Annotated in this window: 46 protein-coding genes; 4 read left to right on the forward strand and 42 right to left on the reverse strand. The window is 43.2% G+C overall.

Translation table 11 applies throughout. From position 1 onward, the window contains the following. The 13 genes from LJE72_RS20860 to LJE72_RS20920 form a co-directional block, all read right to left on the reverse strand. The coding region (locus tag LJE72_RS20860; protein WP_282437938.1) for a sigma factor at positions 1-376 on the reverse strand (376 nt) is incomplete at its 3' end. 242 nt (positions 377-618) lie between these two features. Next, positions 619-1,239: a type 4a pilus biogenesis protein PilO gene (pilO, locus tag LJE72_RS20865; protein ID WP_229249919.1), complete on the reverse strand. Its 621-nt coding sequence runs from the start codon at positions 1,237-1,239 to the stop codon at positions 619-621. 46 nt (positions 1,240-1,285) lie between these two features. Further along, complete coding sequence (locus tag LJE72_RS20870; RefSeq protein WP_229249920.1) at positions 1,286-1,828, reverse strand: PilN domain-containing protein; 543 nt, start codon at positions 1,826-1,828, stop codon at positions 1,286-1,288. Beyond that, entirely contained in the window at positions 1,829-2,959 is a 1,131-nt protein-coding gene (gene pilM / locus LJE72_RS20875) for a pilus assembly protein PilM (protein WP_229249921.1), read from the reverse strand. It abuts the gene before it with no gap. A 128-nt stretch (positions 2,960-3,087) separates the two neighbouring features. Then, complete coding sequence (locus tag LJE72_RS20880; RefSeq protein ID WP_229249922.1) at positions 3,088-6,426, reverse strand: Ig-like domain-containing protein; 3,339 nt, start codon at positions 6,424-6,426, stop codon at positions 3,088-3,090. 153 nt (positions 6,427-6,579) lie between these two features. Then, positions 6,580-7,044: a hypothetical protein gene (locus tag LJE72_RS20885; RefSeq protein ID WP_229249923.1), complete on the reverse strand. Its 465-nt coding sequence runs from the start codon at positions 7,042-7,044 to the stop codon at positions 6,580-6,582. 12 nt (positions 7,045-7,056) lie between these two features. Beyond that, a complete protein-coding gene (locus LJE72_RS20890; protein ID WP_229249924.1) occupies positions 7,057-7,647 on the reverse strand; it encodes a PilW family protein in 591 nt (196 codons plus the stop codon). Beyond that, positions 7,640-7,996, reverse strand: coding sequence for a type IV pilus modification PilV family protein (locus tag LJE72_RS20895; RefSeq protein ID WP_229249925.1), 357 nt, complete (start codon positions 7,994-7,996; stop codon positions 7,640-7,642). Before LJE72_RS20895 ends, LJE72_RS20890 begins: the two co-directional genes overlap by 8 nt. Before the next feature lie 48 nt (positions 7,997-8,044). Further along, positions 8,045-8,617 carry a pilus assembly FimT family protein gene (locus LJE72_RS20900; RefSeq protein WP_229249926.1) on the reverse strand — a complete coding sequence of 191 codons (573 nt, stop codon included), beginning with the start codon at positions 8,615-8,617 and terminating at the stop codon, positions 8,045-8,047. A gap of 22 nt (positions 8,618-8,639) precedes the next feature. Continuing rightward, complete coding sequence (locus tag LJE72_RS20905) at positions 8,640-9,863, reverse strand: type II secretion system F family protein (protein ID WP_229249927.1); 1,224 nt, start codon at positions 9,861-9,863, stop codon at positions 8,640-8,642. A 19-nt stretch (positions 9,864-9,882) separates the two neighbouring features. After that, positions 9,883-11,598, reverse strand: coding sequence for a GspE/PulE family protein (locus LJE72_RS20910; protein ID WP_229249928.1), 1,716 nt, complete (start codon positions 11,596-11,598; stop codon positions 9,883-9,885). 95 nt (positions 11,599-11,693) lie between these two features. Next, positions 11,694-12,182 (reverse strand): competence type IV pilus major pilin ComGC, encoded by a 489-nt coding sequence (locus tag LJE72_RS20915; protein ID WP_229249929.1) that lies wholly within the window; start codon positions 12,180-12,182, stop codon positions 11,694-11,696. A 329-nt stretch (positions 12,183-12,511) separates the two neighbouring features. Continuing rightward, positions 12,512-12,991: a type II secretion system protein gene (locus LJE72_RS20920; RefSeq protein ID WP_229249930.1), complete on the reverse strand. Its 480-nt coding sequence runs from the start codon at positions 12,989-12,991 to the stop codon at positions 12,512-12,514. A 161-nt stretch (positions 12,992-13,152) separates the two neighbouring features. Between LJE72_RS20920 and LJE72_RS20925 the strand changes: the two genes are divergently transcribed. Together LJE72_RS20925 and LJE72_RS20930 are read left to right on the forward strand one after the other, a co-directional pair. Next, positions 13,153-14,016, forward strand: coding sequence for an AAA family ATPase (locus LJE72_RS20925; RefSeq protein ID WP_229249931.1), 864 nt, complete (start codon positions 13,153-13,155; stop codon positions 14,014-14,016). A gap of 8 nt (positions 14,017-14,024) precedes the next feature. Next, positions 14,025-15,233 (forward strand): vWA domain-containing protein, encoded by a 1,209-nt coding sequence (locus tag LJE72_RS20930; protein WP_229249932.1) that lies wholly within the window; start codon positions 14,025-14,027, stop codon positions 15,231-15,233. A 31-nt stretch (positions 15,234-15,264) separates the two neighbouring features. On the opposite strand, the gene LJE72_RS20935 is transcribed toward LJE72_RS20930, so the two are convergent. Genes LJE72_RS20935 through LJE72_RS20945 form a run of 3 tightly spaced genes read right to left on the reverse strand, consistent with a single transcriptional unit; the run spans position 15,265 to position 17,126 of the window. Continuing rightward, complete coding sequence (locus LJE72_RS20935; RefSeq protein ID WP_229249933.1) at positions 15,265-15,504, reverse strand: DUF4911 domain-containing protein; 240 nt, start codon at positions 15,502-15,504, stop codon at positions 15,265-15,267. Between the two features lie 44 nt (positions 15,505-15,548). Beyond that, the gene (locus LJE72_RS20940) at positions 15,549-15,794 is read right to left on the reverse strand and encodes a DUF4911 domain-containing protein (RefSeq protein WP_229249934.1); all 246 of its coding nucleotides are present in this window, start codon (positions 15,792-15,794) and stop codon (positions 15,549-15,551) included. Positions 15,795-15,854: 60 nt separating this feature from the next. Continuing rightward, entirely contained in the window at positions 15,855-17,126 is a 1,272-nt protein-coding gene (locus LJE72_RS20945) for a peptidase U32 family protein (protein WP_229249935.1), read from the reverse strand. 458 nt (positions 17,127-17,584) lie between these two features. On the opposite strand from LJE72_RS20945, the gene trpB reads away from it, so the two are divergent. Then, positions 17,585-18,754, forward strand: a complete 1,170-nt coding sequence (gene trpB, locus LJE72_RS20950) for a tryptophan synthase subunit beta (RefSeq protein ID WP_229249936.1) — start codon at positions 17,585-17,587, stop codon at positions 18,752-18,754. Here the strand turns inward: trpB and mltG are convergent. The 15 genes from mltG to LJE72_RS21025 all read right to left on the reverse strand — a co-directional run bounded on the left by mltG (position 18,748) and on the right by LJE72_RS21025 (position 32,295). Then, on the reverse strand, positions 18,748-19,767 hold the full coding sequence (gene mltG, locus LJE72_RS20955) for an endolytic transglycosylase MltG (protein WP_229249937.1): 1,020 nt from the start codon (positions 19,765-19,767) through the stop codon (positions 18,748-18,750). The genes trpB and mltG overlap by 7 nt on opposite strands. 40 nt (positions 19,768-19,807) lie before the next feature. Beyond that, the gene (locus tag LJE72_RS20960) at positions 19,808-21,085 is read right to left on the reverse strand and encodes a VanW family protein (protein ID WP_229249938.1); all 1,278 of its coding nucleotides are present in this window, start codon (positions 21,083-21,085) and stop codon (positions 19,808-19,810) included. Positions 21,086-21,353: 268 nt separating this feature from the next. Then, positions 21,354-21,659 carry a DUF1292 domain-containing protein gene (locus tag LJE72_RS20965; protein WP_073030387.1) on the reverse strand — a complete coding sequence of 102 codons (306 nt, stop codon included), beginning with the start codon at positions 21,657-21,659 and terminating at the stop codon, positions 21,354-21,356. Positions 21,660-21,695: 36 nt separating this feature from the next. Next, complete coding sequence (ruvX, locus tag LJE72_RS20970; protein ID WP_229249939.1) at positions 21,696-22,142, reverse strand: Holliday junction resolvase RuvX; 447 nt, start codon at positions 22,140-22,142, stop codon at positions 21,696-21,698. A gap of 63 nt (positions 22,143-22,205) precedes the next feature. Continuing rightward, entirely contained in the window at positions 22,206-22,529 is a 324-nt protein-coding gene (locus LJE72_RS20975) for a DMT family transporter (protein WP_229249940.1), read from the reverse strand. 58 nt (positions 22,530-22,587) lie between these two features. Continuing rightward, positions 22,588-23,532: an aldo/keto reductase gene (locus LJE72_RS20980; RefSeq protein WP_229249941.1), complete on the reverse strand. Its 945-nt coding sequence runs from the start codon at positions 23,530-23,532 to the stop codon at positions 22,588-22,590. A 94-nt stretch (positions 23,533-23,626) separates the two neighbouring features. Continuing rightward, on the reverse strand, positions 23,627-23,884 hold the full coding sequence (locus LJE72_RS20985) for an IreB family regulatory phosphoprotein (RefSeq protein ID WP_229249942.1): 258 nt from the start codon (positions 23,882-23,884) through the stop codon (positions 23,627-23,629). Between the two features lie 80 nt (positions 23,885-23,964). Continuing rightward, a complete protein-coding gene (gene alaS, locus LJE72_RS20990) occupies positions 23,965-26,592 on the reverse strand; it encodes an alanine--tRNA ligase (protein ID WP_229249943.1) in 2,628 nt (875 codons plus the stop codon). A 224-nt stretch (positions 26,593-26,816) separates the two neighbouring features. Next, on the reverse strand, positions 26,817-27,848 hold the full coding sequence (locus LJE72_RS20995; RefSeq protein WP_229249944.1) for an AI-2E family transporter: 1,032 nt from the start codon (positions 27,846-27,848) through the stop codon (positions 26,817-26,819). A 359-nt stretch (positions 27,849-28,207) separates the two neighbouring features. Then, positions 28,208-28,411 carry a hypothetical protein gene (locus LJE72_RS21000; RefSeq protein WP_229249945.1) on the reverse strand — a complete coding sequence of 68 codons (204 nt, stop codon included), beginning with the start codon at positions 28,409-28,411 and terminating at the stop codon, positions 28,208-28,210. Then, positions 28,408-28,902 carry a PRC-barrel domain-containing protein gene (locus tag LJE72_RS21005; protein WP_229249946.1) on the reverse strand — a complete coding sequence of 165 codons (495 nt, stop codon included), beginning with the start codon at positions 28,900-28,902 and terminating at the stop codon, positions 28,408-28,410. Before LJE72_RS21005 ends, LJE72_RS21000 begins: the two co-directional genes overlap by 4 nt. A 184-nt stretch (positions 28,903-29,086) precedes the next feature. After that, complete coding sequence (gene mnmA, locus LJE72_RS21010) at positions 29,087-30,208, reverse strand: tRNA 2-thiouridine(34) synthase MnmA (protein WP_229249947.1); 1,122 nt, start codon at positions 30,206-30,208, stop codon at positions 29,087-29,089. 7 nt (positions 30,209-30,215) lie between these two features. After that, positions 30,216-30,593 (reverse strand): Fe-S cluster assembly scaffold protein NifU, encoded by a 378-nt coding sequence (gene nifU / locus LJE72_RS21015; RefSeq protein WP_229249948.1) that lies wholly within the window; start codon positions 30,591-30,593, stop codon positions 30,216-30,218. A gap of 17 nt (positions 30,594-30,610) precedes the next feature. After that, positions 30,611-31,795, reverse strand: coding sequence for a cysteine desulfurase NifS (gene nifS / locus LJE72_RS21020; protein ID WP_229249949.1), 1,185 nt, complete (start codon positions 31,793-31,795; stop codon positions 30,611-30,613). Positions 31,796-31,842: 47 nt separating this feature from the next. Beyond that, positions 31,843-32,295, reverse strand: coding sequence for an RrF2 family transcriptional regulator (locus LJE72_RS21025; protein ID WP_229249950.1), 453 nt, complete (start codon positions 32,293-32,295; stop codon positions 31,843-31,845). A 275-nt stretch (positions 32,296-32,570) separates the two neighbouring features. Here LJE72_RS21025 and LJE72_RS21030 point away from each other — a divergent pair, with 275 nt between their 5' ends. Beyond that, on the forward strand, positions 32,571-33,902 hold the full coding sequence (locus LJE72_RS21030) for a replication-associated recombination protein A (protein ID WP_229249951.1): 1,332 nt from the start codon (positions 32,571-32,573) through the stop codon (positions 33,900-33,902). 85 nt (positions 33,903-33,987) lie between these two features. On the opposite strand, the gene trxA is transcribed toward LJE72_RS21030, so the two are convergent. The 11 genes from trxA to LJE72_RS21085 form a co-directional block, all read right to left on the reverse strand. Then, complete coding sequence (trxA, locus tag LJE72_RS21035; RefSeq protein ID WP_229249952.1) at positions 33,988-34,317, reverse strand: thioredoxin; 330 nt, start codon at positions 34,315-34,317, stop codon at positions 33,988-33,990. 26 nt (positions 34,318-34,343) lie between these two features. Then, positions 34,344-34,625, reverse strand: coding sequence for a metal-sensitive transcriptional regulator (locus tag LJE72_RS21040; protein ID WP_229249953.1), 282 nt, complete (start codon positions 34,623-34,625; stop codon positions 34,344-34,346). 122 nt (positions 34,626-34,747) lie between these two features. After that, positions 34,748-36,532 carry an aspartate--tRNA ligase gene (gene aspS, locus LJE72_RS21045; protein ID WP_229249954.1) on the reverse strand — a complete coding sequence of 595 codons (1,785 nt, stop codon included), beginning with the start codon at positions 36,530-36,532 and terminating at the stop codon, positions 34,748-34,750. A gap of 1 nt (position 36,533) precedes the next feature. Next, on the reverse strand, positions 36,534-37,805 hold the full coding sequence (gene hisS / locus LJE72_RS21050; protein ID WP_229249955.1) for a histidine--tRNA ligase: 1,272 nt from the start codon (positions 37,803-37,805) through the stop codon (positions 36,534-36,536). Positions 37,806-38,227: 422 nt separating this feature from the next. Then, complete coding sequence (locus tag LJE72_RS21055) at positions 38,228-38,848, reverse strand: MBL fold metallo-hydrolase (RefSeq protein ID WP_229249956.1); 621 nt, start codon at positions 38,846-38,848, stop codon at positions 38,228-38,230. A 14-nt stretch (positions 38,849-38,862) separates the two neighbouring features. Next, positions 38,863-39,312 (reverse strand): D-aminoacyl-tRNA deacylase, encoded by a 450-nt coding sequence (dtd, locus tag LJE72_RS21060; protein ID WP_229249957.1) that lies wholly within the window; start codon positions 39,310-39,312, stop codon positions 38,863-38,865. Between the two features lies 1 nt (position 39,313). Beyond that, on the reverse strand, positions 39,314-41,563 hold the full coding sequence (locus LJE72_RS21065) for a RelA/SpoT family protein (RefSeq protein ID WP_229249958.1): 2,250 nt from the start codon (positions 41,561-41,563) through the stop codon (positions 39,314-39,316). 60 nt (positions 41,564-41,623) lie between these two features. After that, on the reverse strand, positions 41,624-42,136 hold the full coding sequence (locus LJE72_RS21070; RefSeq protein WP_229249959.1) for an adenine phosphoribosyltransferase: 513 nt from the start codon (positions 42,134-42,136) through the stop codon (positions 41,624-41,626). 70 nt (positions 42,137-42,206) lie between these two features. Further along, on the reverse strand, positions 42,207-44,642 hold the full coding sequence (gene recJ / locus LJE72_RS21075; protein ID WP_229249960.1) for a single-stranded-DNA-specific exonuclease RecJ: 2,436 nt from the start codon (positions 44,640-44,642) through the stop codon (positions 42,207-42,209). Between the two features lie 228 nt (positions 44,643-44,870). Further along, positions 44,871-45,866 (reverse strand): cation diffusion facilitator family transporter, encoded by a 996-nt coding sequence (locus LJE72_RS21080; RefSeq protein ID WP_229249962.1) that lies wholly within the window; start codon positions 45,864-45,866, stop codon positions 44,871-44,873. Positions 45,867-46,089: 223 nt separating this feature from the next. Next, positions 46,090-46,536, reverse strand: coding sequence for a hypothetical protein (locus tag LJE72_RS21085; RefSeq protein ID WP_229249961.1), 447 nt, complete (start codon positions 46,534-46,536; stop codon positions 46,090-46,092). Positions 46,537-47,079 lie beyond the last annotated feature (543 nt).

The raw sequence follows: 47,079 nt of genomic DNA on the forward strand, positions 1-47,079 counted from the left end.
CATTTTCAATACAACGGGCCGCATAGGTGGCAAGCTTAGTCCCTTTGTTCGGATCAAAGGTGTTAATACCTTTGATTAAACCGATCGTCCCGATGGAGATCAGATCGTCCCCATCCTCACCCGTACCATCAAACTTTTTGACAAGATGCGCAACTAAGCGCAAATTATGCTCCACTAAGGTATTGCGCGCATTCTCAACTTCACGGGTTAAGGTAAAAGGTTCTGTTTTACTTTGGCTGAGGATTTTTAAATAACGCGCTTCCTCCTGTTCATTTAAAGGCTGAGGAAAGGCATTATTGTTAATATACGAGACTAGTAAGGTGACTCCCTTTAAAACAGAGAGCGCAATACTGACAAAGAAGAGTTCTGCGATCATCTTCTCCACTCCTTTCGCATGGTATTCTAATACCTATGCTTAGAAGCCGGAGATTTTGCTTATCCACTGAATATAAAATAGGGTCGTAACGAGACTTGAGATTTTTTCAAACTGGTGGTGCGTTATTCCAAAATAGAGGACTGTACACCTTTGAAGTGGTGAACAGTCCTCCAATATATAAGGATTACAAATAGAGTGGGAATGTAATAAACCGGAAAACAAGTTTCCTTACATCCCCATTTTCAGGGTTGAAATAGTTTCTCGGGAGTATCTACACCAAAGGAGGAATTCATAAAGGCTGGTCCCTGAGTTGAATCGCCGGAACTTCCGAGACTGGCATAAGCTGTCAGCTTTAAGTCCGCCCGCATGTTCTGTTGCGTACCGGTAAGGCTTATGGATTTAATTTCCAGCCGTTGCCCCCCCCCGAATTGCAAATCATGAACCATGGTGAGTATGTCCGTCGTTTTACCTAAACAGCTAAAACTCATGCCCATCTCTTGATAGGCACCTTTGGTTTGAGCCTGCTCAAAGGCTAAAGTTTGAGGAATAACCGAGTGTTGTTTAGCCAAAGTATAGAGCCCCACCATGAGTTGAGGGTTATCAATCCGATTAGGAAGCTGGGCATTCAATTGGAGGACCTTAGCCTCTAAGGTTTTAATTTCCTCTTGAAGCCCACTTTGATTATTTTGGTAGGAGAGCAATTCCTGATAATGATTTTCCTGGGCATTTAATTGGCTTGTTGAACTTTGAATAACCGTCCATTCCGGCAAAAAAAGAACTGTTATATAAGCATAGACAAGCCCGAAGATCAGAAATAGGATTAGTATCACCTTTTCAAGCTTTTCCTTTTTTAACTCCTTCACCCTTTTTGCTCCTTACTCTTCAACGTCTGTAACTAAAATCCTAATTCTACTTTAACTTTAAATTAAAATTCAAAGTTTGTGCCTTATCTTCCAACGATACAGTCTGAATATCAACCTCTTGAAACATCCCAGAATCACGCAAACTAACCCACAGACGCGCCACGTCAACCGGTATTGGAACACTTACTCCCATTGTCAAGGCATTTTCTTGCAGGGAAAACGTATTAATTACCGTCCCTATAGGAAAGGTCTTCATTAGTTTTTCTAATATAGGCCCGGGATCTCGGGTACTCTCTTGCATAAGATCCAATAACTGCTCTTGCTCTTCAGCTTGAATCTTTAACCCCTTAAGTTGGTTAACCTGATTATTGATCCCCTCGAGCGCGATGATTTGCTTTTCAACAAGGGTAATATCTCGCTTCACCTTATATTCCCACAGCCAGGGAATACTTCCGGCTACAACTAAGATTAATATGCTTCCTATGCCCCAAAGTAATGCTCTTTCCTTCCATTTTGAAGGGCTTCCATTCTCTCTGGCCAGCCCTTCAAGCCACCGCTTTGCAAAATTAAACTCTCTTTTTTCTCTCATTTAGCCCTCCCGCAAGGCCAAACCATAAAGGCTGCCATATTTCATCCCGTTCTTCTGATGTATACTCATTTTCTTGCTGAAACGAGGACGCCAAGCATTCGGGAAGCCTACCTGAGTGGTTATTTCTAAATTGCTCTCAAAAATCTCTTCTAAGTAGGGAAGATTAGCGTAGTCTCCAGTAATATAAATGCAATCAATGGATTTACCAAAATGCCGTGCTGCAAAAAAGCCGAAGAATTCGGAGAGAGACTGCAGGACATTTCCCAAAGTCGTTTCAACTTCTTTTTTAGCCCAATCATTCAATTTTGCGGTCTGCAGCTCTAATTCTTCTCCCTCTTCGGCTTGTCCATGCCCAAGATCTTGAGCATTCAGGGTAATCGCAACTTGATCTAACTCCTTTAATGAAACCTCTAAATCGGAAAACAGGAAAAACACTCCTTGCTCTAGGAGGATAAATTCCACACGCTCAGCACTTAGATCAACAATTGCTAAATCAAGAGGAGTTCCCAACTCATCCGTATTTGCTTGTTTTTTATCTTTTAGGGTCAATTGCGAATACAATCGTGCCAATCCATCGGCCGCTAAGTCAACCACTTTTGGTTTAAATCCAATCTCTTCCCACTCAGACCAAAATTTTTTCCACTGATACTTAGGCAGGGCAGCAAGAAGAACTCTTAACCTCATTTCCCCATCTTCTTTAAAATGTTCTAAAACTCTATAATCCACAACATAATCTAAAATATTCAAAGTAAAATATTGATCCACTTGTTCCGTCAATAGCCTATCTAAATCTTGGGTCGACATAAGGGGAAGAGTAATCATCCGCGTAATCACTCCCTGACACGAAACTGCAATTCGCAGCTTGTTCACAGGAATACGGTTCCTATTTAACCACGCCTTTAGTAAATCCGTTTTTCCAACAGCATTCAAGTGCTTCTTTTCATTCAAATCCTCTTTCTGCAATCGCAGATCTTCACCAAGCTGGTCTTGTACGCTATCGAATTCATTCTTAGTATCTGCACGAAATTCTGACAAATGGAGAATATCCAGCTTGCTCTTATAGCGAGCCACTTTGGCAACAACCCAGTGATTTCCCTTAATAACCGCCAGCCACTGTTTCTGCTTAAACATGTTGCATTCTCCTTAAATTCTGTTTTTCCACCTTTGATGTAAATGTAAAATTCCCAAGGAGCCTTTTGATTTAATACATTTCATCATAGAACTCTATGCCAAGGATATTTTAGGATACTTTGTACGTATTATAGTTCCCATTCTCGAATAATTCCGCCATTGATCGGTAAAACCTTTAACAAATACGACCCAGACAAAGAGTTGTTGGTGGTATTAAGGGTAGCCGAGATTATACTGGTTCCAGCAGAGATTCCGGAGACTAAGACTTTTTTTTCGTCAATATCTCCGATAGCAGCAACTGAGCTAACACTGCTAAACCATTTAACTCTCTCGGTAACATCAGTGCTTGTCCCGTCACTATACTTCAAATGGGCGGTAAATGGTTGAGTATCTCCAACAAAGATGGCCTTCATCATCGGCACTGGTACTGGTTTAACGATTAAAGTCATAACCATACTTAGGTCCATAATTTCAAGGGTAGCGGAAGCCGTGATGCTCACTCCATTTATGATATAAGTAGCTGAAATTATACTGGTTCCCGCACTTATACCTGTGGCTAAGCCACTTGACGAATCAATTGTTGCAATATTTGGTTGATCGCAGGACCATTCCACATATTCCGTTACTACTTCTCTTTCCTTTCCTTCAAAATCAGTGAGTATCGCTTGGTACTGTTGTGTCGAGCCTAATAAAATCCATGAAAAAGCGGGCTCAATACTTAATGTCGGCAACGCTACTGTAAGCTGAGCCTCAGCCCTAAGGCTCACTCCATTAATCATATAGGTTCCTGTAATTGTACAGGTTCCCCCTCCAGAACCGGCAGCTAATCCAGAGGGATCTATGGTTGCCACACTCGTCTTATCACTGAACCAAGTTACAAAGGGTGTCACATCTGTGGTATACCCCTCATAATCAGTGAGTGTAGCTTGGTACTGTTGTGTCGACCCTAATGATATCGTAGTGTCTATTGGAGCTATGCTCAGGATAGGCTTTACAATTATCAACGAAGCCGTAGCTGTCATACTTAGTTCATCAACCCTATAAGTTGCCGAAATTACACTCTCTCCTAATCCATTTTCGGTTGCCAATCCAGTAGAATTAATGGTTGCCACTCCTGCACTGCCACTGGACCAAGTTAAGGATGGTGATTGGGTCACATCTGTTTCAATCCCAGCCGCATCAGTAAATTTAGCCTTATATTGCTGAGTAGAACCTAACGAAATTGTTGAAGTTGTCGGGATTATGCTGAAGTTAACAACTGACAACGGAGTTGTATCCCCAATACTCACTCCATTAATCATATAGGCACCTGTAATTATACAGGTTCCCACTCCAGACCCAGTAGCTAATCCAGATGTATCTATAGTTGCTATATTCGTCTCATCACTGGACCAGTTGGCTGATTCTGTGACATCTGTCTGGTGTCCGTCAAAATCCGTGAGTCTTGCTTGATACTGTTGTTCAGACCCCAGCAAGATCGTTTGGTTAGCCGGGGTTATAATCAGGGTCGGCTTTATTACCGTAAGTGAAGTTGAAGCCGTCACGCTGACCCCATTAAAGATATAGGTTGCCTGAATAGTACAGAATCCCAAGTTATTTGCCGTAGCTAATCCTGATTGGCTAATTGTTGCCGCCAATACTGAAGCATCAAACGTAATACTTGACCAGTGATCTATTGCCGGTGTAACATCTATCACTTTCCCAGTAGGATCTGTAAATTCGGCTTGATATTGTTGAGTGGAACCTATTGAGATAATTCTATTCTCTGGTTTAATCCTTAAATTAACAACCATAAGCGTTGCCCTCGTCGAAATGTTAATACCATCAATTTGATAGATGGCTGTAATTGTACAGGTTCCCACTCCCTTACTAGTGGCTAATCCAGACGATTCAATAGTTGCTACACTCGAACCGTTGCTTGACCATGTTACCAATTCTGTTACATCTGCAATCCCGTCTGAATCTTCAAGGATAGCCTTAAATGCCTGGGTAGAACCTAAAGGAATAATGGCGCTTTCGGGATCAATTCTAAGGGTCGGGGATATTACTGTAAGCTGGGACGTATCTGTGTAGGTAACATTATTAATTGTATACTCCCCTGTAATTAGACAGGTTCCCAAACCAATACTTGTTGCCAAACCACTTGGGTCAATGGTTGCCACACTCGGATCACTGCTTGACCACTTTACTTGTGGTTCTGTACCTGCAATTAGACTTGTTAAATCATTATTACTGCTATCGATATTTAACTGATTAACTTGTATCCCAACTTGATTTCCAATCACTCGGCCATAAATATTCAGATACGTGCCATTCATAGTAATAGTACCATTGGGTGCGTAAACCATTCCCTTTAGATTTACACTGTTATTACCTATTTTTATATTACCGTTTTTCGAATAAAGGCTAACAGGAGCATCATTCATGACTGATAAAGTGGTGGAATTAACCGTTATATCTCCCGTTGCCACGATAGGGCCTATTCCTGAAAAGTCATTACAATTTATCGTTAAATTACCATCAACATAAATTGGAGAATTTAAATAAATGTTAGTATCATTATAGGTTTTATTGCCATTATAAGTTTGTCCAGTCGCCTGAGCCATCGCTATGATTGCATTACCGACATCAGGCATAACTATAGACGAAGCATTCTGAACTACCTCTCCAATATGAATATCATTCATATTGCCATTCAGCTGCACCGTTGTTACAGCCTCACAAGTTTCGGATATATTAAGCTTATAAACAGATGCAATAAAGCCTCTATTTGAATGAGTACTACCATTTATTTTAATATCAGTTCCATTTAACGACAATGTCGACGTTGAACTTCCTGAAAAAAGCGCATAATTAAATGCTTCCGGAATAATAATAGCCGGTTCATCCGATATAGGGGTTGTATTTCCTTGTGAATCCGTAAAGAGAGCTTGAAACTTTTGGGTAGAATTTAATAGAATCGTTGCTTCCGGCGGAATCACATTGAGTGCGGCCTGATTACCTATAACAGTAAAGGTGCCTGATACTGTAACATTACCTTTGCCAGGATTACCATATACTTTAACCCTCCACTTTCCGGGGTATGGACAGCTAAGGTCTAATGTTGCATATGTATTCCCAGGCCCTCTGGGGATTGTTATAGCAGTTTGAAAGGTTTGATTGTTATTCGGATCAAACAAGGTTACTTGCAAAGGGATATCCTGATTTACCTCAGGAGACTGGGCATTGCCTTTATTAACAGCATAAATATAGATCGGGAAAACCTGACCGGCACTAACAACCAGCTTACTAATATCTTCTTTCTTAGTAAAGTCGTCGCTGCTCTGAATCGAAAAGGTTTTAGCTGAATTTCCCCCGTTCCCATTATCATCACTGTTCGCAGTGGCAAAAACTAAAGTACCTAAAAGGACAACCAATATTAAAGCTAGTCCAACAAATAGGGCTAAGTGATTCTTTCTCTTTTTCATTTAACCTCCCTAAATCCCAGGTCTCTAGTTTAACCTAAGCAATACTCGAGGGTTCACCCATATCTAGTTGTTCTAAGGATTTAATACAAAACATCAGAAAAAGCGATCAATGACTCATTGGTAATTTAAATAGAAAACTTCCGTATTCTAAGCTTAAGGTGTATCCATACTCATTTTAAAGGCGTATTCTTTTTGCAGAGTTCTTAAGATTCGGTTTTTATCATCTTTACTTGGGTAATACCCCTCACTGGTTGCCGTAATAGTATACACCTGATCTGAATCTAGATTAGAATTAAAGTATAGGTTGGGATCAGGACTAACTGACACAGTAACTTCAAATTCTCCTCGATAAGCTGATCCAAAAGGACTTAGCTTTTTTATTGTTAGCTCAGTATCCGTATAATTCCCTTTCTTCACCGCATCAACCACAGCATCAACCATGACAGCAATTCCATAGGTTGTTCCTGCATCTGCTAAGTAGTATGCTTTTAGTGCTTTCTCCTCAGTGGTTTGCATTTTAAACTGATTATTGACGAAGGAAAAAAGAATACCGGATATCAAGAGTAAGACCATTACAGCCACAACAGCTGTCAACATGGCTGAACCGCGCTCTCTCATAGTTTTCTCCCCCTAGTATAAGCGCATATAAGAGACAAGTTCATAAGTTCTGTTGATACTTGTATCCTCTGCAACCAAAACAATCTTAACAAGCCTTGGACTAATTTCGTCCTGAGTTAGAATTAATGACTTAATCTGATCAGAAATTAGATGATCCTTCCTATTCCCATCCCGATACCACAATTTATGATTTTGTTTATCAAAAAAAATCACTGTGCCATCAGGAGGGGAAGGTTTTCCGGTTAAGGAATCTATCGCAGGATTTTCATTGATTAAGCAATAATTAGTCGAAGTAGAAGAATAGATATAAACTCCGCTGTTATACCCTTTTTTTGTTGTACTGTCTCTTGGGTTATCCCCATATGAGTAAGTTTTATTTGGAACGAGGCGCATCTCATCTAAAATATGCATCATGGCAGACCGAGCATTGTGATCAAGGTCATTTTGTTTGCTGGCATTGTTATATAATCTAATCTCAGAGCGCATCAATTGAGAGACATAAAGCATTAGAAAGCCAAAGATTGTTATGGCAATCATTAGCTCTAATAAAGTAAACCCACTGTTTTTAAAACCAGCTCTCTTATCAAAGAACCTATTATTCATCGTAGTTGTACCTGTAGTTATACATTTCAACATGGGAAATATTCGGTGATTTAACAGAAGCAGTCACTTTAAAAGGGGTTAAACCTAGTGGCAGCAGCTCAGGAATATCAACGTCTGAACTAGCTTTTGCAGTAATTCTGCCACTTGTTAAGTCCTCATTCTCCCCTTCTAAGGCGGCTTCCATCGCCCCGGCAGCAAAGAAGACCATTTGCTGGCGTAATTCTTGTTGACCGAGGAAACGATAGGATAGCGAATTGCTCTGTGCTACAAAAACTGTCCCCATAAGTAAAATGGTGATAGCTATGACAACTTCTAAGATTGTCATACCGTCTTCCTTATTAGTTTTCATCCTTAGCCCTCCAAATCACCCTTTAATCTTAAAGTATTGGATGAAAGCTTATTCCCAATTAATCTTAACACTCAAATCCTTTGATGTTTGGCCTATACTGACACTTTGACGGGACTTACGAGAATTAGACAAGATGATACTAACAGGGCTAACTTCAAGAAAACCCTTTCTATCAAAAACTAAACATTTATCATAGAGCGGAATGTTGTTAATAACATTTCCATCCGCTGTTGTAGTTGGGATGTTTTTAAGCCCTTCATTGCTCAGATCACTAAAATCAAACTTTATTCCCGAATCAAATCTTTGTGGATTCTCTATTACAGCATACTCATATTCATGAGAGCTATTATTTTTAATCACATGGAATGTTTGAATACTTTTTGAATTAACCATTACATAAACTTCTGTTCGCCGATCCATAGCATATTGTTTGGCATTGCGTAATTGCATTGCTACAATTTGAGCCGAAGATTCCAGATGATAATGATCATTAACTCCTTGATACTTGGGAACAGTTACCATTGCCAGTATCCCAACTACTGCAATTACCAGCATTATCTCTATTAAAGTAAATCCCAGGCTGCTTTTCTTATAACATGGGAATCTACAGGAAGTGTCCACATGACGCCCTCCAAGCTCTGATTTATTGACCCCCGGCACCTCCACCGACCCCACTCGCCATATTGAATATAGGTAAGGCAATTGCAATGATTAGCCCCCCAGCAAAGACTCCAATAATGATCGTAAAGATCGGTTCGACCAAAGCCACTAAACGTGCAAGCCCAATCTCCACCCGCTTATCATAGTGATTCGCCACTTCGACCATTAGTTCCTCCAACCGCCCCGTTTCTTCCCCAATAGACATCATTTGTATAATGAGAGGATCGAAGAAAGGCTCTTGTCCGAAGGCCAAGGCCATTGTCTCTCCTTTAATAATTCGATCTTTTGAACGGACAATCGCTAACCGGGGAACTTCGTTGCCCACGATGTTTTCTAGGGAATTTAAAATCGGCACAATAGGAATAGCAGAATGTAAAAACAAGGCTAGGGTTCTGGAGAAACGGGCAATAACTACGTCTTTTATGTTTTTACCCAAAAGAGGAGTTCTGAGAAGAAAAGAATGCAGGTAAAAAAGGTACTTAGGAATCTTAAATACCCTGACTAAAAGCACTGCGAGTGCTACAAAACCTAGCAAGAGGTATATTCCATTACTCTGAAAAAAATCAGCGGTATCAACAATCATTTGAGTTGCTAATGGCAGGCTTTGACCATTCCCCTTCATAAGTTCAGTGATCTCAGGAAGAATAAAACTCATAAACATGACAATAAGTCCGACAAGGACAATTAACATAGTCAAAGGGTATATTGCCGCGCTTGTAATCTTTTTTTGAATAAAATTTTCTCGCTCATAGTATTCTGCCATATTAGTCAGGACAGAGTCCAGGTTTCCGCTTTCCTCACCGACACTGACAATATTAATTAAAAGTTCCGGTAAAGCCCCTTGGCATTCTCGCATGGCCGCAGATAAAGAACTGCCTCGACTAACACTGCGATTGATGATTCCAATGACCTCTTTCAAACGCCGATCCTCCATCTGAGAATGAAGAATGCCCAATCCCCTGACTAAATTGGCTCCTGATCGAATCATCATCGACATTTGTGTACAAAAGGCAGAAATAGCTTCATGTTTCACCTTAGGTTTGAATTTCTTAGAGAGTAACCCACTCAACGAGGACGATTTTTCTAGAAAGATAACTTGCCAGCCATTCTCGCTTATCTGCCGTCTGGCAGCCTCTAGATCCGCCGCTTCTAATGCTCCTTCAGTCACGCGTGTTTTTTCATTAATTACTTTGTAGCGAAATTGCATTCCTGCCGTTCACCTCAGATTATTCATTCACATAAGTCACCCTTAGAAGTTCATCCAAGGTTGTAATTCCATCTAAAACCAGTCTTGCGGCCGCCTGCTTGAGAGTCGTCATCCCCTGATTAATCGCATACTCTCTTAATTCGTCCGCTGTTGCTCGCTGGTCAATAAGCTGTCTATGCCCCGCAGTAATCGGCATCATTTCAAAAATAGCAATTCGGCCTTTATATCCGCTCTTATTGCAGTAAATACACCCCTGCCCGTTTTTTAACACAAAAGGGGTTACCTTGGGTATTTCCAAGATAGAATGCTCTTTTAAGCCTGCCTTATATTCAGTCGCACATTGAGGACAGATGCGCCGGACAAGTCTTTGAGATATAATTCCAATAATTGAAGCAGAGAGTAGGAAAGGCTCTATATCCATATCTACTAAACGAGTAATTGAACTGGCTGCGTCATTGGTATGAATGGTCGACAACACTAAATGTCCTGTTAATGCGGAGCGCACAGCGATTTGTGCCGTTTCATTGTCCCTCATCTCGCCCACCATGATGATGTCCGGATCTTGTCTCAAAATTGATCGGAGCCCGGTTGCAAATGTCAGTCCAGCCTTGGTGTTGACCTGCATTTGATTGATCCCTTTGAAGTTGAATTCAACAGGGTCTTCAAGAGTCACCAGATTTTTATCCGGTGTATTCAACTGGTTCAGAGCTGTATAAAGAGTCGTTGTCTTGCCGCTTCCCGTTGGGCCTGTAACTAATACGATCCCATAAGGTCTAGAGATCAAGTCCTCAAAGACTTTCAAATCTTTGCCGGCAAGTCCTAAAGCTTCTGTCTCAAGAATAGTACTTGATTTGTCTAAAATACGCAAAACAACCTTTTCTCCATACATTGTGGGAGATGTGGAAACCCGAAAGTCAATCATCTTCCCCCCCACCAGATAGGAAATTCGGCCATCTTGAGGCAAACGTCGTTCCGCAATATTGAGGTCAGCCATAATTTTCACCCGGCTGACAACCGGACCTGCCATACTAATCGGAGTCCGCATAATTTCACGCAACACACCATCCATCCTGAAGCGCACCCGAAGTTCTTCCTCTATTGGTTCAATGTGAATATCACTGGAATGGTTATTAACCGCATTGTCAATAATCGTATTTAGAAATTTGATAATTGGGGTTGATTCCTCATCAACGACTTCCACACCGGAAACGTTAAGAGACGCCAACTGAGATGTTGCTGCAACCGGTGCCACGCCCAATTGTTTGGCATAGTCACGGGCCGCCTTTTCCGCTTCACTTCGACCATAGAATCGATCTATAGCTCGGAGAATATCTTCCTTTTTGGCTAAACAAGGTTTGATCATCATTCCTGAAGCTAAGCGCAAATCATCGATCCCAAAATAATCAGTCGGATCGCACATAGCCACCAGAAGCTGAGCGTTGTTCATTTCCACGGGAAGAACCGTGTATTTCCGCACAACGTTCTCTGGAAGTAAGCGAAGAACCTGTTCGGACACAACAACTCGGTTAAGATCAATCGAAGGCAGTCCCAACTGACTTTGCATCGTACGCAGAATATCCTCTTCAGTGACAAGCCCTTGCTTAATTAGGACCTCGCCTAAACGAAGACCAAGAGACCTTTGCATTGCAAGAGCCTCTTCTAATTGAGTTGGAGAAATCACACCACCAGCGATGAGTATTTCTCCAAGACGTTTGCGTTCTTGGCGTAGAGCCATGGGGACTCCTCCTTTCCGAGTTACTTTAAGAATATAGGAAAAGGGTGTTTTGGTAAACACCCTTTTCCTATATTTAACGATTGTATATAGATCAATTAAGGAGTTATGTCGACTGACAAGTCATCAATAATATCTCCATTATTATCATGAGCAGTTATTCTAATAGTTAATAGATCAGAGTCATCAACCTCTACAACTACTGCTCCTTCTTTAGTACGTCTATTTGTATCCGATGTTCTTTGTACGATTAAAGCAGCTTCCTCACTTACACTATCAGTTACATTTTTACTAAAAGTAAAAGGATTTGTAATTTCCTGATCCTCAAATGCAGCTACTATGTCATCCTGGATGTCGGCTTCACTTGTACTTTTGTCTGCCCATTTTGTTATCTTACTCTGAACATAGCCCTCGACTAACCGAATGTTGGTATCCAGCCCAGTTGTTTTTGCCTGAGTCTTAATCGTCCCCACCTTCGGCACCAACACAACCGCCAGAATCCCAATTACCGCGATAACAATCATAAGTTCGATTAAAGTAAAACCATTATCTTTTCTACGTTTGATCATCTCGTTCAACTTATTCATCCTCTCCTCTTATGTACTTTTTCACTTAGCCTTCTAGGGCTTTAGGCCCATTTTTGCAGGACTTTAGTCCTATTAACCTTTTTCTATATATTATCGGTTTTATTATTAGTCGTCAATAGGTATAATTACCAAATTTTATAATAATCGATATAAATTTGAGAATATTCACGACCCCAGAATCTAATAAACATGCTTGTCATCCCTAGCATAAGACCTTAATTGAAAAATAACAATGCTTAGCCTATTAATTATTAATGCAATTTATTCCAATTTAGAACATTTTCCTTGAATTTAAAACACTTTTCTTCAAATTAGATTTCATTGAGGCGTCATAATTGTATGGTCATCTGTAATCCTGTCATCAGCTTCCCTTTTTCGTCACAGCCATATACAACTACACTGTTGTCAGGGTGTATAATTGTAAGGACAGCGCCTTTATAGGCAGAAGGTTCATTTGCTGATGGTACAATAGATTCTGACTCAGCTAAAACATAGACTGCTGCAGTTGGTTCATCGATATAGGGTTTATTTGTTGTAACACCAACCTTATTTGTAATTGGATTCCTCATATCTTCAAATTCTGGGATTACTGAATCTCCAAATACTTCTCTTAATTTTATGTCTAGGGTATCAGTTGCTTCAAGTCCGTATATGGCAGTGGTAACCGATCTAAAATTAGCCTGCACCCCCGTAAGTTTCGCAGCGGTTCTAATATGCTCAACCTCCGGAAATGCCAGAACCCCCACGATCGCAATGACAATCATAAGCTCAGTCAGTGTGTACCCGCCTTCTTTTCTGGATTTAATCATGCTAATCTATCCCTCCCACATAAAATGTTGCCATTTTGCAGGAGTTATAACCTATAATAAAGATCAGTTTTCAAAACATAACAATAATAATATACAAAATTAACTGAATAGTGGTATTATTACCTTAAACAAGTTCAACTATGACAAGGAGGATTACAGCAATGACCGATCATGTATCCTATCAAGGAACTGATGATTACATAGTTTCGAACGATCTTCGCAACAGTGTTAATATCTCAGTCTCCCTAAAAAGACCGCTCCTAATCAAGGGGGAGCCTGGCACCGGCAAAACCGTCTTGGCGGAAAGCATTGCCCGCTCTCTTGGACTCCGATTACTTATCTGGAATATTAAGTCCACCACCAAAGCACAGGATGGCCTTTATGTTTATGACACGGTCCAACGCCTCTATGACAGTCAATTCGGTGAACAGAATGTTTCCGACATAAAACGATATATTAAGTTAGGTAAACTCGGAGAAGCCTTTGAATCCACCGAGCGGATTGTCCTTTTAATCGATGAAATCGATAAAGCGGACTTAGAATTCCCCAATGATCTGCTCTGGGAATTAGACGTAATGAACTTTTACATCCCGGAAACTGGGGAAACCATCACAACCAAACACCGTCCTATAGTGATCATCACCAGCAATGCGGAAAAGGAACTGCCGGATGCCTTTTTGCGGCGTTGTATCTTCCACTATATTGACTTTCCAGATCAAACAATGATGGAAGAGATTGTTCACGTCCATTTTCCTGAGCTAGAATCTAAACTGCTGGCGGAAGCACTAAAATCTTTCTATTGGTTGCGAAGCGTCGCAGGCTTACAGAAAAAGCCCAGTACCAGCGAACTTCTCGATTGGGTACAGGCCTTAACCATTGGCGGTATTGAACCGGATAGAATTACAAAGGAAATCCCTTTCTTAGGTGCGTTGTTAAAGAAGAATCAGGATTTTGATCTGGCCTTAAGGCAACTTCATTCGCGGGGGACAGACAGTCCGTCACGCGCCAACAGTCGCGGCTGGTAGAGCAGACTATGTATACTAACTTTTTTTATCAATTACGACGCGAAGGGGTTCCTGTTTCTATCACAGAATGGATGACCTTGATGGAGGCGCTTAACGAAGGTTTGGCCGGATCAAGCCTATCGGGATTTTACTATCTCGCCAGAGCTGTCTTAGTCAAAAGCGAAAGTCACTTTGACCAATATGACCTTGCCTTTCAGAACTATTTTCGAGGGATAGAGACTCCTGCACAATTATTAGATCAGGTTTCCAAATGGATGGAAAATCCTTTACCACCTAAGATGTTTTCTGAAGAAGAACGCAATGAACTCTTGAATAAATTAGGTTTACCCGATTGGGAGAGTTTAAAATCGGCTTTAGAAGAACGCCTGCGTACACAGGATGGTCCTCATCACGGCGGAGGTAAATGGGTCGGAACGGGTGGGACCTCCCCCTTCGGGCACTCTGGGTTTCATCCAGGGGGGGTGCGTATAGGGGGCGAGTCATACGGGCAATCCGCTGTGAAAGTAGCCGCCGAGCGAAATTACCGGGAGTATCGCAGTGACAAAACCTTAGGAGTGCGTCAGTTCGAAGTCGCCTTACGTAAATTGCGCCAGTTCAGCACACGTCTTGACGGAGCTAAAGACCAACTTGATTTAGATGACACTATTGATAAAACTTGTAAAAATGCCGGAAAATTGAAACTTGTTTGGACGAGGCCGCGTAAAAACACTGTTAAGCTTATTGTCCTGATGGATGCGGGGGGATCCATGGCCCCCTATGCCAAAATCTGCAGTCAGTTGTTTTCTGCAGTGCATAAATCTTCTCATTTCAAGGATCTAAAATTCTTTTACTTTCACAACTGTTTTTATGATCAGTTATATTTAGATGCTACTTGCAGCCCCAAAAGAGCAGTCAAGACTATTGATACTATGCATCTACTCAGTAAAGACTATAAAGTCATTATCATAGGGGATGCAGCCATGGCACCAAGTGAACTCACGATGATTGGTGGGAACATCTTTTGGGATTTAGGCAATGAGGAACCGGGGTACACATGGTTAGAACGTTTAGCTAAGACCTTTCCCTATAATGTTTGGCTTAACCCTATACCCGAGAAATATTGGGAACGAGTTCACGGCTATCACACCATTAAAATGGTACGCAGTGTCTTTCCAATGTATGAACTAACCCTAGAGGGGCTTGATCAAGCCATCAAAAAGTTGATGGTCCGCAAATAGCAGAAGGAACCCTTTGGGTTCCTTCTGCTATTTACATAAATTCGATCTCCAACGGCATCTTTAATATCAGTTCTTTTAACTCTGGCCAACAATACTTTGTGGTTTGGATCATAACCTCACCTAATTCTTTGTTCGTGGTTGTAACGATGCCGAGATGGCCTAACCCCTCTACAAGTTTGCAAAGCATTTGGATCTGTGACCGATCTATGCGCGCTTTTATAATAAGGTCAATATCCGAGAGATGTGCCCCAGGTTGGTCTGAAAAATTCATCTGCTACTCCCCTAATTTCTCTATATTGTCTTAAATGAATTTGTCTAAATGAACTCTATCTCAAACGGCATCTGCTCTATAGCCTTCTTTAAATCCGGCCAACAGTGTTTCGTTGTTTGAATCATAACTTCCCCAATAGCTTTATTCGTTGTTGTTACAATGCCTAAATGCCCTAAACCCTCCACAAGTTTATCTAACATTTGCATTTCTACCCGTGCTAAGCGCGCTTTAACGATAACATCAACATCCGAAACAAGAGGACTTGATTGCTCTGAACCATCATAATTCATTCACTCGTCTCCTTAAACTACTATTGTGGACTTGTTTCTATCAGTTCATCACATCACGCTTCACTTTCTCTCGCTTTTCGCCCGCCTCAAAATACTGTAAGGAAGGACTTTTCTCGGGACGGTCATCCTAATCTTCTGCTGTGCATGACGAGCCACTTCTATCGGTTCTCCCTCAGCATCCCGCATTGCCGTAACTTCAAACGACCAACAGTCGCCCTGGGGTGTCAGAACCTCTAAAACCTCTCCCAGCTTAAAGTTGTTCCGTTGCTCGATCCAGGCTGTGTTCTCCTCTGTGGGTTCTGTGACATCTGCGGCATCGTTATCTATGATCCCTTCATCCAACCGAACTCCTACGAAGTCATAATCCCGAACATAATGAGAAGACACTAAATTATGCGAGCTCGCCCCCGGCTTCCCAAAGAGAAATCCTGCCGAATAATCCCGGTGACTGACTTTGTCCATCTCTTCTAACCACTGAGGGAGCTTGGCCTGAAAGGCTTCTTCCCCCTGATCCCAAAGAGTGTCTATGGCTTCCCGGTAAACCTTAACTGTACTGGCAACATATTGAACGCTTTTCATCCGTCCTTCGATCTTATAACTGTCTATATCAATTGCTTTTAACAGGGGCAGATGAGGCAAGAGGCATAAATCATGTGAGTTAAACACATAAGTCCCGCGTTCATCCTCCTCAATAGGAAAGACTACCCCAGGCCGTTTTTCTTCCACTAGTGCGTATCCCCATCGACAGGGCTGAGTACACTCTCCCCGATTAGCATCTCTTCCTGTCAAATAATTACTCAGCAAGCATCTCCCGGAATATGACATACACATGGCTCCATGGATAAAGATTTCCAGTCCCCCATCCACTTTAGCACGTACCGTTCTTATCTCTTCCAGCGTCAGTTCTCGAGCGAGAACCACCCGCTCAATCCCTTGCTTCAGCCAAAATCGAACGGAATATGAATTTGTGTTATTGGCCTGTGTGCTTAAATGAAGAGGCAGTCGAGGAGCCACCTCCTGGGCTAGGGCAATAACCCCCGGATCTGAGACAATCGCTCCGTCAACCCCTAAGGTTTCCAACTGCTTGAGGTAAGCCGGGAGTTCTTCAAAATCCGACTCATGAGCGAAGATATTTACGGTTATATAAAGTTTCTTCCCTAAATCATGGGTCCAGCGAACCCCTTGCTCCATCTCTCGGAAACCGAAATTCCCGGCGTAAGCCCTCAGACCAAAAGCCTGTCCTCCCATATAAACAGCATCCGCTCCGTAGGCCAGAGCGTATCTTAACTTTTCCCAATCTCCCGCAGGAGCTAACAATTCCGGTTTTCTCATGAGGATTCCCCTAACTTTAAATCTTTTCCATAACACCTCTTGACGAAGTGCCTTCTGCCATATTACAATACAGAAAATTAACATGCAAGACAATGAAGAGAATTAGTAAGTCTTTGAGGAATGTTTTAGCGAGTCAGAGAAGGTGAGAGTCTGATACACTTCCCGCAGACCGAATGGATCTCAGAGTCGTAATCCGAACATGCTTTTGCATCAGTAGGTGATACCGGGGGTTTCCCGTTACAGAGACACGGATATCGAGAGGTCGACTCTCCGCATCTGCTAATTTGTTGCCGAGAAATGCATCCTGCTCCGTATCTAAGCTTGGAATATGGGTATCTTACCATGTAGGTCCCATACAAAAAAGGTGGCATATAGAAATTAACTTTCTGTCCTTTAAAGGGCGGAAAGTTTTTTAGTTTCCAATAGTTAAATTATAAGATGAGATGGAGGAATTTATTATGCAAAAAGGTTATTTTGGTGAATATGGCGGAAGTTTTGTCCCTCCTCAATTAGAAAACGCCTTGAATCAGTTGGACGACGCCTTCGAAAGGTATAAGGATGATCCTGACTTCAATCAAGAACTCGACTATTATCTCCGTCAATATGTAGGCCGTCCCAACCCCCTCTACTATGCCAAAAAGCTCTCTCAGCAATTAGGAGGGGCTAAAGTCTACCTCAAACGAGAGGATCTTAACCATACTGGTGCGCACAAAATCAACAACGTCCTCGGCCAAGCACTGCTTGCTAAACGCATGGGTGCCAGACGGGTCATAGCAGAAACCGGAGCGGGACAACACGGCGTGGCCACAGCAACAGCCTGTGCCCTCTTTGACATGGAATGCGTGATATATATGGGGGAAGAAGATACAAAGCGCCAATCTCTCAATGTCTTCCGCATGGAACTATTGGGAGCCAAAGTAATCCCTGTCACATCTGGAACACGCACTCTGAAGGATGCCGTGGATGCGGCCTTAGGGGACTTCGCCGTGAACTATGAAAATACTTTCTATATGTTGGGCTCTGCTGTCGGCCCCCATCCCTTCCCCTCCCTTGTAAAACACTTCCAAGCGATTATCTCTCGGGAGGCACGCCAGCAAATACTCGAAGCTGAAGGTAAACTTCCTGATGCGGTCATGGCCTGTGTTGGCGGCGGCAGCAACGCCATCGGCATGTTTGCGAACTTTATCAAGGATTCCTCTGTTAAACTCATAGGAGTTGAGCCGGCGGGTCTGGGTTTGGAAACAGGCAAACACGCTGCTCCCCTCACCGCCGGAGCTCCCGGAATCGTACACGGCTTTAAATGTTACGTCATGGCAGACGAAAAGGGAGAGCCTCTTGCCACCCACTCCATTTCAGCCGGTCTGGACTATCCCGGTGTTGGACCCGAGCACAGCTATCTTAAAGACATTGGCCGTGCAGAATATGTCAGCATTACCGATGATGAGTCTCTCGAAGCCTTCCATCGGCTTTCCCGAACTGAAGGCATCATCCCTGCTCTGGAGAGCGCACATGCCGTAGCTTATGCACTTAAGCTTGCCCCAACAATGAGTCCTGAGCAAATTCTCATCGTCAATATATCCGGCCGCGGTGACAAAGACGTGGAACAAATCTACCAATTAACTCACTGATACTCTTCTACGTTTTTGAGATGCTCTGCATAGGTTTTAGCAAATACATGATAGCCGTCTTTTTTGGCCACATAGTATCTGAACTCCGTTTGGGCCGGGTTTAATACCGCCTGCAAGGAAGCATGTCCCGGACTGGCAATCGGACCCGGTGGAAATCCGGAATGGAGGTAAGTATTATAGGGAGAGGGAATCTGCAGATCCTCGTAAGAAAGATTCGCTTTTGGAGTTTCGAGCAAGAATTGAATAGTAGCATCTATTTGAAGGGGCTGATTAATCTTTAATCGATTCATTAATACCGAAGAGATCAATGGGCGATCAGCCTCTTTCACTGCCTCTTTTTCAATGAGAGAGGCTAAGGTAACCCACTGAGCAACTGTAAGTTTCTTAACAGTGAGTTGATTCTGTACTTCTGGCGTCAGCTCTTTCTCAAATTGCCGAAGAAGCAAATCAATGACGGCATGAGGGGTTGTGGTTACTGGAATATCGTAGGTATTAGGAAATAAATATCCTTCTAAGCGGTGAACTCCTTTAGGGGCATCCTTTAAGAATGAATAGGGAAAATCATCTTCCGTAACAACTTTCATATACCTCTCTTTACTGCCTATTCCTTTTTGGACGAGAAGTTCAACAATTTGTTTGGTAGTATACCCTTCTGGAATGGTCACCAGGTTAGTCTTTGAGGCAATTGAACGACCAATTAAGCGATCTATCATTTCCCTCGGGGACATTCCAGGGGCTAATTGATAATCCCCGACATACAATTTGAAATCTTCTTGACGTTCACGAGCTAAAAACTTAAACACCCACGCACTGCGTATTAGATGACGCTTTTGTAACTCCTCGGCTAATTGCCCTGCGGTTGTTCCAGAAACAATCGTGATTTTTTCTGTGTTTCCTGACGTGGAGTAGGGCATATTAGCCCAATTCCACCAAGACAATAATCCGCCCCCCCCGACCAAGGAAAGAAGAACAATCCACGTAAATATGCCAATGGTCTTCTTTTTTCTGGCCATTTCTCACTCTCTCTTTCTATTATTCCAGTAAGATCCTCTTTTAAGTCCCTACGCGTAATATGCGATTTGTCGGAGCATACAAATCACGACCCAGAAACTTCTTAGTCTCACTGCCGGTCCCATCTCGAACAATTTGCCACGTATTGACAATAATCCCTTTAGAACCGGCTTGTTCCCGAAGGACTTGTCCTTTGCGCAACTTGGGATCTAGTCGTCTTTCTGTCTTATAGGGGATTTCTCTCTCCACTTGCCGTTCAATTCGGACGGTTTTATCCCTCTTCTTACCCATAATCCTAACCGTCAGAACTCCTGGCTTAACCTCCGTACGCAAGTAGACTAAACTGCTGGTATTATTTTTAAACTTGAAATCAATATTGGGATAATTAACCGTCGCATCTTGACCAGTTGGTACATAACTAACGACAACAGCGTGAGGCTTCCGTTCCACGATCTCTAAATCACTTAATAATACGGCATTGTAGAGAGTCGAAGACACCTGGCACACGCCCCCTCCGGTTCCCTGCACATACTCCCCGTTAACAATTATATAAGCTTCTTTATACCCTGTCTCAGGCTCACGCGGACCTACCTTCTCGTTAAAAGAAAGAGTTTCTCCGGGAAGAAGCGCTTTGCCATCCAACGCTTTAGCGGCAGCCGTCAAATTAGCAGAACGATTCTTTTCTTCAACTAAAAAATTAGTGGAAAACTCCCCGATGACAGCATCAAATGCTAAGGCTTTAACAGACTCAGTAGTAACAGCCGGCGGAACTTCTACCATGGGAATGACGATCCGTGCCGGCACATCACTTAGAGGAACTTCTTGAATTTGATTGATCAAGCTTTCGACATCGACCGTCCGCCCACTTTCCCCCGGCTGAATGACTACTGCATCATTTTCAATCTTATAAGAAGCATCTTTGGCTGGTCTATTAAACTTTTTAAGCTTCTCCTGAAGCTCTTGACTTGCTATAGATGAATCCACTTTTAAGACACTGGGCTGAGCAGTTCCGGGACTAATCTGTGTCTTCTCAATAATCTTCTGAGTATCCACCTTAACCCCTATGTCACTTAGAGTTACAGGAATCTCTGTATCATTGTACAACAGTACACGCGTTTCTTCCAGCTTGTCCTTTGCCCAATTTTCTATCTTTACGGTTGCCTCAGGCAATGGAGTGCCACTTAAATCCAAATCGTCAATTTTGGTCCCAGTGGAAATAATTCTATTAGTTATTTCAACTCCATTACTATCTTGTGCATCCTCAGAAAGTTTATCAGGGACAGGGTTTGAAGAATTGCAACCGTTTATTAAAATGAGCAAAAAAAGAACTCCAGCAAAAAAAAGATCCCGTAGTCTTACTTTTTCTAAATACTTTATCTTCAACACCTCCTCTTTTCTAACTTTAGTATTTCCGCGGAGGTTGTTGTTTATCTCAAACCTTAATTATATTCATCAATATTTTACTGGCCAAACTTCAAATAAGGAGGTTGGAATTTAGTCAATTCTGACTGCAAATAAAAGAACTCGCTGATTATTTTCAGCGAGTTCTTAGTATTCCCAAATATACATGGAATAAAATTAGTCCAACTTATTCTTCGTCTTCGGATTCTACCAGGTTTTCCCAAGCATCAGCCACTTTTTCCCATTCTTCATCGTCTTCGATGTCAAGCAACATTTCGCCGCCTTCAGCATCTTTACCGAGTTTAAGGATAATAGCCTCATCCTCTTCTGATTCGTCCTCAGAGATAGGCATCAAGACAAAGTATGTAGAACCTTCTAGTTCCAAAGTGTCTAGATGAAGAAACTCATGGTCTTTTCCCTCATCATCTGTGAGAATGACAGTATCAAACTCTTCCGCATCATGCTCATCATGGTTATGTTCATGGTCAGTCATATGATTCACCTCTTATCAAAGAATATTGTCATTGTACTATTGTAGGTAATGATTGTCAAATATTGCCCTAGTATTTTTATTTTGCCGACTGTCCAGATAACCCTGAAGGATAAATACCGCCGCCATTTTGTCTATAACGTGTTTTCTCTTCGAGCGCGACACATCCGCTTCTATAAGAGTTCTCTGGGCTGCAACAGTACTTAAACGCTCATCCCACAACTTAACTTCAAGTCCAAATTCCGCACGTAAAACCTCTGCGAACTCCTCGGTCAAAGTACATCGAGGCCCTAGGGTTCCATTCATATTCTTAGGATACCCGATGACTATCTCCATAACCTCATACTCCCGTATAAGTTCACGCAACTCATCAAGCTCCTTCTTGGAGCGCCTAATCGTCTTAACTCCCTGGGCCGTCCAAAATAATGCGTCACTCATGGCCACACCAATCGTCTTCGACCCAAAATCCAACCCCATAATTCTCAACAGTATTTCCTCCAAGCTGACTCCTAGTTTTTAATTAAAACTATTTTCGGTCATAAATATCCATTAATGCTTTAAACCACTTAAATTTAATCCTATGACTCCAGCCACAATCAGAAGTATAGAAACTATTTTGAGGGTATTAACTGTTTCGTTGAAAAAAAATATTCCTATGACAGAAATAACCACTATCCCTACTGCTGACCATATTGCATACGCCACGCTTACTTCGATTTCTTTTAAGGCCAATGATAATAGCCAAAAACACAAAAAATATGAGACAAACATGCCTATTGCAGGAACAATTTTTGTCAACCCCTTGGAAAGTTTCATTAAAGTAGTGCCACAAAGTTCAAAAATAATTGCGAAAATCAAATACAGCCAACTCATAATTTCTCCTTAATCTAACAACATCTGACCCTGAATATACTTTTAACCTAGAAATATTTCAGACAATCTTTAAACAAAAATGAGGACAAACCCTTCCGCAATACCCGCAAAGTACACAAGCCTTGGCATCAACGACCGATATATTTTCTTCAATACTTAAAGCGCCCTGGGGGCAAGCTTTCAAACAAAGCCCACACCCCTGGCACCAATCTGCAATATATAGTTTCCGTTGCCTATGCTTTACCTTTTTTTGCAACTCCTCCGGGACTTCTTTATCTGCCAACAAGAGGAGATTATAATCCACTTCTTCTTGGCTGGACATTCCCAGAGCCATGCTCTGAACCCCTGAAACTCCTCGGACAAAGGCTACGGCTTTTTCAGGATCGCTTGCTAAATGCCCGCCCCCAAAAACCTTCATAGCATAAATCCCTATACCCAGGTGAGATGCAAAGGAAATAGCCTCCAGCATCTCGCTTAAGGTACCATCAATAATCCCCAGACCTTGGTAGTTTAAGATGGGATGGATCACATCAAGGCCGGGTAACAGGGCACCTGCCCTGACTCCGGCAACAGCATGCGTCGAAATGCCGATCCAGCGAACTATACCCTTTTCCTTTGCCCGCAGGAGTTCTTCCCAAGCACCCAGATGTCCTTTCAAGGTTAAAGCACTTTCTTGCTCATGAAGCAAGAAAAAATCAAGAGTATCCCGCTTAAGATCAGTACGCGCCTTCTCTATGCTTAGACGCATTTCTTCGGCAGTGACAGAGTAGGATTTACTGACGATTAGAGCCTCATGATGTCCTTTTATGGCTTCAGCAATTTGCCCATAGTTATCATATATTTCTGCAGTATCAATCCAATTAACCCCTTGCTCAAGCGCATAGCGCAGAACAGAGATTCCTTCCGCTTCTGTTACACGGCCTTGCAACGGAGATATTGCCAGACTTCCGAAGCAAACCTCAGAAACCTCTGCTCCCCACAAGCCAAGCTTAACTTGACGCATTTTAAAACTCCTTTAGTGCCTGCACTCATTCACACTGAACACTCTAAAGTTGAAACCCTCACCACATTTAGTGAGGGTTCAAAGTACATTTTATTCACTCTTTTTCTTGCAAATAGGTTCTAACCAGCTCTTCGATCAGCTCAAAGCGTTCAAGTTTACGAATCATTGATCTCGCCTGATTGTGGCTGGTAATATATACAGGGTCGCCAGACATGAGATAACCCACCATTTGGTTGATCGGGTCATACCCTTTCTCCTGTAACGCGGCATACACCTTCTGCAATATATCGTGGGCTGAAATCGCTTCATCTCCCACAGCCTTAAACATCATGGTTTCTTCCATTCGATCCATTTCCCTGTCCACCTTTCGCCTTTTCGTATACGGCTTTTTCAAGTTAAATTAGATATTCTTACTCTCAGTATGATTCTCCTCTATTTTTTAAGAAATCCTCTGAGAAGATTGGGAACTCGATCTATAGCTTCACCCAATTTACTGGGATCTTTACCGCCGGCCTGTGCCATGTCTGGCTTACCGCCACCGCTGCCGCCGGTAATTTTGGCTACCTCCTTAATAATCTGTCCTGCATGAAGCCCGCTTAAACCTTTTGGGTTAACCGTTGTAACAAAGTTAACCTTTCCTTCGCTTACAGCACCTAAGACGATAACTCCGGATTTCATCCTGTCTCGAATTAAATCTGCCATTTGACGAAGACTTTCCATATCCGGGGCCTGCACTTGGGCAGCTATGACCTGAATTCCATCGACCTCCTCAACCCTACTCAATAACCCTCCAACTTCATTCTTGGCAAGCTTTGCTTGGAGTTGTCCGATTTCACGTTCAAGGTCTTTTACCTGGGTCATTAGACCATTTACACGCTTCCCAACTTCTAAAGGTTGTGCTTTAAGGTTCTGGGCTACTTCCATTACCTGCTCATCAAGGGAACGGAAGTATGCCAAGGCTTCCAGACCGGCAACTGCCTCAATCCGACGCAAGCCGGCCCCTATTCCGCCTTCGCTGAGGATTTTTACAAGTCCGATTTCTCCTGTGCTGTTAACATGGGTTCCACCGCACAATTCCTGACTGAACATCCCCATACTTACAACCCTGACAGTTTCTCCATATTTCTCTCCAAAAAGTGCCGTAGCTCCGCTTTGTTTAGCTTCCTTTAAAGACATTTCTTTCGCCTTTACCGGCATATTCTTTAACACAGCTTCATTAATCAGCCCCTCGACTGCCCTTAACCCATCCGGTGTCATTGGAGAAAAATGCGTAAAATCAAAGCGCAGGCGTTCAGGAGTCACTAATGACCCTGCTTGTTGAACATGGTCCCCCAAAACCGAGCGCAAAGCAGTCTGAAGAAGGTGTGTTGCGCTGTGATGACGAGTCGTAGCCAGACGGTCAAAATTATCAATTTCCACTTCTACGGATTCCCCGACGTGTAATACCCCGGTTTTAACCTCAGCCCGATGATACAGAGTTCCTGTCACACCTTTTTTTACTTCAAGCACCCGGGCCTCGGCACGAGATGTTCGGATCACCCCTACATCAGATACCTGCCCTCCGCTTTCTGCATAGAAAGGAGTTTCTGAAAGGAAGATCATAACCTCTTCCCCTTCGCCGGCGTCCTGCATCTCTTTGCCATTGACAAACAGGCCTTCAATTCGAGTCCTTAAAGAAACTTTGTCATAGCCGACAAAGGGTGTAGCTCCTAAGGATTTAGCCCTTTCTATAAGTTCCGGGCTTTCCACCACAGCACGCATTTGCTGAGATTGTTCTTTCGCTCGGAGACGATGTTCCTCAGAAGCGGTCTGGAAGGTCAGCATATCTACGGACAGCCCTTGTTCTTCCAGCATTTCTTCGGTTAACTCTACAGGGAAACCGTAGGTTTCATACAAATAGAAAGCATCAGCTCCGGTTAACACTGTCTTCCCTTGTTTGATAAGCTCCTTGACCTTTTCCTGCAATAACTGAGTGCCCTGTTCTAAAGTTGCTTGAAAGTTCTTCTCTTCTAAATTCAAATGACTGAGAATGAAATTCTCGTTTTCTTTAAGCTCAGGATAAGCGTGGGCATAGTCCCTTTGTATAATTTGAAAGGCGGATTCCAAGAAGGGTTTGTCAATCCCTAAGAGTTTAGCAAACCGAACAGCACGGCGCAAGATACGACGAAGGACATATCCTCTGCCTTCATTATTGGGCCGAATTCCATCGGACAACATAAATGAAACCGCTCGAACATGGTCTGAAACCACTTTTAGAGCTAAGTCACTTTTAGCATTATCATTATATTTGATCCCAGCTAAGGTTGCGACATGATCAATAATAGGACGGAACAGATCCGTGTCAAAATTGGTTTCCACACCCTGCATTACAGAGGCGATCCGCTCCAGGCCCATCCCCGTATCAATATTTTGCTTTGGAAGGGGGGTTAATACCCCTGCTTCATCACGGTTATACTGCATAAAGACCAAATTCCATATTTCCAAGAACCGGTCACAATCACACCCTATAGCACACCCCGGTTTACCACACCCTCTGGCTGCACCCAAGTCGACATAAATCTCCGAACAAGGCCCGCAAGGGCCTGTCTGACCAGCCGCCCAGAAGTTCTCCGGATCACCTACGATTCGCTCGGACTTAACACCTGCTTTTTCCCATATCTGTTTGGCATCCTGATCTTCGGGATATATGGTTATCCATAATTTTTCAACGGGGATTTTCAAGACATTGGTGATATACTCCCAAGCCCAGGGAATTGCATCAGTTTTAAAGTAATCTCCAAAGGAAAAGTTTCCCAACATTTCAAAATATGTATGATGACGGGCAGTTTTCCCTACTTCCTCGAGGTCCGGGGTTCGAACACACTTTTGGGCAGTCGTAGCCCGTGGAAAGGGAGGTTCAACCTGACGTTGGAAATATGGTTTAAAAGGAACCATGCCCGCTACTGTTAATAACAATGTCGGATCATCTTTGGGAATAAGCGAAGCACTAGGCAGAATTTTGTGCCCTTTAGCCTCAAAATACTTAAGAAACATGTCCCTTAATTCATTGCCTGAATACAATCTGAACACCCCTTTAAATTCAATCAAGAAATAACAGTCAAATTATCCCTTCCGACTGGTATAAAAAAATAATCTCTCCCTTTGTCAATCAGGGACGAGATTTTTCGGGATCACCCTGTATCTTATCGGGCTTGAGCGGTACTTTCTGACTTAATTACGATAGTAATATAAAATTTCCATTGTTTATAAAGTATATACAGGGAATGTCTTATTTGTCAACTAGATTAGACTTTCGTAGACACCAGCCTGAAATAAATATGTTTAAACAGGACTCGAATGACCGCAGCTAAAGGAACAGCCAAGAACATGCCCCAAAACCCTGCAATTTCTCCACAAGCTAAAAGGGCAAAAACAACCCAAAGAGGGTGAAGTCCGACACTCTCGCCCATAAGCTTAGGAGATATTATATTCCCTTCAAGCTGTTGCACCAAGAAAATAATCAAGGTAACCTTTAAGGCCATTACCGGAGAATGAGTTAACGCTAATAGTATCGCCGGAACTGCCCCAATTGCAGGCCCAAAATAGGGAATAAGGTCAAAGATTCCGCAAACAAGGCCAATCAACAGAGCATAATCCATGCCCACAAGTTTTACCCCTATACCGATCATTATCCCCACAATCAGTGCTACGAATAAATCTCCTCGAACAAATTGCCTTACGACATGATTAATGTCTTGCCACAACCGTCGCCATTCCATCCTCCAGCGTTGAGGGATAATCCGAAAAAAGCCTTCCCCTAAGCCTTTCCAGTCTGCCAGAATGTAAATGGCAATAACCGGCGACAACATGTAAAGAGTCAGTGAAGACAGTGCCTTCGGCAAGTTATCCAGAAATTGGTTGAGCCGCTCAGCAATCATTGTTTCCCCTTGAATTAAATGTTCATCCAAGACAATCGCAACTCGATTAGGTAACCCCGTTGCCTTAAACTGATTCCGAAACTCTTCAATCATATCCGTAATCGACTGAATCGTCTGAGGCAAAATAACCAACAATTTGCTTAGTTCATTATAGATTATTGGGATAATAAGAAAAATAGCGGTAGCACAAAAGGCAATAATTAAGAAGAAAACAATCGCAATAGCTCTATTTCTGCTGATTTTATACCGTTCCAGCACAACAACCAGAGGGTTTAACAAATACGCCAGCACAAAAGCAAGGAAAAACGGACCTAATATTGCCCTCACCCTGAAAAGAATTAGTATTCCCAACAGCAAACACGTTCCTGTAAAAATCCATTTCCAATTTTTAAATTTCATAAACTGTAAGAGTACACTTCCTTTCGAGGATCTGGGACAGAATGAACTTATGTATTTTCCTGAACAACGAAGCACCCTCTTAAAAAGAGACTAAAGACAAACTAAAAAGCGCGCGATGCGCGCTTTTTTAATCCAGCATTAGTGAAATACTTTCATATTCTTAATCAACAGGTAGCCTACCCTTTTGAAGGATTCATACTGGGTCGCATCAACACTTTTCTGTTCTTCGCGGAAAAATGAATACCACATTTATTTTGAACCTAATATTCATCGTTCCTTATCTCATCAATTCCGAGACGCCCACTTCTTCAAGGGAGTGTTCCTTATGCTCCACGTTCAGCTTTAGCCAAATGAGTTCATTAAATCGGAATTACTTCATCTGCACAAGAAACACCGGGATTGAGGCTCGGATCATCCCAAGCCACCAAAGAGCCGTCTTCGGCTAAATCGTAAATGACAACTTTATCAGTTTGAGTCGCAAATTCAACACAACAATCCCAACAGTAAAACTGCTCGACTCCAACTTTACCAATGGCTCTTCCACCGCAAACCGGACAATTCATGATCGCATTCCCCCTTCATTTGTTTGATCCAAGGGGGATACTTGGTTATCAACGATTAATATATCATTCCCATCAATCATGACATGCGGCTTTAGAATCGTCCCCCGACCGTGAAGAAGGTCAGCGAAGAGCCCGTCAGATACCTCGAACCCCACCATTTTTTCTATAGCGTCATCGAGGAAAACATCTTCAATCGTGCCTCTAGCGTCTCCACCTTGAGTATAGACTTCATTACCTACTTTGTCAGACCATCTTGTCCCCTTAAGTTCTTCTACTGTTTTTTCATTAACAGTCAGGGCATCTTTACCAACCGTTGCTATGGCCTTCCGAGGAATACCTTTAGCTGAGTGGAAGAAATGTCCGCCTTCAAGAAGAACTCCGACAACCTCATCTTTTTCATTGTCAAGCACCAGATCATGTACCCAACCAATTGAATTTCCACTTTTTAAATCCAAGACCGGCAATCCGACAATCTCACGTGAGCGTCTCATTCATTCTTCCACCTCCGCTAAAAAAATTCTATCTATACTCTGCCCGCCCAAACCAAACTTTATGCATGCGAAGACCATGGATGGTCGAGTGTCCCTGCAGCCATGGACGGCGGAAAGGGGACCGCCGGCCATGGATGGCCAAGTGTTCCTGTAGCCATGGATGGCGAGAAGGACCCGAAAGAACTTACTTGGACCCGCGCTCTCGGCCGCGAGGATCAGAAATAATTTTCCCCCCGCCAACCACTAGATTTCCTTGATAAAAGACGACTGCCTGTCCCGGAGTCACTGCCCGCTGAGGTTCATCAAAGCTTACCATCACACCATAACCAGACCCTATTTCGCCAGGAAAAATTGTCGCTGGAGCTCCGGTAGAATTGTAACGAATTTTAGCCTTAACTTTTAATGGTTCAGTTAAATCGGGTATCGATATCCAGTTGAGATCGATTGCCCAAAGGGTATCCGTATACACATCCCGATCTTCGCCCAAAACAACCTCATTGCGCTCAGGATTCAGCCCTACCACAAACATTGGTTTACCAAAGGTGACTCCCAGGCCTTTCCTCTGTCCAATCGTGAAGTTAATAATCCCCTCATGCCGGCCCAATTTCTTTCCGACAAGATCTACAAAATCACCCGGCTTGATCGGGACCTCTAATCGCTGCCTTACAAAGGTGGCGTAATCATCATCTGGCACAAAACAAATTTCTTGGCTTTCAGGCTTATCTCCAACCCCCAGGCCCCGCTCTCTAGCCATTTCCCGCACATGCTCTTTTTGATATTCTGCTAAAGGAAAAAGCGTATGTGCCAGCTGTTCCTGGGTTAGCATGTACAGGGCATAGGTCTGATCTTTGCGCGCATCTGCACTATTGCTTAAAAGAAATCGTTCACTGTTCGGATCTCGTAACACTTGTGCATAATGGCCGGTTGCTATAAACTCCGCTCCCAATCCACGGGCCTTGCGGAGCATCTCCCCGAATTTCACATGTTTGTTGCATGCCAAGCATGGATTGGGAGTTTCACCATACAGATAAGACTGCGTAAAATAATCTACCACAGTCTCCTTAAAATACGAACGAAAGTTCATGACGTAATGGGGAATTCCCAATATAAAGGCAACTCTCCTGGCATCATCAATAGCCGAGTTCGAGCAACAACCTCCCTCGACTTCCGGACCCGTTGCTTCCCATATCTGCATAGTAACCCCAATCACGTCATATCCTTCTTCTTTGAGCAAAGCGGCGGTCATGGAGCTATCCACGCCGCCGCTCATACCCACAACTACTTTAGGTTTTGTAGTTTGAGTCATTCTTCATCTATTCCTTTTTCTGCTGTTTATCGCGATAGTCCCCAATGGCCTTATGAAGTGCATCCGCGGCCAGATTAGAACAATGCATTTTAGTTTCAGGGAGGCCTCCTAATGCCTCAGCTACTGCCGCATTGGAGATTACCATAGCTTCGTCAATCGTTTTTCCCTTGACCATTTCCGTAACCATACTGCTGGTTGCAACTGCAGCTCCGCAGCCAAAGGTTTTGAATTTTACGTCTTTGATAATGTCCCCTTCGATATCCAAATATATACGCATGATGTCGCCGCACTTTGCGTTTCCTACTTCACCGACACCATCTGGATTTTTCATTTCGCCGACGTTGCGTGGATTTGTAAAATGATCCATTACTTTTTCTGTATACATTTCTTCCTCACTCCTTATTATGCTTGTTTCGAATGAATAACCTGATCGTACAGTGGAGACATCATTCGCAAACGCTCCACGATTTTCGGTAATTGTTCAAGGACATAATCAATTTCTTCTTCTGTATTCTGACGACCCAGGGAGAAGCGCAGCGAACCATGAGCAATTTCATGAATCAATCCCATACCCAGTAAAACATGGGAAGGATCCAGAGACCCCGAGGTACATGCCGATCCGCTTGAGGCTGCAATTCCCAACATATCTAGAGAGAGTAATAAAGACTCCCCTTCAACATAACGGATACTGACGTTAACATTATTGGGTAAACGCTTTTCTCCTACCGGTCCATTGACTTTCACATATTCTATACCTTCTACGATACCATTCATCAGTTTGTCCCGCAGTTTAATTTGTTTCTCCGCGTCGTCCGCCATCCGTTGCCCAGCCAACTCGCAGGCCTTACCAAACCCAATGATTCCGGGCATATTCTCTGTTCCCGAGCGGCGCTTTCTTTCTTGCCCTCCGCCATGAATTAAAGGCACAATTCGGACCCCTTTGCGAACATAGAGTGCGCCTACCCCTTTAGGGCCATAAATCTTATGCCCTGAAACAGTCAGCAGGTCGACATTCATTTCTTCAACATTAATGGGGATTTTCCCTAGAGACTGAACTGCATCAACGTGAAAGACAATACCATGTTCCTTAGCCAGCTTACCGATTTCTGCAATTGGTTGAATGGATCCCACTTCATTATTGGCATGCATTACAGTAATCAAAATTGTATCCGGCCGAATAGCCTTCCGCACTTCATCAACTGAAATAATTCCCTCTTCGTCTACCGGTATAACTGTCAGGTCGAATCCATTTTTTTCAAGGTACTCACAAGTTTCAAGAACAGCATGGTGTTCGATACAGGAGGTAATAATATGCTTACCTTTTTTACGAAGCGCTTCAGCCGTCCCAAGAATCGCCAGATTGTCTGCTTCTGTTCCTCCGCTGGTAAATGTGATCTCCCTGGAAGCAGCACCGATCAACTCGGCCACCTGATTTCGGGCTTGCTCAAGGGCTTGTTTAGTCTCTCTGCCAAAGCCGTGAACACTTGACGGGTTACCATACTTTTCTGTGTAATATGTCATCATGATAGCAGCTACTTCTGGATCAACCGGGGTTGTTGCACTGTGGTCTAAATAAACTCGCCTCATGGGGCTCACTCCCTTATATCATAAACTTTGAAGCAAAAAAATAAAGGTTAAATGTAATACATATATAAGTTCCGCTCCGATTCGATCTTTTGGGCATCTTCAAGCATTGTTTCAAGTGTGATAGAATCAAGAACATCTGCGATGGAATCCCTAACTTTCTCCCAAATTGCCCTAGTGACACAAAACTCAGCTTTAGAACAAAGTTCCGGGTCCTCCTCTGATACGCAATCAGTCGGAGCAATTGGCCCTTCTAACACACGGATAATATCTCCGATTTTGATTTTATCCGGTTCTCTCCCTAACAAGTAGCCCCCTTGCGCACCGCGAACACTTTTCACTAAACCCGCTTTACGCAAACCGGAAACCAGTTGCTCCAGATAATGTTCAGATATACCCTGCCTCTCCGCAATGCTTTTCAATGAAGTCGGTCCTTCACCCATATGTTGAGCTAAATCAAACATGGCTTTTACCCCATATCGACCTTTGGTCGAGAGTTTCAAACCCTCACCTCTTTTCCACTAGATAAACGCATTTTTTATATATTTCTTATCTGTTTATATCTTATAAAAACACTCGGGATTTGTCAAGTCCACTAGTATCAAACTCAACTTCTTTATTTTACACCTAACCCTATCTTTTTTACTGTGATTAAACTAACCCTTTTAAGACGTAAAGCACGGCAAGCAGATGTCCGTCCCGCATGATATAATTAATATAAGGAAACTTGGCCAGTGCCAAGCCCTAGCCATAGGTTGTAAGAAAGGAACATAGCCCAATGGATCTTTTTTCCGCGACATTCAATCAACATCAAGTTGCTCCCCTAGCGGAGCGTATGCGCCCAAGAACACTCGAAGAGTATATCGGTCAAGCTCAAATTCTCGGCCCCGGAAAACTCCTGCGCCGGGCTATTGAGGCTGACCGTGTTTCATCATTGATTCTCTATGGACCGCCAGGAACAGGGAAGACCTCTTTAGCGCAAGTCATTGCTGCCAAAACCACATCGCGTTTTGTCCGCATAAATGCTGTCACCTCCGGCGTTAAGGAGATCCGTGAAATTATTACGCAGGCTACAGATAACCTTCATCTTTACAGCAAACGCACTTTGGTTTTTTGTGACGAAGTTCATCGTTTTAATAAAGGGCAACAAGATGCACTTCTGCCTGCTGTCGAAAATGGAACTATTACCTTCATCGGTGCAACAACAGAAAACCCCTTCTTTGAATTAAATTCTGCGCTCCTTAGTCGTTCAACCCTTTTTAGATTAGAACTTCTTGAACCTCCAGAAATTCGTCTCGGACTTGAACAAGCCCTGAAGGATTCAGAACGCGGTTTAGGGCAATATCAAACAGAAATCACCTCTGAAGCGTGGGAGCATTGGATTAATTATGCTAACGGAGATTTGCGCCGCGCCCTTAATGCTTTAGAGTTGGCAGTTCTTACTACCGCGCCAGAAAACGGAATTCGTCATATCTCCCTTGATATAGCGGAAGAATCCATACAACAACGGGCCATCCGGTTCGATAAATCAGGGGACAATCATTATGACATCATCTCCGCATTTATCAAAAGTATGCGCGGTTCAGATCCCGATGCAGCGCTCTATTGGTTAGGGGTCTTACTTGAAGCGGGCGAAGATCCACGTTTTATTGTCCGACGGATTATCGTCCATGCGTCAGAAGATGTGGGATTGGCGGATCCGATGGTCATGCTCCAAGCTCATGCTGCCGCAAATGCTCTTGAATGGCTGGGCCTGCCTGAAGCAAGAATCCCCATGGCTCAAGCAGTTCTAGCTATTACAACTGCACCTAAAAGCAACAGTGTTGTCACGAGCATCGATAAGGCTCTGAATTATGTTAAAAAACATCCTACCGGAGAAGTTCCCCCCCAACTTAAAGACGGACACTACCCCGGCGCAGAAAAATTAGGGAATGGAAAAGGATACCTCTATCCCCACTCGTACCCGGACCATTGGGTTGACCAAACCTACCTGCCCTCAACTGTTCAAGGACAAACCTTTTACGTCCCCTCGAAAATGGGGAAGGAGTTTTTCACCCCCCCTAAGGCCACGGATAATAAAAGTCATCCTAACCCCGGCTCCCCGAATTAAAGCCCCTCCCCCCGCATTTATAACCTAAAAAAGCGATGCCCGAAATTGGGCATCGCCTTTTATTATCGGCTTATATTATTGACATTTAGATATGGGCCTCGAGCATTTTGACAAGGTCGGGTTTTCCACGGAAGCCAGTAATTTTGTCAACCATTTTGCCCCCCTTGAAAATAGCCAGTGTTGGTATGCTCATAACTCCATATTCACTAGCGATAGAGGTATTCTCATCGACATTAACCTTCCCGATGGCGATTCGACCAACATACTCATCAGCAAGTTCATCAATAACAGGAGTAACCATACGACATGGACTACACCACGGAGCCCAAAAATCGACCAAAACCGCTTGCTCAGACTTCAGAACATTCGATTCAAAATTTGCAGTAGTAAAGGTTTTAACATTTGCACCTGCCATAATAATTCCTCCTAATCAAATATGATTTACTTAATAAATTTAGCGAGCACCCCAATAAGCTCCTCAATCGCAGCTTCCTGGTTATTGTTCTCAACGGCATTACGCATACATCCCCGCGAATGGTGTTCAAAGACAATAGTGCCAACCCTGTTAATCGCAGCACGAACTGCTGCCACTTGAATCAAGACATCAACACAATACTTGTCACTGTCAACCATACGTTGAATCCCTTTTACTTGGCCTTCGATTTTTTTAAGCCTGCGTATAAGATCCTCTTTAGATTCTGAATAAGGGGTTGAATTCGTCATGCTATGCATCCTCCGATACCCTAAGGGGGTAGCTACAATTAATATTATAGCTAATGCATTCTTCCCTGTCAACTCGGAAAAGTTACTATTCCTTACAATTTAGGAAGAAATCTTTTGATTTATCATTTTACACTGGGTAACTCAATATTTGTCTGGATATGCAATTCTTTTAATTGTTTGTCCGCCACTGTCGAAGGAGCATGAGCCATCAAATCCGAGGCACTTTGAGTTTTCGGAAAAGCAATTACGTCTCTTATATTATCTTTTCCAGTTAAGAGCATAATCATTCGATCCAGGCCAAAGGCAATTCCGCCGTGGGGAGGAGTACCATATTCAAAGGCCTCCATAAGAAATCCAAATTGGGCGGCAGCCTCTTCCTCAGAAAATCCGAGTAACTTAAATAACTTCTCCTGTACCTCGCGACAATGAATCCGAATACTTCCGCCCCCGAGCTCCGTTCCGTTGAGGACCATATCATAGGCCTTTGCCCGAACTTTAAGGGGATCAGTCTCGAGAAGATGTAAATCTTCGTCCATGGGTGCAGTAAATGGATGGTGAATAGCGATATGACGTTGTTGTTCCTCATCATATTCCAAGAGTGGGAATTCTGTAACCCATAGGAATTCGAGCAGTCCCTCTTCAATCAGACCTAAACGTTTTGCCAATTCCAAGCGCAAATGCCCCAGTGCATCAGAGACGACAGCATAGGTATCTGCCACAAAGAACAAGATATCCCCAGTCTCGGCACGTGTACGTTCAATTAGGGCAGCCATCTCCTCTTCAGTAAAGAATTTAGCAATAGGGGATTTCAGACCCTCTTCAGCTAAGACAATCCAGGCTAATCCTTTGGCTCGATAAGTACTGACAAACTTAGCCAGGTCATCGATTTCACGACGTGGCAAGCCGGCACACCCTTTAGCGCAAATACATTTTACGCTCCCGCCATTTGCCACAGCATTAGCGAAGACCTTAAATCCAGTTTTACCCACGAGTTCTCCCACATCGATCAGTTCCATGCCAAAGCGCCTATCCGGTTTGTCTGATCCATAACGATCCATTGCTTCTTTATATGTTAAACGCAGGAAAGGAACGGTTACAGGTTTCCCAACCGTTTCAGAGAAAATCTCCGTCATTAATTTTTCCATCATGGGAAGTATGTCTTCCACTTCGACAAAAGACATCTCAACATCAAGCTGAGTGAATTCCGGTTGACGATCTGCTCTTAAATCCTCATCCCTAAAACAACGAGCAATTTGAAAATACTTCTCCATACCGCCTACCATGAGAAGTTGCTTATATATTTGGGGGGACTGTGGTAAGGCATAAAACTCACCCGGGTGAACACGGCTGGGAACAAGATAATCTCGTGCCCCCTCAGGCGTAGATTTATTAAGCATGGGAGTTTCGATTTCATAAAAACCTTGACGGTCAAAGAAATTACGCATGATCTGAGTGACTCGATGCCGAATCTTGAATACGGTCTGCATTTCAGGTCGACGCAAATCCAAATAGCGATATTTCAGACGCACTGTCTCATCTACATCCACTTGATCTACAAGATAGTAAGGCGGAGTTTTAGCTCCATTTAAGACATCCAATGTCTGGGCCGCGATCTCAATTTTACCTGTTGCCAGGTTTGGATTAATCATTCCTTCTGGGCGAGCAATCACTTGCCCAAGGATAGAGACAACGAACTCTGAACGCAAGCTTTCTGCCGTGGAAAATCCTTCTCCCATCTTCTCTGGGTCAAAAACAACTTGAACAATACCTGTACGATCTCGCAGATCAACGAAAATTAAACCTCCGTGGTCACGACGGCGCTGAACCCATCCTAACAAACGAACGGTCTCTCCCACATTTGCTAATCCTAGCTGTCCATTTTCAACACGTTCTGAAAATACTGTCATGTTAAACACCTCTCTGATACTTCTTGTTTATTTCTTCAACTGCGTCCGCCAGTGAAACTTCCATTTGCTCGCCCAGTGTTAAATCGCGAATGACAAGCACCTTTCGAGCAAGCTCTTCTTCACCAAGAATTAAGGCATAGCGTAGGCCTTGGCGATTGGCTGATTTAAGTTGGTTTTTTAAACTTCGACCGAGCAAATCCATACCCACAGGCATCCCTTGGCTGCGCAAGTCACTCAGAAGAGCAAAGCCCTCGATTTGGGCTTTTTCGCCCAAGGCAATCAACATAGCAAATAGTTTAGGCTTTTCTTCCAGCAGCTTATGTTGTACTTGCAGGGCCGCTAAAACACGTTCAATCCCCATAGCGAATCCAATTCCCGGAGTTGGCGGTCCGCCGATTTCTTCAACCAGCTTATCATACCTGCCGCCCCCACATATGGCACTCTGCGCTCCGATTTCTTCGACCATGACTTCGAAAGCTGTTTTCGTGTAATAATCAAGTCCTCTTACCAAGCGTGGATTAACTCGATAGACCACTCCGGCCCTGCCTAAGATAGCCAGAACTTTCTCAAAGTGAGTACTGCAGTCCTCACAAAGGGTGTCTTTTGTTGTCGGTGCCCCAACGGTCTCCTCTTGACAAGCGAAGTTTTTGCAATCTAGTATGCGCAATGGATTTCGTTCAAAACGTTCTTGGCAATCGTTACATAATTTACTTTTTCGAGCAGCCAGAAATTCCTGCAGTTGTTCACGGTGCCTTGCCCGGCAAATTGGGCATCCAACAGAATTGACATGAACCTCAAGCCCAAGTAGTCCAAGCCGTTTATATAAATTCCAAACTAAGCTAATGACTTCTGCGTCCACCATCGGTTGGTCTGCACCCAAAACTTCAATTCCAAACTGATGGAACTGGCGAAAACGACCGCTTTGTGGCCGCTCATACCGAAACATCGGGCCAATATAGTACAATTTCACCGGCTGTGGTTGGCCATAAAGCTTGCCCTCCACATACGCACGGCAGACCGAAGCAGTCATCTCCGGACGCAGGGTCATTGATCGATCCCCTTTGTCTTGGAAGGTGTACATTTCTTTCTTAACAATATCCGTAGTTTGCCCAACACCCCTTTGAAAAAGTTCTGTTGCTTCAAACATCGGCGTCCGAATCTCTTCATACCCATATTCGCGGCAAACTGAGCGAATAGTTTCTTCGAGATATTGCCATTGTTCGATTGTACCTGGCAATAGATCTTGAGTCCCTTTTGGACGCTGAATCGCCATGCAAATTCCTCCTTAAATTATAGTTCAACAAATGCTTGGCTGGCACTTATAGAAAAAAAGCCCTCGTTCCTTGCTTTGCGCAAGGGACGAGAACTTCTCGCGGTGCCACCCTAATTGACGGTATTCTTCCGCCCACTTTTCAGTCGTTAACGAGACTATCCGATGCAAAGATACTCTTCTTTAGGGTGTCCTACCGTGTGTCTCTCAGGCTGGTTCCAGTCTTGCAAGCCCTCCCTGGAGAAAGATTAACCCGGAATTTTCCAAAAGGTTTTGTGAGTATTCTACATTTATTACGTTGTTTCAATGAATAACGCCTATATCTTTATATTTTACCAAATACGATCGTTATTTGTCAATAATATTTTGGTTATTTCTGTCAATAGATTATTTTCCCCACGACCGATGGTAAGTCCCACCAAATTTTATACCAAAAAAGGATTATCCCGCTTTTCTTCTCCGATACTGGTCTCTTCACCATGACCAGGAAAAACTCGGGTATCTTCCGGGAGAATCAAGAGTTTTTTCTTGACTCCCTCTAAAAGCTGATTCATTGATCCTCCCGGGAAATCAGTTCGGCCAATGGACCCGGCAAAAAGAGTATCTCCGCTAAACAGCCCTTCAGAACATAAGAAACATACTCCTCCTGGAGAATGTCCCGGGGTTGCTATGACTTTGATTCGTTCTTTACCAATCATAAGTTCTTGTCCGTCCTGAAGCAGGATATCCGCTTTCTTAAGTACAAGTCTGCTCCCCACATAACTAGAGAGGTTCTTCCTGTCATCTGTGAGCATCCCTGCATCATCCGCGTGAATCCCTACCAAGACATCCCCCAATAGTTCTCTAAGTTCATCGACGGCACCAATGTGATCCACGTGCCCATGGGTAATCAGAATATAATCTACCTTAAGACCCTTCTCCATAACCCAACGATAAATCCTTTTTCCATCTGCGCCGGGGTCGATGACCACAGCTTTCTTAGTTTCCGCACAATAGAACAAATAACAATTTGCTCCCATGGCACCCATAGCTTTTGCTTCAATCATCAAACATTACCTCCTTAAAACTTTTTCTTACTGTCTAAAAGTATCGTCACAGGTCCATCGTTGACCAATTCAACGTCCATCTCTGCTTGGAAAATTCCTGTCTCCACTTTTATTCCATAACTGCGCATTCCGGCAACACTGCGTTCGAATAGATCCTTAGCTTGTTCAGGGGGTGCAGCTGCCGTAAAACTAGGGCGTTTCCCTTTACGGCAATCTCCATAAAGTGTAAATTGAGAAACTACAAGAATTTCTCCGCCGGTATCCAGTACAGAGCAATTCATTTTGCCTCTTTGATCTTCAAAAATTCGCAACCCTATGATTTTTTCAATCATCCAGCTTATGTCGTCTGCTCCGTCTTCTTGTCCAACTGCCAGCAGGACCAAAAGTCCGGAAGCTATGATTCCTACTTTTTCACCCTCCACGGTTACCGAGGCGCGTTTAACGCGCTGTACAACACTGCGCATCCTAACTTTCTCCCGTATGGATTCGCTTGACTTCCGTGATGTCTTTAACCTTACGAATTTTATGCATCACCATTTTAAGCTGTTCCACGTTTCTGATCTCAATTCTCAACTGGATATGGGCAACGTCCCCTTTTCCCACACGGGCATTAATCCCTAGAATATGTGTCCGAGTATCTAAAACTGTATTCATGACCTCTGTGACCAAACGCGGCTTGTCTCTCCCATAGATTAGAATATCTACGGGATAATTGGAATCCACTTGCTCTGCCCACATAACTTCTACGATCCGATCACTCTCATCTTCAGAGTGGCTTAGTACATTGCTGCAATCCCCGCGATGAATGGAAACCCCGCGCCCTCGGGTAATATAACCGATTATTGCATCCCCCGGCAGAGGGTTGCAACACTGTGCGAAACGAATCAATACGTTATCCACGCCTTTGACCCTAACCCCATGCGTTGCTTTGCCATAGGAAACCTGAGTTGGCACTTTGCCTTCTCCTTGCTGGAGTGCTGCCAGCTGTACCTTTTCTCGTTCTTCTTTAGTGAGATCCTCGCGCAAGCGCATCATGACTTTGTTTGAGGTAAGTACACCGTCCCCAACTGAGGCGTATAAATCATCCAGACCTACAAAGTTTTGGGTCTTGCCAATCGCCATGAGGCTTTCAGGTTTAAGAACAGCTGCCGGATCCAGCCCCAGCTTTCGGGCCTCCCGTTCCAAGCTCTCACGTCCGCGAATGATATTATCCTCTCGTTGCTCTTTCTTGAACCATTGACGAATCCGATTCTTGGCCTGGGAGGTTTTAACAAAAGACAACCAATCTCGACTGGGTGCCCCCCCTTGCTTTGAGGTAAGTATTTCTAAAATATCTCCGTTATTCAGCTTTGTCTCCAGCGGAACAATCCGCCCGTTAATCTTGGCACCTATGCAACGGTGCCCTACGTCTGTATGAACGCGATAAGCAAAATCAACCGGACAGGAATCTGCGGGAAGTTCCACCACATCCCCCTTGGGAGTAAATACAAAAACTGTATCTGCAAACAAGTCTATTTTTAGCGACTCCATAAATTCTCCGGCATCCCGAGAATCATGTTGCCACTCCAGAAGTTGACGCAACCAAGAGAGCTTTTGCTCAAAATTTACGCTTGCTGTTTTATTACCACAGTCTTTATTACTTGTTGACTTATTACTCGTCGGCTTGTTTGCACATTCATTATTGCTTCCTTCTTTGTATTTCCAATGGGCAGCAATCCCGTATTCTGACGTACGGTGCATCTCACAAGTCCTGATCTGAATTTCAAAGGGTTCTCCGTGAAGTCCAATCAAGGTAGTATGCAATGACTGATACATATTTGGTTTAGGCATGGCAATATAATCCTTAAAGCGACCGGGGATCGGCTTCCACATTGTGTGAATGATCCCTAAGGCACCGTAACAATCGTTGACGGAGTCTACAATGACTCGAATTGCCATTAGGTCGTAGATTTCGCTTAGTTCTTTGTGCTGAGTAGTCATTTTACGATAGATACTGTAAAAATGCTTAGGACGACCGGCAATGTCCGCATATATTTCTACTTCATTTAATCTGTCTCGCATTTGCACTATAACTTCGTTAATATAGGCTTCGCGTTCCCGGCGTTTAAGGGCAATTCCTTCGACTAAATCATAATATTCCTGTGGTTTTAGATATCGAAACGAAAGATCTTCCAGCTCCCATTTAATTCGAAAAATCCCCAAGCGGTTTGCCAATGGAGCAAAAATTTCCAAGGTCTCTTGGGCAATTTCTTTTTGCTTTTTCTCCGAATGATATTTTAGAGTTCGCATATTATGAAGGCGGTCAGCAAGTTTAATGAGTATTACGCGGATATCCTTGGCCATCGCCAAAAACATCTTGCGTAGATTTTCTACTTGTTGCTCCACCTTGCTTTTGTACTCAATCCGGCCAAGTTTAGTCACACCGTCAACAAGCAATGCGATTTCTGCGCCAAATGCCTTCTCAATATCCGGAATGGTAAATTCTGTATCCTCCACAACATCATGAAGCAGAGCGGCCGCAATGGTTGCTTCATCCATTTCAAGTTCAACTAAAATTTGAGCAACTTCCAAGGGATGCAGAATATAATCTTCCCCAGAGTTGCGCAGTTGATTCCTATGAGCCGCTTCAGCAAACTGATATGCCTTATCCACAATAGCCAGACATGCCTCTGGAGATTTTTTTTTCATTTTTACCATTAATTCTGCGAAGGACATTGGTGGGTGAACTCCTCTCATCTGCCAATAACGCTCGGTTAAGTAACAACTTTGCCAAATCTAATACTCTGCCAAAGAGAAAACAGGGTAATCCTCCAGCTTCTCCCGACCGTTTAAGAACGTTAGTTCAATTAGAAAGCCCAATCCAACCACATCTGCCCCAATCTTTTTCAGTAAGTTTGCAGTCGCAAGCATTGTTCCCCCAGTTGCCAACAGATCATCCACAACAACTACTCGTTGGTCAGGTTTAATAGCATCTGCATGGACCTCTAACGTATCAAACCCATATTCTAAAGCATAGGTCTCACCGATGGTTTGGGCCGGCAATTTACCCGGTTTGCGAACCGGAACAAAGCCGATTCCTAATGCATAGGCCACAGGCGCACCAAATAAGAAGCCACGTGCTTCGGGACCGACAATCACGTCAGGCTGCCACAGCTTAATTTTCTCTACTAGGGCGTTAATAGCGGCATGATAAACTTCGCCGTTTTTCATAAGAGTGGTAATGTCCTTATACGAAATTCCCTCCTTGGGGAAATCGGAAATTACGCGAATATGATCCCTGAAATCCATGATCTTTACGCCACCTTTCTTTTGATGCAAACAACTTAGATAATTGTACCTAAACTTAAAAGTTTATCCGTCAGTAAAGTTTCTTTAATTGAATTGACGAGACGAGCAGTTGATTTTGAAATTTTAATGCTCTATCCAACCGTTCTCTTGCTAAACGATAGCGTAAAGATGATTCCAGATCCAATTTGCTTTGAGCTGGAATCCATTCTAAGACAATCTCATCCGTGCCGCCAAGGCATCGGATGAGCCCCAACTCTTCAAATACTTTTAATCCGACTTTCTCTTTAGCCGAAATTTTCAGATCAGTGCCCCGGCGAAAAGGATTAGCCCTGCTCGATTCAGCAAGCAGCTCTCGATATAATTGTACCAGCTCTTCCCGGGCTATGTAACAACAACGCTGACGAACTCTTTCCTCAAGAGGAGCTTGAAATCCTGCAAGTGCAATACGAAATATACCTAATCTCCGCAGTTTCTCGACGCCTTCTCTAAAATCCTCCTCCGTAAGCGGAAGACCGAACATCACCCCGAAACTCTGATTCACATTTCCATCCTTATCCTGATTTAAAGGATCGACCTCAAAACATTCTTCTTGAGTATGTTGACCACTAGCCAAATCATTCCCAAGTCGCAGAGTCGGCATACTCCCAGTGTTGTCCCAAATCCACAATCGTTGATTATAGTGTATAGGCCACTCTTTTTGAGGCAAATCTCTCCAATCCAGCCATTCAATTTCAATTTCCTCATTTGTGACCGCAATTTCCTGATATGCGGTTGAACCGGCCTCATTTACACTTTGCGGATTTAGCCAATTCGCCTCAGGCTGAATATCTTTGATCATTAATTGAACATTTTCTTGACCTCGAAAAGTATTCCAATCCAAAACAAATGCTGCATCTAATGTCAGTTTATCCTTCAGCTCATTCAAACGTTCTCCTAACCTAAAAGCAATCCCTTCCAGCTCTCCCTTTGATCCAAAGCGAAATTTCAGATGACTTTGGTCTTTTCCTACAGTACTTAGGGAATACACAGGAATTTCTTTACTGGCCAAAATAGGGCCCGGATTGCCAAACCCAAAGGGTGCCATTAGGTCGAGTTGACGGAGCAAATCTCCGGAAACAGCATCGAGAGCAACTTGAGAATCAATTCTTAAGATTTCATGAAAGAGAGCTTCATCAAAAACTAAAGCTTGTTCATTCAGTCCTTCTCTAAGTTTTTTGATATTTGTTACCGGAAGAGAAAAACCAGCGGCTTGTTTATGTCCTCCAAACTTTGTCAGCAGATATGCTTGTGTGCTCAACTGTTCTAATACCGGATAACCCGCAATTCCACGTGCCGAACCCTTGGCTTCTTCACCATCTTCGGAAATTATAAAGACCGGACGATAATAACGTTCTACCAAACGGGAAGCTACAATCCCTACAACCCCGTGGTGCCAATGATCTGTCGAAAGTACGATCACTCGCGGCAGCGGTTCACGTTCCAATAAGGAAATCGCTTCTGCTAAAATCTCCTTCTCGGTTTCCTGGCGCGATTGGTTTTCCCGTGTTAATTGACGTGCAAGTTCACCCGCTCGCTCAGCATCCTCCGTCAGAAGAAGTTCCAGACCTGCTCGGGCACTGTCCATACGTCCTGCTGCATTAATTCTAGGCGCGACCATAAAGCCAATTTGTCCTGCTTTAAGGGTCTTATCCTTTAACCCACACTCCTCGAGGAGCGCTGCCAATCCAGGATGATTAGTCTCCTCCATTTGGCGAAGTCCATAATGAACCAAGACTCGGTTTTCGCCAATTAAAGGGACTAGATCCGCAATCGTCCCTAAAGCCACCAGATCTAAAAGTTTGATTTCAGAGTGTATGCCTGTTTCATCATTCCCTAAAGATTGCAATAAGGCTTGGGCCAATTTAAACGCTACACCAACCCCGGCTAAATCCCTAAAGGGATAGCCTGAATTCTCAAGTTTAGGATTTATAATAGCAAAAGCCTTTGGTAAAACTTTTAGCGGTTCATGGTGATCTGTAATAATCACGTCAATATTAAGAGTTTTAGCCAGTTCCACTTCCTCGACTGCCGTAACCCCACAGTCAACTGTAATAAGAACGCTCACACCCGCCTTAGCTGCCCGTTCAACAGCCTCAGAATGGAGACCATAGCCTTCGTCTTGGCGGTGTGGAATATAGGCCACAGCCTGTAACCCCAAATCAATTAGAACTTTGTATAATAAAGTGGTACTCGTAACTCCATCCACGTCATAATCACCATAGATAAGGACCTTTTCCTTGCGCTCTAAGGCTAAAGACAGTCGCTCAACCGTTTGCAACATGTCGCTAAAGCAAAAGGGTGAGTTCAGGTTCAAGAGGGTTGGACGCATAAATTCAATAGCCTCTTCCGGCTGTTGATAGCCTCTTTGAATTAATATTTCTGAGACAACCGGCGAAATCCCTAAAAAATCGCGGAGTTTTTCTGTCATTCGTCCGGAAGAATGTTGTACAGACCATAATCGTTTCACAAATATACTCCCCCAGACTTTCATTATAAAACAGAGCAAAAATTGCAGCAACCATTATCGATATTCTCGACCTTTGCCATTCGAAATTCGGACTTGAAACTCAACTTCGACAGTTATCCTTCCAATAATGGGAAAACCATACTCAAATGGAATCTGAAAAGTTCTCAAATTATACAACTATAGTATCTAAGGACCAGCCAGCATACAAATCATAAAAGGTTTTAGTTTTTAGATCTCGCTCTCTGAATTCCGGCCTCTGACCTCCGAACCCTGCTCCGGCTTCCGCACTTGGCAACTCTGACAAAAGGATGACAACCCTTCCTCAACCGGGCATTCCACATCCCTGTTGCTGCAAGGTTCTGCATGAATTAAGACATAGGTTATATACAATCTCTCATTAATCTCTTTTTCGATCCTGTCACACAAATCATGAACGTCAACGACTGGAGTATATTTAGCAACGACCAAATGTAAATCAACATGTCTTTCTGCTCCGGCCTTACGAGTCCTGAGTTTATGAAATTCTACAAATTCATCCTCATAGCGTTGCAGTACTTCAGCAATTATCTCTCGTTCCTCATCCGGCAAACTGACATCAACCAGCGGTGCAAAAGCCTTCTTGGTTAAATCAATAGATGCCTTTATAATCATAAACGCAACCCCAAGGGCGATGATAGGATCTATTATGGTCCAACCCGTAAGCTTGATTAATAGCAACCCCACTAATACTCCTAATGATGTATAGACATCTGTCCTTAAATGCAAAGCATCCGCCTCAAGGGCTACAGAATCAGTTCGCTTGGCAACTTTCATAAGCCGTGTGGAGACAATCCAATTCATGATGGCTGAAACTCCCATGATTAACACACCTAAGCCTAAGCCAAAATCTGTGACATGTCCACCGTTGCCGTAAATAATTTCTTGGATTTTCTTAATCGCTTCAATGATTATCATTAGCGCTGCCACAAATATCAAAGCGGCTTCGATGGTACCGGAAACATTTTCTATCTTTCCATGACCGTAGGCATGGCATGAATCAGCAGGCTTTCCAGACTCTTTCACCGCAAAAAGTGCAATAAAGGCCGCCACTAGATCGATACCGGAATGAATCCCTTCCGACAAGATACTAACCGACCCGCTGACTAACCCAACTATCACCTTAGTTAATGTTAATATAATGTTCGAAGCAACTGATAATGAGGCCACTTGAGTCTTCTCATCCACGACATCACACTCCTCACTGACTAGTATATGGTAAATCAAACTAAAGTACATAAAAATAGGACCCCTTACAAAAAGGTAGTCCCGCAGATTCCTCCGCTGCTCCAAAAGCTGAAGCCCAGCTATATGCCTGACAATAATAAGTTTATGTATAAGATAACAAATATTAAACGTAATAGCAAGGTTTTATTTTGTCATTTTCCGGATAATGGCAAGAATTTCAGGGTTAAATTGTCAAAAAGTTTCCGTAAATGATCCATCCCAATCCCAAGATTATTCGCAAAAATGTAGGCGCGAAACTCCATAACATCTGATTTTTGCTACCTTTAGGAATAATACCTGTGCCGAATACTAAGGCCCATAGGATTATCGCAATTACAGGCGTTGCAAAGGCCCCGAATAAAACCATACTGGTCAATCCGCCTATAAGTCCCCCTACAAGCTTACTTTTATCAGCTTTTTTTCCAATAGTTAGAAGGAGCAGTATTCCAACGGTTCCACCTGCTAATATAGGAGTTTCCCATTGCCAGAACATTGTTGCGTCATGGAAAAGATAGTTTATCCCACTTAAAGCGACTGTTGCCGCAACAGTTCCCCAAATCCCTCCAAAAAAAATCATTCCTGCACAAAGAAGAAGTATTCCCTCGAGTAATACCAGTTGAATGAATTCCAAGAAACCTCTCTCCTCCAACACTATGTTCGTAGTAGTATATCCCAGTAATATCCAATCTAATCTTTAAGGGAATTCAAGGTCTCAAACTATCACAATGTCCTAATTACCATTATGTGGAACAATGCTTCCATTATCTTCATATTCTGTATTGTGGTAGGTCTCATTATTGCCGGTAGCCTACAGTAACTGAGAACGACAATTTGAAGGAGGTTTTAACTATGTGGTGGGGACGTTGGGGTTTTCCTTGGTTTGGCTTCGGCCCTCGGTTTGGTTTCGGTCCTTGGTGGGGTTTTCGCCGTTGGTGGTGGTAAGCCTTAATGGGTGAACCTTTTTCATTTATGTAATCGTATGCTTTTCATATTACTTTTCGTCCATTCTTAACCATTCTTATTTTACTAGATGGCGCTGCTTCCAATATGCAGGGCCATTTAGCTATTTTTAACGAGTTGGGATGTAACGAAACTTGTTTTCCAGTTTATTACATCCCAACTCTATTTGTAATCCCCTGATATATTGGAGGACTGTTCACCACTTCAAAGGTGT

It is taken from the genome of Desulfosporosinus shakirovi, from assembly GCF_020595055.1.
Lineage (GTDB): Bacteria > Bacillota > Desulfitobacteriia > Desulfitobacteriales > Desulfitobacteriaceae > Desulfosporosinus > Desulfosporosinus shakirovi.

Coding starts and splice junctions, on each gene's coding strand:
- LJE72_RS20870 (WP_229249920.1), bottom strand. CDS start 1,828: ATGAGAGAAAAAAGAGAGTTTAATTTTGCAAAGCGGTGGCTTGAAGGG.
- pilM (WP_229249921.1), bottom strand. CDS start 2,959: ATGTTTAAGCAGAAACAGTGGCTGGCGGTTATTAAGGGAAATCACTGG.
- LJE72_RS20880 (WP_229249922.1), bottom strand. CDS start 6,426: ATGAAAAAGAGAAAGAATCACTTAGCCCTATTTGTTGGACTAGCTTTA.
- LJE72_RS20885 (WP_229249923.1), bottom strand. CDS start 7,044: ATGAGAGAGCGCGGTTCAGCCATGTTGACAGCTGTTGTGGCTGTAATG.
- LJE72_RS20890 (WP_229249924.1), bottom strand. CDS start 7,647: ATGAATAATAGGTTCTTTGATAAGAGAGCTGGTTTTAAAAACAGTGGG.
- LJE72_RS20895 (WP_229249925.1), bottom strand. CDS start 7,996: ATGAAAACTAATAAGGAAGACGGTATGACAATCTTAGAAGTTGTCATA.
- LJE72_RS20905 (WP_229249927.1), bottom strand. CDS start 9,863: ATGCAATTTCGCTACAAAGTAATTAATGAAAAAACACGCGTGACTGAA.
- LJE72_RS20910 (WP_229249928.1), bottom strand. CDS start 11,598: ATGGCTCTACGCCAAGAACGCAAACGTCTTGGAGAAATACTCATCGCT.
- LJE72_RS20915 (WP_229249929.1), bottom strand. CDS start 12,182: ATGAATAAGTTGAACGAGATGATCAAACGTAGAAAAGATAATGGTTTT.
- LJE72_RS20920 (WP_229249930.1), bottom strand. CDS start 12,991: ATGATTAAATCCAGAAAAGAAGGCGGGTACACACTGACTGAGCTTATG.
- LJE72_RS20925 (WP_229249931.1), top strand. CDS start 13,153: ATGACCGATCATGTATCCTATCAAGGAACTGATGATTACATAGTTTCG.
- LJE72_RS20930 (WP_229249932.1), top strand. CDS start 14,025: ATGTATACTAACTTTTTTTATCAATTACGACGCGAAGGGGTTCCTGTT.
- LJE72_RS20935 (WP_229249933.1), bottom strand. CDS start 15,504: ATGAATTTTTCAGACCAACCTGGGGCACATCTCTCGGATATTGACCTT.
- LJE72_RS20940 (WP_229249934.1), bottom strand. CDS start 15,794: ATGAATTATGATGGTTCAGAGCAATCAAGTCCTCTTGTTTCGGATGTT.
- LJE72_RS20945 (WP_229249935.1), bottom strand. CDS start 17,126: ATGAGAAAACCGGAATTGTTAGCTCCTGCGGGAGATTGGGAAAAGTTA.
- trpB (WP_229249936.1), top strand. CDS start 17,585: ATGCAAAAAGGTTATTTTGGTGAATATGGCGGAAGTTTTGTCCCTCCT.
- mltG (WP_229249937.1), bottom strand. CDS start 19,767: ATGGCCAGAAAAAAGAAGACCATTGGCATATTTACGTGGATTGTTCTT.
- LJE72_RS20965 (WP_073030387.1), bottom strand. CDS start 21,659: ATGACTGACCATGAACATAACCATGATGAGCATGATGCGGAAGAGTTT.
- LJE72_RS20975 (WP_229249940.1), bottom strand. CDS start 22,529: ATGAGTTGGCTGTATTTGATTTTCGCAATTATTTTTGAACTTTGTGGC.
- LJE72_RS20980 (WP_229249941.1), bottom strand. CDS start 23,532: ATGCGTCAAGTTAAGCTTGGCTTGTGGGGAGCAGAGGTTTCTGAGGTT.
- LJE72_RS20985 (WP_229249942.1), bottom strand. CDS start 23,884: ATGGATCGAATGGAAGAAACCATGATGTTTAAGGCTGTGGGAGATGAA.
- LJE72_RS20995 (WP_229249944.1), bottom strand. CDS start 27,848: ATGAAATTTAAAAATTGGAAATGGATTTTTACAGGAACGTGTTTGCTG.
- LJE72_RS21000 (WP_229249945.1), bottom strand. CDS start 28,411: ATGAATTGTCCGGTTTGCGGTGGAAGAGCCATTGGTAAAGTTGGAGTC.
- LJE72_RS21005 (WP_229249946.1), bottom strand. CDS start 28,902: ATGAGACGCTCACGTGAGATTGTCGGATTGCCGGTCTTGGATTTAAAA.
- mnmA (WP_229249947.1), bottom strand. CDS start 30,208: ATGACTCAAACTACAAAACCTAAAGTAGTTGTGGGTATGAGCGGCGGC.
- nifU (WP_229249948.1), bottom strand. CDS start 30,593: ATGTATACAGAAAAAGTAATGGATCATTTTACAAATCCACGCAACGTC.
- nifS (WP_229249949.1), bottom strand. CDS start 31,795: ATGAGGCGAGTTTATTTAGACCACAGTGCAACAACCCCGGTTGATCCA.
- LJE72_RS21030 (WP_229249951.1), top strand. CDS start 32,571: ATGGATCTTTTTTCCGCGACATTCAATCAACATCAAGTTGCTCCCCTA.
- trxA (WP_229249952.1), bottom strand. CDS start 34,317: ATGGCAGGTGCAAATGTTAAAACCTTTACTACTGCAAATTTTGAATCG.
- LJE72_RS21040 (WP_229249953.1), bottom strand. CDS start 34,625: ATGACGAATTCAACCCCTTATTCAGAATCTAAAGAGGATCTTATACGC.
- aspS (WP_229249954.1), bottom strand. CDS start 36,532: ATGACAGTATTTTCAGAACGTGTTGAAAATGGACAGCTAGGATTAGCA.
- hisS (WP_229249955.1), bottom strand. CDS start 37,805: ATGGCGATTCAGCGTCCAAAAGGGACTCAAGATCTATTGCCAGGTACA.
- LJE72_RS21055 (WP_229249956.1), bottom strand. CDS start 38,848: ATGATTGAAGCAAAAGCTATGGGTGCCATGGGAGCAAATTGTTATTTG.
- dtd (WP_229249957.1), bottom strand. CDS start 39,312: ATGCGCAGTGTTGTACAGCGCGTTAAACGCGCCTCGGTAACCGTGGAG.
- LJE72_RS21065 (WP_229249958.1), bottom strand. CDS start 41,563: ATGTCCTTCGCAGAATTAATGGTAAAAATGAAAAAAAAATCTCCAGAG.
- LJE72_RS21070 (WP_229249959.1), bottom strand. CDS start 42,136: ATGGATTTCAGGGATCATATTCGCGTAATTTCCGATTTCCCCAAGGAG.